Source organism: Prevotella sp. HJM029, assembly GCF_000599605.1.
Classification (GTDB): Bacteria; Bacteroidota; Bacteroidia; order Bacteroidales; family Bacteroidaceae; genus Prevotella.
Genome location: NZ_KK082679.1, coordinates 921 through 58,591 on the forward strand (window position 1 = coordinate 921; position 57,671 = coordinate 58,591).

Annotated in this window: 38 protein-coding genes and 1 pseudogene (1 of these 39 only partly in view); 20 read left to right on the plus strand and 19 right to left on the minus strand. The window is 46.2% G+C overall.

Annotation, left to right across the window (positions count from 1 at the left end; all coding sequences use genetic code 11):
- Nucleotides 1-258: 258 nt before the first annotated feature.
- The 3 genes from X919_RS16755 to X919_RS0113855 all read right to left on the minus strand — a co-directional run bounded on the left by X919_RS16755 (nucleotide 259) and on the right by X919_RS0113855 (nucleotide 6,072).
- Entirely contained in the window at nucleotides 259-444 is a 186-nt protein-coding gene (locus tag X919_RS16755) for a hypothetical protein (RefSeq protein WP_155949742.1), read from the minus strand.
- A gap of 930 nt (nucleotides 445-1,374) precedes the next feature.
- Nucleotides 1,375-2,862 carry a SusD/RagB family nutrient-binding outer membrane lipoprotein gene (locus tag X919_RS0113850; protein WP_028900624.1) on the minus strand — a complete coding sequence of 496 codons (1,488 nt, stop codon included), beginning with the start codon at nucleotides 2,860-2,862 and terminating at the stop codon, nucleotides 1,375-1,377.
- Between the two features lie 39 nt (nucleotides 2,863-2,901).
- On the minus strand, nucleotides 2,902-6,072 hold the full coding sequence (locus X919_RS0113855; RefSeq protein WP_028900625.1) for a SusC/RagA family TonB-linked outer membrane protein: 3,171 nt from the start codon (nucleotides 6,070-6,072) through the stop codon (nucleotides 2,902-2,904).
- 747 nt (nucleotides 6,073-6,819) lie between these two features.
- Between X919_RS0113855 and X919_RS17390 the strand changes: the two genes are divergently transcribed.
- The 5 genes and pseudogenes from X919_RS17390 to X919_RS16765 all read left to right on the plus strand — a co-directional run bounded on the left by X919_RS17390 (nucleotide 6,820) and on the right by X919_RS16765 (nucleotide 8,225).
- Entirely contained in the window at nucleotides 6,820-6,942 is a 123-nt protein-coding gene (locus X919_RS17390; RefSeq protein WP_256380406.1) for a hypothetical protein, read from the plus strand.
- Nucleotides 6,943-6,998: 56 nt separating this feature from the next.
- Entirely contained in the window at nucleotides 6,999-7,199 is a 201-nt protein-coding gene (locus X919_RS16305; RefSeq protein ID WP_216592164.1) for a hypothetical protein, read from the plus strand.
- 23 nt (nucleotides 7,200-7,222) lie between these two features.
- Complete coding sequence (locus X919_RS15555; protein ID WP_253270159.1) at nucleotides 7,223-7,663, plus strand: discoidin domain-containing protein; 441 nt, start codon at nucleotides 7,223-7,225, stop codon at nucleotides 7,661-7,663.
- Between the two features lie 164 nt (nucleotides 7,664-7,827).
- A pseudogene (locus X919_RS17360) lies at nucleotides 7,828-7,953 on the plus strand (transposase); the annotation flags it as partial.
- Nucleotides 7,954-8,057: 104 nt separating this feature from the next.
- Nucleotides 8,058-8,225 carry a hypothetical protein gene (locus X919_RS16765; protein ID WP_172642747.1) on the plus strand — a complete coding sequence of 56 codons (168 nt, stop codon included), beginning with the start codon at nucleotides 8,058-8,060 and terminating at the stop codon, nucleotides 8,223-8,225.
- Nucleotides 8,226-8,289: 64 nt separating this feature from the next.
- Here X919_RS16765 and X919_RS15560 read toward each other — a convergent pair whose 3' ends face one another.
- The 7 genes from X919_RS15560 to X919_RS15565 all read right to left on the minus strand — a co-directional run bounded on the left by X919_RS15560 (nucleotide 8,290) and on the right by X919_RS15565 (nucleotide 22,323).
- Nucleotides 8,290-9,600, minus strand: a complete 1,311-nt coding sequence (locus X919_RS15560) for a GDSL-type esterase/lipase family protein (RefSeq protein ID WP_172642748.1) — start codon at nucleotides 9,598-9,600, stop codon at nucleotides 8,290-8,292.
- Between the two features lie 46 nt (nucleotides 9,601-9,646).
- Nucleotides 9,647-14,305: an alpha-N-acetylglucosaminidase TIM-barrel domain-containing protein gene (locus tag X919_RS0113880; RefSeq protein WP_028900626.1), complete on the minus strand. Its 4,659-nt coding sequence runs from the start codon at nucleotides 14,303-14,305 to the stop codon at nucleotides 9,647-9,649.
- Between the two features lie 27 nt (nucleotides 14,306-14,332).
- Nucleotides 14,333-15,238: an endonuclease/exonuclease/phosphatase family protein gene (locus X919_RS0113885; protein WP_028900627.1), complete on the minus strand. Its 906-nt coding sequence runs from the start codon at nucleotides 15,236-15,238 to the stop codon at nucleotides 14,333-14,335.
- Nucleotides 15,239-15,414: 176 nt separating this feature from the next.
- Complete coding sequence (locus X919_RS0113890; protein WP_028900628.1) at nucleotides 15,415-17,193, minus strand: RagB/SusD family nutrient uptake outer membrane protein; 1,779 nt, start codon at nucleotides 17,191-17,193, stop codon at nucleotides 15,415-15,417.
- 12 nt (nucleotides 17,194-17,205) lie between these two features.
- Nucleotides 17,206-20,688, minus strand: coding sequence for a SusC/RagA family TonB-linked outer membrane protein (locus tag X919_RS0113895; RefSeq protein WP_253270155.1), 3,483 nt, complete (start codon nucleotides 20,686-20,688; stop codon nucleotides 17,206-17,208).
- A 571-nt stretch (nucleotides 20,689-21,259) separates the two neighbouring features.
- The gene (locus X919_RS0113900) at nucleotides 21,260-21,463 is read right to left on the minus strand and encodes a hypothetical protein (RefSeq protein WP_028900630.1); all 204 of its coding nucleotides are present in this window, start codon (nucleotides 21,461-21,463) and stop codon (nucleotides 21,260-21,262) included.
- Between the two features lie 299 nt (nucleotides 21,464-21,762).
- The gene (locus X919_RS15565) at nucleotides 21,763-22,323 is read right to left on the minus strand and encodes an SDH family Clp fold serine proteinase (RefSeq protein WP_216592165.1); all 561 of its coding nucleotides are present in this window, start codon (nucleotides 22,321-22,323) and stop codon (nucleotides 21,763-21,765) included.
- A gap of 615 nt (nucleotides 22,324-22,938) precedes the next feature.
- Between X919_RS15565 and X919_RS16770 the strand changes: the two genes are divergently transcribed.
- Entirely contained in the window at nucleotides 22,939-23,109 is a 171-nt protein-coding gene (locus X919_RS16770; protein WP_155949744.1) for a hypothetical protein, read from the plus strand.
- A gap of 13 nt (nucleotides 23,110-23,122) precedes the next feature.
- A complete protein-coding gene (locus X919_RS0113920; RefSeq protein ID WP_028900632.1) occupies nucleotides 23,123-24,787 on the plus strand; it encodes a hypothetical protein in 1,665 nt (554 codons plus the stop codon).
- Between the two features lie 75 nt (nucleotides 24,788-24,862).
- Here X919_RS0113920 and X919_RS15570 read toward each other — a convergent pair whose 3' ends face one another.
- On the minus strand, nucleotides 24,863-26,113 hold the full coding sequence (locus X919_RS15570; protein ID WP_253270160.1) for an ATP-binding protein: 1,251 nt from the start codon (nucleotides 26,111-26,113) through the stop codon (nucleotides 24,863-24,865).
- 804 nt (nucleotides 26,114-26,917) lie between these two features.
- On the opposite strand from X919_RS15570, the gene X919_RS0113935 reads away from it, so the two are divergent.
- The 8 genes from X919_RS0113935 (at nucleotide 26,918) to X919_RS0113975 (ending at nucleotide 39,951) form a co-directional block, all read left to right on the plus strand.
- The gene (locus X919_RS0113935) at nucleotides 26,918-27,592 is read left to right on the plus strand and encodes an RNA polymerase sigma factor (protein ID WP_371212598.1); all 675 of its coding nucleotides are present in this window, start codon (nucleotides 26,918-26,920) and stop codon (nucleotides 27,590-27,592) included.
- 41 nt (nucleotides 27,593-27,633) lie between these two features.
- Nucleotides 27,634-28,557 carry a FecR family protein gene (locus X919_RS0113940; RefSeq protein WP_028900635.1) on the plus strand — a complete coding sequence of 308 codons (924 nt, stop codon included), beginning with the start codon at nucleotides 27,634-27,636 and terminating at the stop codon, nucleotides 28,555-28,557.
- A gap of 128 nt (nucleotides 28,558-28,685) precedes the next feature.
- On the plus strand, nucleotides 28,686-31,913 hold the full coding sequence (locus X919_RS0113945; protein WP_253270156.1) for a SusC/RagA family TonB-linked outer membrane protein: 3,228 nt from the start codon (nucleotides 28,686-28,688) through the stop codon (nucleotides 31,911-31,913).
- 22 nt (nucleotides 31,914-31,935) lie between these two features.
- Nucleotides 31,936-33,507, plus strand: a complete 1,572-nt coding sequence (locus X919_RS0113950) for a RagB/SusD family nutrient uptake outer membrane protein (RefSeq protein WP_028900637.1) — start codon at nucleotides 31,936-31,938, stop codon at nucleotides 33,505-33,507.
- Between the two features lie 195 nt (nucleotides 33,508-33,702).
- Entirely contained in the window at nucleotides 33,703-35,139 is a 1,437-nt protein-coding gene (locus X919_RS0113955) for a DUF4832 domain-containing protein (RefSeq protein WP_028900638.1), read from the plus strand.
- Between the two features lie 2 nt (nucleotides 35,140-35,141).
- Entirely contained in the window at nucleotides 35,142-36,284 is a 1,143-nt protein-coding gene (locus X919_RS0113960) for an acyltransferase family protein (protein ID WP_028900639.1), read from the plus strand.
- Between the two features lie 12 nt (nucleotides 36,285-36,296).
- Nucleotides 36,297-38,051: a hypothetical protein gene (locus X919_RS0113965; protein WP_028900640.1), complete on the plus strand. Its 1,755-nt coding sequence runs from the start codon at nucleotides 36,297-36,299 to the stop codon at nucleotides 38,049-38,051.
- 319 nt (nucleotides 38,052-38,370) lie between these two features.
- Nucleotides 38,371-39,951: a glycoside hydrolase family 31 protein gene (locus X919_RS0113975; protein ID WP_028900641.1), complete on the plus strand. Its 1,581-nt coding sequence runs from the start codon at nucleotides 38,371-38,373 to the stop codon at nucleotides 39,949-39,951.
- 661 nt (nucleotides 39,952-40,612) lie between these two features.
- Here the strand turns inward: X919_RS0113975 and tatC are convergent.
- The 6 genes from tatC to X919_RS0114010 all read right to left on the minus strand — a co-directional run bounded on the left by tatC (nucleotide 40,613) and on the right by X919_RS0114010 (nucleotide 46,840).
- Nucleotides 40,613-41,386, minus strand: a complete 774-nt coding sequence (gene tatC, locus X919_RS0113985) for a twin-arginine translocase subunit TatC (RefSeq protein ID WP_028900643.1) — start codon at nucleotides 41,384-41,386, stop codon at nucleotides 40,613-40,615.
- Entirely contained in the window at nucleotides 41,370-41,573 is a 204-nt protein-coding gene (locus X919_RS0113990) for a Sec-independent protein translocase subunit TatA/TatB (RefSeq protein ID WP_028900644.1), read from the minus strand. The genes tatC and X919_RS0113990 overlap by 17 nt, the downstream gene beginning before the upstream one ends.
- A gap of 23 nt (nucleotides 41,574-41,596) precedes the next feature.
- On the minus strand, nucleotides 41,597-42,952 hold the full coding sequence (locus X919_RS0113995; protein WP_253270157.1) for an alpha amylase family protein: 1,356 nt from the start codon (nucleotides 42,950-42,952) through the stop codon (nucleotides 41,597-41,599).
- On the minus strand, nucleotides 42,949-44,346 hold the full coding sequence (locus tag X919_RS0114000; protein WP_028900646.1) for a sugar porter family MFS transporter: 1,398 nt from the start codon (nucleotides 44,344-44,346) through the stop codon (nucleotides 42,949-42,951). Before X919_RS0114000 ends, X919_RS0113995 begins: the two co-directional genes overlap by 4 nt.
- A 29-nt stretch (nucleotides 44,347-44,375) precedes the next feature.
- Entirely contained in the window at nucleotides 44,376-45,461 is a 1,086-nt protein-coding gene (locus X919_RS0114005; protein WP_028900647.1) for a DUF4434 domain-containing protein, read from the minus strand.
- 143 nt (nucleotides 45,462-45,604) lie between these two features.
- Nucleotides 45,605-46,840, minus strand: a complete 1,236-nt coding sequence (locus X919_RS0114010; protein ID WP_028900648.1) for an ROK family protein — start codon at nucleotides 46,838-46,840, stop codon at nucleotides 45,605-45,607.
- 422 nt (nucleotides 46,841-47,262) lie between these two features.
- On the opposite strand from X919_RS0114010, the gene X919_RS0114015 reads away from it, so the two are divergent.
- Genes X919_RS0114015 through X919_RS0114035 form a run of 5 tightly spaced genes read left to right on the plus strand, consistent with a single transcriptional unit; the run spans nucleotide 47,263 to nucleotide 56,348 of the window.
- On the plus strand, nucleotides 47,263-50,466 hold the full coding sequence (locus X919_RS0114015; protein ID WP_028900649.1) for a SusC/RagA family TonB-linked outer membrane protein: 3,204 nt from the start codon (nucleotides 47,263-47,265) through the stop codon (nucleotides 50,464-50,466).
- Between the two features lie 17 nt (nucleotides 50,467-50,483).
- Nucleotides 50,484-52,139, plus strand: a complete 1,656-nt coding sequence (locus tag X919_RS0114020; RefSeq protein WP_028900650.1) for a RagB/SusD family nutrient uptake outer membrane protein — start codon at nucleotides 50,484-50,486, stop codon at nucleotides 52,137-52,139.
- A gap of 16 nt (nucleotides 52,140-52,155) precedes the next feature.
- Complete coding sequence (locus tag X919_RS0114025; protein WP_028900651.1) at nucleotides 52,156-53,841, plus strand: DUF5018 domain-containing protein; 1,686 nt, start codon at nucleotides 52,156-52,158, stop codon at nucleotides 53,839-53,841.
- A 42-nt stretch (nucleotides 53,842-53,883) separates the two neighbouring features.
- Nucleotides 53,884-55,290 (plus strand): alpha amylase family protein, encoded by a 1,407-nt coding sequence (locus X919_RS0114030; protein WP_028900652.1) that lies wholly within the window; start codon nucleotides 53,884-53,886, stop codon nucleotides 55,288-55,290.
- A gap of 38 nt (nucleotides 55,291-55,328) precedes the next feature.
- The gene (locus X919_RS0114035) at nucleotides 55,329-56,348 is read left to right on the plus strand and encodes a metallophosphoesterase family protein (RefSeq protein WP_036918143.1); all 1,020 of its coding nucleotides are present in this window, start codon (nucleotides 55,329-55,331) and stop codon (nucleotides 56,346-56,348) included.
- 169 nt (nucleotides 56,349-56,517) lie between these two features.
- On the opposite strand, the gene X919_RS0114045 is transcribed toward X919_RS0114035, so the two are convergent.
- Together X919_RS0114045 and X919_RS0114050 are read right to left on the minus strand one after the other, a co-directional pair.
- Nucleotides 56,518-57,546: an endonuclease/exonuclease/phosphatase family protein gene (locus X919_RS0114045; protein WP_028900654.1), complete on the minus strand. Its 1,029-nt coding sequence runs from the start codon at nucleotides 57,544-57,546 to the stop codon at nucleotides 56,518-56,520.
- A gap of 17 nt (nucleotides 57,547-57,563) precedes the next feature.
- Nucleotides 57,564-57,671, minus strand: partial view of an FAD-dependent oxidoreductase gene (locus tag X919_RS0114050; protein WP_028900655.1) — the final stretch only. It continues 1,812 nt past the right edge of the window; 108 of the gene's 1,920 nt are visible here — the last part of the coding sequence; its start codon lies beyond the right edge, outside the window — the gene reads right to left on this strand; its stop codon occupies nucleotides 57,564-57,566.

The following is a 57,671-nucleotide window of genomic DNA, read 5'->3' on the forward strand; positions in this document are numbered from 1 at the left end:
GTTTGAAAAGAGGGGTTGCCCGCGCGTTCAATCGGATGGAATAGTTTGTTGGGTAGATTGCCAATATATCCAAACGGATGGAATGTTTGGGCGGATAGATTGCCGCATGCCATTTGTGATGTAGTAGGGGCGCCGCATATGGTTTTCCTCAACCCCATCGGGGTTGTACTTTCGATAGCGCAGGGTTGGGGAGCGCAGTGAGCCTACCCTGTGGAGAAGTGTGGTGGTAACCTATGCCATCGGCATTGTACTTTCTTTTTATCCATTGCCAGCATGCCAATCGGTGGGGGATGCTTGGGCGGAGAGGGTATCGGCATATCCAATTGGATGGGATGTTTGAAAAGAGGGGTTGCCCGCGTTTCCAATCGGATGGAATGGTCGGACGAAGTGTTTGCCAATATATCCAAACGATGGGATGGTTGAAAAGAGGGGTTGTTGGCACATTCAATCGGATGGAAAGGTTGGGCGCGGCGCTTGCCGAATGGTTCCATCCTGAAAAACAACTTGGAGTTGCCCTCGCTCGCGATAACTACCTCTCGTTATCGCGAAAAATGCCCTCGCCTGCGATAACCAACGCTCGTTATCGCGAAAATTACCCTCGCCCGCGATAACCACCTCTCGTTATCGCGAAAATTACCCTCGCTCGCGATAACCACTGCTCGTTATCGCGAAAAATGCCCTCGCTCGCGATAACTACCTCTCGTTATCGTGAAAAATGCCCTCGCCCGCGATAACCACCTCTCGTTATCGCGAAAAATGGCCTCGCCCGCGATAACCACTGCTCGTTATCGCGAAAAATGCCCTCGCTCGCGATAACTACCTCTCGTTATCGCGAAAAATGGTCTCGCCGCCGATAATATTCAAGAGGAGGATGTGGGCGTGGCCTTTTCCGATGATGTTACAAGGTGGGAGGATGGTGGCGTGGCCTTTTCTGGCAATGTTATAAGGTGAAGGATTGCAGTTGCTGCCTTTGCTGACTATGTCACAAGGAGGGGATTTGCAATTAATGCCTTTTCCGGCAATGTTATAAGGAGGAGAACTTCCGTGAGTATCTTTTCCGGCAATGTTATAAGGTGGAAGGCTGTGGTCGTGGCTTTTGTATGCGATGTGGCAAGGAGGGGGATTATTGTTGGTGGCTTTGTCAGTGATGTTATTTCAAGGCAGGTGGGTGGGCATAGCTTTTTGAGGGGATGGTTATGTGTTTTGGTGTTGGTATTTTTGGCTGATGGGGCTTCGTTTTGTGTTGCTGTTCGGATATGAAAATAGGGCTAACATGCTGTTAGCCCTATCGTGAGAGAAAGATTATAATGTGCTTATGGGTTATTCCCTTTTGGGCACATTGCTCGTGCCATCGCGGCACTATTGAGTTAGGAATTATTGGCCACCAGCCCACCAGACATTCTTGGTGAAGATATACATACCTCCTTCGTTTCCACTGCCGAAAGCGGCCGCTACGTTGGGGTTGGAGGTGACATCGCTCTCACCGTAAGGCAAACAGAGCGGCCAACGGTTGGCACCCCCCAGCGTGTTGTTGGGATTGGTCATGGCAACGGGATAGCTACCGTCAATGTAACGGCAACGGCGCATGTCGTTATAAGTCTCCAACTGTTCATCACGCGTTTGGGCAATATACTTTTGAATGAGGATTTCGTTCAGCGGATTGGCCGTGTAACGCGTGCTCAACGAGGCAATGTAGGTGGCAATCTGTGCGTCGGTCACGTTGGCTTCAATCACGCTTCCGCCAGCCGCATAGAAATCTTTTATAGACGCTTTCACGCCCGCTTCGAACGCTGTCTGTGCATTTTGTCCTAAACGTGCCTGTGCTTCGGCCTGCACAAAATAAAGCTCTGAAAGGCTCAACACATGCAAGGTTGCGGCACCGTTTTCCAAATAGGCCGGCCAGTTGACCACCTCCGTCTGCGCTGCCATGGCATCATCTCCGGGATTGGCCACAACGTCTTTGCCAAAGCTGTTGAAGTTATAGATGGGTTCGCGGGGGTCGTTGCGTGCCGTAAGCAGATTTTCAACCGTCGAAGAGCAACCTGTGTACTTGCGGCTTTGGGCATAAGCATACCACGAGTTGTCGGCCGTCTGACCGTTGAACACGGCCAATTCGCAGCCCGCGAAGCCGGCGTTGAGGGCTGCCTGTGCCTCGTCGACCACCTTTTGCAACTGGGCTGTGGTGCGGTTCACGCCATAGGTGCGCAGCAGATAGCGTGCTTTCAGCGCGTGAACCAATGCCGCCCACTTCGCCTGTTTGCCGGCATAGATGACATCGTTGGAGCTGTTGTCATCGGTTCCGCGTGCAAAATTAATCTGTGCGCTGTCAAGCAATTCAAACACACGGCTGTAGACCTCCTTTTGTTTGTCAATCTTAGGCGCCGAAGTCACGAAACATTCTTTGTAGGGAATGTCGCCATGAAGGTCGGTCAGCGTGGCCCAGTTGATGGCTTCGAGCGTTTGTGCCATGCCCAACAGGTTGTAGTTTCCGGCATTCACGCCACCGGGTTGACACTTCCCGCGCATCAGTTTCAGGTTGTTGAGGTTGAGATAGGTGTTGTTCCATTCGTTGCCAAACGTTGAACTTCCGGCCACTTCGGCAATATTACGTTTCTCAATCATGCGCATTTGGTTGTTGCCTGTGCCGAAGAGTTGTTCGGTATACGAGCTGACATACCATTCATAGGCACCGCAAAGGGTAGAGAATACCGTTGACACCTCGGTTTCGGTGAGTTGCAGTTTTGCGTTGATATTTTGGCCCGGATGTGCTTCGTCGGTGTTGATGCGATCCATCGTGTCTTCCGAACAAGCTGTGAAAAGCATTGCCGTCAGCGCAGCTCCGAATATATATTTCATTTTCATAATCAATACTTTTTTCGTTTATCAAATGTTAGTTACTCCTTAGAAGGTTACTTTCAATCCGCCACCAAAGCTTGAAGTGTTGGGCACAGAGAAGCGCTCAAAGTATCCACCCATGTTGTTGTTGCCTTGTGAACTCTCGGGGTCGAGGTTGGGCATTTTTGCCCATAGGAGGACATTGCGTGCGAATGCGTAGACAGAAAGATTAACGCCGCCCAACTTGGGTAGTTGATAGGCCAAGGTGATGTCGCGCAGTTTGAGGTAGCTGGTTTCAAAGATACCTGCTTCAGTGACGTCGTTATAGGCCTGATAATAGGCTTGCTTGCCCACCACTACCGTGTTCTTTGCCCCCGTAGCTTCGTTGATTCCTTCGGCCACCATCGTTCCTTCATGATAGGGGAGCGACTCTTTCGTGACGCCGAAAAAGTTCATCGTCAAGAGGGTTCCGTTGTACATGCAACCGCCTTTCTGCCAATCCATGGTAGCCGAGAGCGACAGGTTTTTATAGTGTGCGTGGAGGTTGAATCCCATTGTGAAGTCGGGTGCACACTCACCCAAGTTTACATTGGCTGCTGTTGACTGGGGCAATCCGTTGGCATCGAGTAGCAACTGTCCGTCAGCTGTGCGCTTAAACGCTTTACCATAGATGTTGGGATAGTTGTAACCAGCCTGTGCACGTATCTGCGGTGTAACGAAACCACCAAGCATAATGCTCTCTACGCCGGGTGCAAGTTTCTTCACTCTGTTTCTAACCTTAGTGAAATTCACCCCCAAGTCTACACCATAGTCCTGATGATGGAGCACGGTAGCATTCAGCGACAACTCGTGCGACCAGGTCACCATCTGCCCAGCATTGGTGCGAAGTGACTGATAGCCCGTCGTTCCAGCTGTGGGAACATCGAAGATTTGGTCTTTCACATCCTGATAGCTCAGCGTGTATTCCAACTTCACAAGGTTCTTAAACAAACCCAAATCCAATCCTGCTTCCCAGTTAGAAGTGTTCTGAGGCTTGAGCTTTTCATCAAACTTCACGAAGTAGGGCGCATAGCCGCGCGCACCACCGAGGGGATAACTGATGGGGGTGTAGATATACATGCCGCCACCATACACGGGCACATACATATAATTGTTGTAGAAATGCCCAGCTTGTCCCACCTGTGCGTAAGACAGACGGAGCTTTCCATAAGAGAGTGTCTTGTTTTCTTTCAATGCCGGAAGCTCGGTGAAAATCCAGCCCAATGAAACGGAAGGATAGAAGAACGAGCGGTGACCGCGGGGCATAGACGACACTTTGTCGTTACGACCCGTCACGGTTAGATAGAGCATGTCTTTCCAAGAGAGCGACAACTGACCGAAGGTTCCCACCGTGCGCTCTTGCCGATGATACTCTTTGTGCACATCCATCGACGACGTGTTGCCAATCGTAGGCTGACCGTAGAAAGCCAATCCCGAGCCGTCATAATCCCATTTGCGGCGATACTCGTGGTTGAACTCGTTACCGAGCACGAAGCCAAAGTCCCACTCTCTATCGGCACCCCACTTGGCAGTGAAGTTGGCTGTAAGCAAGTTGTTGAAGATATTCTCCTGCACACCGTAGTTCTCCACCTCACCTTTCTTGTTGTAGGCCGATCCAATCTCAGCAATGATGGCGTTGTTGGTGGTATACATATCCATGCCCACCTGCTCGCGAAAAACGAGATGATAGCGGTCTCCCCAGTTCAATTTCGGGGTGAATTCAGCATAAGCATTGCCAAACAAACGGTTGGTGTGTTGCGAATATTCATCGTTTGCAGCCCACCAATAGGGGTTGTTGAAGCTGGTCGCACGGAAAAGCACCTGCGAAGTGGGGTCGCCGGGCTTGTGATAGGGCGTGCCTTTGAGGTTATATTCCGACGGAGCCGAGTACACCACGTTCACAATACCGCTGTTGGCACCCGGTGCAGAAGTAATCTTTACTGAGCTGTAGTTAGACGAAAAGCCGGTCTTCCACTGCTCGTTCACCTTCCAGTCAACGGCACCGCGTGCTCCTGTGCGGGTCATGCCCGTTGAGGGGATGATGCCTTTCTGATAGCTATCACTGAGACTGAACGAATAGCTCACATCGTTTTTGCGTTGCGAAATGTTGAATGTGGCATTTTGCGTGAAGCCCGTTTTGAAGAAATCGCCCACGTTGTCATAGGTCTGTGGCGTAGTCCAACCGCTCAAACCTGCGGCAGCATACTTCGGGTTGTAGTACATACCCGCGTGCGAAGTGAGGTCGCCGTTGGTATAGGCGTTGTTTTTATTGCCGCCATAAGTAGCATCATTCGGCAGGTCGGCAATCTTCGGTCCCCACGTCATCGAAGCATTTGGATTATATTTTGAGAGCGTTGTGCCCTGCGCATACACATCCTGTCGTTCAAACTTGCGGCTCAAGGTCTGTGCACTCAAGTCGGTTGTAAAGGTGATAACAGGCTTGGTCGACTCTTTGCTGCCGCGCTTTGTGGTAATCAAGATGACACCGTTTGAAGCGCGAATACCATAAAGTGCCGAGGCTGCTTGCCCTTTCAGCACGTTGATCGATTCAATATCGTCGGGGTTGAGGTCAATGGTTCGGCTGGCATAGTCAGAACCTGTCACTGACTTTTCCGTGTCCCAGTCGGGTGTTGAAGCGATAGGCATGCCGTCAACCACATACAACGGCGTGTTGTTGCCATCGAAAGAGCGTGCTCCACGAATAACAATTTGTGCCGAAGCACCGGGTGCTCCCGAGGAAGTGCGAATGTCAACACCCGTGAGTTTGCCCTGCATAGCATTGGCCAACGACGAGGTTCCGGCCGTATTCAAGTCCTTTGCGTTGAGCACTTGTGAGGCATAACCGAGGGCTTTCTTCTCGCGCGTGATGCCCATTGCCGTGACAACTACTTCGTCAAGCACCTTGTTGTCGGGGTCTAACTTAATTTTCATGTCGTCTGATGTAGAGGCCGTCACGGTCTTGACGCGCATACCTAAATAGGAAACCACTAATTTTGTGCCGTTGGTTGCATTTAATGAAAACTTACCTTCGGCATCGGTAATGGTACCTGTCTTCGTACCAGAAATCATTACCGAAGCGCCAACTACGGGCTCTCCATCTTCACTTGAAACCACGGTTCCTTTCACTTGCGTTTGCGCTACGGCCATTCCTATGCTCAAGAATAAACCGACGAGAAACATCAAAAGTCTCTTTTCCATAAATTTCTCTCTTTAGATTAAAAACAAAACAATTGTGCTATACACGATTACGTTGGGTGATATAGACTTGAAAAAATTATTAATATAATTTGCTTGCAAAGTTAACAGATATATAATTTGTTTGCAAATATTTTCTTGATAATTTTTTCATTTTATAGTAAAACATGGAGTTTTTCTTTTATTTTCGTTATAAATTGCATGAATATGCGTTTGTTTTATAATATAATAACGCGTAAAACTTATATAAGCATAAAAGCGAATAGGTTCTAACTTGTAAATTATGCTTAATAAGAACTTGTTTATTTTTGTTTAAATGGCATGATAAGATTTCTAAGGTGTGTTATAAACGGAGTGCATATTTAGACTTTTTTAGTCCGTGAATCGTCCTTCACGCGTGCTTCTTATTTTTATGGTGTTGGTAAAGGCGGCTGCATGATGAGGTAATTTCAGCTGTTTTGTCCTATAATCTCGTTGAGATTGTGGCATAATCAATAGGATATAGGATGGTAATCTCTATGCTATTGTTTGGTGCTACTGGCCGCGTGCAGGAATAATGGGTAGGAGATAGAAGTTACAACTTGTTGGGTTGCATGCCTTTAATACCTCTCCCGTGCGCGAATACAAAGCCTCTATGAGAGACCCTAAAATAAATATTTTGGGTTAAAATGATTTAAAATTATTGTAATACTAAAAATATTGTATAGCTTTACAATCGTATTACTAACGCAATTATCAACCTTTATAGCAATGAAAGGAAACATCATGAAGAGGATTCTTTTGCAACGTGACCAGTTCATTTGGATGGGAACAGACAGCAGTCCTTCTAAAAAAGAGTTTAATGTAGCATGCCAATGTCTAACATTGGTTTAATCCTTTACACCCCACTTTTCAAAACAAAGAACTATTCACCTGCCTAAAATCTAACGATGCAGTCAAAATATCTCTTAAACCAAATGCTGTTCCGCTCACTCTCGGGCGCAGCTTTTTTGCTCCTATCGCCCACTTTACCCGCTAAAGTGTACGCTTTTACGCCGCGGTTGGATGCACATTCAACTATTATCCACGCCATTTCGCCTGCCGATATGGCCAGTTTATCATCAACTCCTCACAGCACGGTGCCGAAATAAGCGAAGGACCACTCTCGGCACTCATTGATGGTAACGAGAACAATTTCTTCCACATGAGCTGGACTGCGCCGAAGCCTTTCCCACATTACATCGTGTTTGACTTAGGCGCACCGCACAAAGCGTTGCAATTTCGCTACGTATGTCGCAATGGAGGTGGACGCGACAACTCTAAAGCTATTGATGTGTTGGTGAGTGATGCCTTCACCGAAAGTGCCGCAACCTACGCTAACGAGACTGGAACGCGCAAGTTGGCATCGTTCACAAATCTACCTAACACGCTGCATGCAACGTATGAAACCAACCGAACCATTAAGAGCGAAACACCATTCCGCTATGTATGGTTCAAGATTAATGGTTCTACCAGCAACCAACAGTGGGTGGCATTAGCTGAATGGCAGGTGTTCAAAGTGCGCGAAAAGGTGATTGATCCAGAACTTGACGACACTACCATCATTGAATATTAATTCTTATTCATCAACAAAAGAGCGTCGGCACTTGCAGCAAAGCAAGTTGTCGACGTTTTTCGTTTGCGCGAACCAGTGAAAGCATTCAGTACAAAGATAAAACATGTTTTTGACCATTTTATTTGTTATTTCGCGTAAAAGTTTACGCCTTTGCACACGATGGAACAACAAACCTGTTGGAAGGATTTAACTCACAACTTAAAAGAGCACTGCATAATCATAATGGATTGAATGAAGCTAATAAAAAGAAGTTTATAGATGGATTCATTAATACAAAAAAAGTAGGATAGAATAACCAGCCTACCAAATGTCCATTACTAAAACCCATGAGGTTTTCAGCCTACCAAATGTCCATTACGCCTTATTTTGTTTGTATGGGATTGCGTGGAAAAATATGGTGGAGATGGGTAGGGGCGGTGCCTATGTGCCCGCCCGTGTCGCCCTGCAGGGGCGCATTCATCGTTCATCTCCTGCGCATGATGCGTATGTTTTTGGCATGGAAACACCGCTACGCGGACGTTCGGGCGGGCACATAGGCACCGCCCCTACACATTTTGCTTGAGAGAATTGTGCATGGATGTCCGCCCCTACGGTTTCGTTTGGTGGATTGTGCGTAGGTGCCGCCCCTACATATTTCGTTTGGGCAGATTGCGTGTAGATGTAGAATGGTATTTTTGCTTGATGAATGAATAGATGGTTTCGGCGATGCGGGCGGCTCCTGTGGCTGTAGGATGGATGCCATCGGGCTGCACATCGTTGGAGGTTAGGCCTGCAAGCTGGTGCAAATCGATGAAATCGCAATGCTTTTCCCGTGCTACTTTGGCTATGATGGGCGTGATAGCATGCACGAGCACGCTGTCATTGATGTTCCATGTGGGTTTGAAGGCAGGAATAGGTGTGGCTAAGAGGATGCGGGGATGCGAGGGAAGCTGCTGCAAGGTGTCGACCATGGCTTGCAAATCGTGCTCAAAAGCAGCGCCATATCGCCAATTTTCGGGTTTACTATCGTTTGTTCCGAGCTTGATGATGACAATGTTTGGTGCGAAATCGCGTGCCATCTGCCAAGCCTGCTCGCGCATATAAGGTCGATCTCCGCTATTGAGCAGCGTGCGAGCACTCACACCAAAGTTGCGCACATAGTAGTCCTTGCCCAATAGTTGCTGCAGACGTGCGGGGTAGCTGTGCACATCGTTGAGGTCGATGCCCATGCCATCGGTGATGCTATTGCCAATGCAAGCCACACGGATGGCTCCGATTTGAGGTGCAGGAAGGGCTTTGAGCCAAGCCGAAAGGTTAGTGATGAGCTCGCTATGCAACGTGTCGGCAAACGCTTGCAGCAACGCTTTGCGCTGTCCCGGATAGATATGTAACGCACAAGGATTGCCTGCTTTTCGCATGGCTGTGTAATAAGCTACGCCATTGTTAACAGGCGAAATCTCGGCATCATCGTCGGCTACCAACACAATAGCGGGCGGCGTGAGATGGTTTTGCACTGTGAACGGCAACTTTTTCTGCGATGGTGTTGCCAACAGGGGCGACAGCATGATGGTGAAATTTGGTCGCACAGCCCACGGTGCTTCGCACGATTGGCGCGCCACAAGAGCACCCTCTGCCCCGCACCCCATCATGCCAATGTCGTCGGGATTGAGATGCCACACGCGCGAACTATCGCGTATGATTTGCATGGCATAGTCGACATCAGCCGTGCTTTGGGTGTTGTTGAGCACAAAGAAAGCGATGCCTCGTTGCGTGAAATAGACGGCCATGTGGCGTTCTTCGGGTGTAAGCACCATCGTATGGGGCGCCGTCCTGCAATAGAGTACAGCACGTCCTGAGGGATGTTGCGGCAAAAGGAACGGCATGCGAAAAGACACTCCCTGATGAGCGCTCGCAGATAGACCCACCGCACACAATAGAATGATAAAAAGATGTTTCATTTGCATGGTTCAATCCTATTCAAATGGCGTTCGAAGTTCTATACGATCAAGGCGTTTCGGCCGAAAGTTCTACGTCGAAGATGCCGCCCTTGCGAAGGATAAGCGTCTCTGTGCGATAGCCTTTCAGCGAGAAACGCAACTGCTCTCCCTCGTGGGCTGTGATGCGATAAACACCGCGTGCGTCGGTGAAGACCGTTTGTTTACCGGCCTGTACCTTGACACCTGCCATTAAGAAAGCTTGTACATTGCGCACCACGCCCTGCACACTGATGCGTTTTCCCATGGGTTGTGGGGGCGTGTCGTTCTTGTTTTCTGAAGTTTTCGGCATATTGGAATTCCCGACATGCAGCGTGTCGCGCAGCAGAATGTCGGCCGAAGAAGCCCCAATCTGCACTTCAAAATCGCCGGGTTCAACCACACGTTGCATGGCAGCATTGTGCAAATAGAGGTCGGATACGGGCAGTTGCAGCGTGATGGTTTTCGTTTCTCCCGGTTGCAACGCACACTTTTCGAAGCCAAAGAGCTGTTTGATGGGTGTGGCTACCGAACTCTTCATATCGCGTATATAAAGCTGTGCCACTTCTTTTCCAGCGCGTTTACCCGTATTTTGCACCCGGAATGTAACCGCGATGGTATCGTTCTCGTTGGTTTGTTTCTTCGAAATGGCAAGCTGACTATATTTAAATGTGGTGTAAGAAAGGCCATAGCCAAAGGGATAAGCAGGATAAGGGTCTGCAAACACATAATCGCGTCCGGGCTTGTCGGGCGTACCTTTCTTATTATAATAGCCCTTATCGGTGGGCAGATGATTATAATAAACAGGCAACTGTCCCGTAGCTTTTGGGAACGAAATAGGCAGACGTCCCGACGGATTGAGCTGTCCAAACAGAGCTTGTGCCAAGGAAAGGCCGGCTTGTTCGCCGCCATACCATTGCACAAGTAGCGCATCGGCCTTATTTTTAAATGCCTCAGTGAGCAACGGACGCCCTGTGACCATCACCACAATGAAAGGCTTCCCCGTGGCAGCAATGCGTTCAATGAGCTGTTGTTGCACGCCCGGCAATGTCAAATCGGATAAATCATAGCCCTCACCACTCGTTGAAGGTTGCGACGGACGCGCCAACAACATGCTCTGTGTGCCTACCACTACCACGGTAACATCGCTCTGCTTGGCCAACGCCACCGCCTCATCTATAGAGTCAGTGTTTTGCGAATAGTAGTCGCATCCCTTAGCATAGCGCACCGTTGTTTGTGTGCCAGCCACTTGTTGTATGCCGGCCAAGGGGGTGATGCCATGCTGATTGTCGGCCGTCCATGAATAATCTCCGAACTGCACTTGCGCAGCATTGGGACCCACCACTGCGATACTGCGTAGGCGGTTGAGGTCTAACGGCAGAAAATGGTTGCGATTTTCCAACAACACAAGGCTCTCATCGGCCAACTGTTTGGCTACAGCTACGGCCTCAGGTGTGTGGATTTGTTGCCGCCAATGCAGTGTGTCGCTTGCCAATTCATCGAAAAGTCCTGCCTCAAATTTCGTGTAGAGCACATGCGCTGCGGCACTATCAATGCGCGCTTTATCCAACAGTCCTTGTGCAATGAGCGTGGGAGCCGTGCGGTAATAATCGCTCCCTGCCTCGAGATCTACCCCCGCATTGATGGCTTGTTGTGCTGCTTCAGTCTCACTGTCGGCTGTGTGATGGAAGTAGCGTAGCATAGGAATTGAGCCCCAATCTGAATAGATGTAGCCTTTAAAATGCAAGCTATCGCGCAGCAATGTGTGCAGAAAAAAGGGCGAAGAAGTGATGGCTTCGTTGTCGTAGGCACTGTAACAGTTCATCACCGAACCGGCTTTTGTGTGGCGAATGACATACTCAAAAGGTTTGACATACACGTCGAACAGCTCGTGCTGTCCACCTTTTACGGAGGCCAAATTGAGTCCACTTTGCGGTGTTCCGTGGGCAACAAAATGCTTTAATGTGGGTATTCCACCACGGCTTTGAATACCTTTCACATAGTTATAGCCCATACGCGAAATGAGATAAGGGTCTTCACCAAATGTTTCTTCCACGCGGCCCCAGCGCTGTTCGCGTGCAATATCGAGGTCGGGTGCCAACACTTGTCGTGCACCTATCGCACGCATTTCGGTACCAATATGCTGTGCCATGCGAAAAACGAGTTGCGGATTGAACGTAGCCCCCTGTGCAATGGCTTGTGGAAAAATGGTGCAACCGTCCTGCACAATGCCGTGAATACCCTCGATAACGGGAATAACGGGAATGCCAAAGTGCGTGCTGTCGGCAGCATTTTGTTGGATGGTACTCACAGCTTGCCGATATTGTGTGGAGCTATAAGGAAAGGCTTCAAAACAACCAAAAGACATACCGTGTGTGTAGTTGTCGCGCAACTTGGCTAAATCAACGTGCCCATCAGTGTTATAATGCTTGAAATGAATGTGGCGCATTTGTGCAAGTTTCTCATCAAGCGTCATGCGTTGGAGCAAATCGTGTACGCGAATAGCAGATGGTAGCGCCGCATTTTGATAAGGAAGAAGCACAGCCTTCAGCACACTATCCACCTGTTCGAGATAGTTTCCCGTGGGTGTTGTCGCTGCTGTTTGTGGAGAATCAGCCCATTGTTTCTCCATCGCAAAGAAATCAATGTGGGGCATTTCGCCCGTGTTAACGGACTGATAGAGCGCATGGAAGAACTTTTGCCAGCGCGGTTCGTAATAGCTTTTCAGCAAACCCGCCCACTCTTTGTTGGCATAATCGTGCACACGAGTGGCCGCACTATCGGGCCCCCAATAGGTAATGAGCATCTTGGCATTGTGTAGTGCCTGCTGCTTGTCGGCGGCAGTGACACCATAATTTGCTGCCTGCGCTAACCAGTTGCCCAACAAGAAGTGTGTGTCGGTCTGTAACAAGCGGTCTTGTAATTGCAGCAAATGTATAAACTCCTCTCCTTTTTCGTGCAACAGAGCGGCATCTTTGTTGCGATAAGCCTGCATAGCCGCGGCATAAACGTCACGTGCATGATTGGCCATTACCTGCCGAGCAAGGTCGACTAAGTCGTATTGATAGGTGGCACTGCCCTTATATTGGTCGGCCACTCGACGGAAAAGTCCCAATGCTTTCTCTAAATCTTTGGGATTATATTGCATTTGTTTTGGCCCCCATGTCGACACACTGGTGACATGAAGTCCGGGTCGTGCGCAGAAAATCGACTCGAAAGTACCTTCGCCTTTGATTTTAAACTCGCCGTAAACGGAGTGCGAAAGGATGTGCCAAGCTTGAACAAGCGACTCATCAACATGCCCATAACGATAGGCAATGTAGTCGCGCAACAGATGATCTAAGTCGGGTGTAGTGGTATACCATGCTGTTTTGAGTGCCAAATCATAAACCACAGGATTGCTGTTAATGCCTTCGGGCAGAATGCCTATACCTTGCATCACGCCATCCTTTGTCTGTGAAAAAGCACGATGGGGCTCAGCAACCAACACTGGAAGTTGCCCACCCATATCGGTTTTTCCGCCGAAATGATTCACACTTCCCCACAACCAAGGCGTGCCACCAAACTCATTTGAGCTTTCCCACGAGGCAGCAATCTCACCACTAAGATTAATCAACAACACATGTTGCTTGTCTAATTTCGATAGCAACGTGGGTGAAGGGTTATTGTTCCAACCTTGCAATACCCATTTCGCTGCAGGGAAATAGTTGAGCATAGTCTGCTGAACAGCGGCGGCAGTGGCTGCCACATCCACACCCTTTGTGTTGCCACCTTCATGGAAAAGGTCGCCACCAAGGAATTTAAAATCGCGCCCATAGCAACGTATGAGGCTCTCATAATAGGCCTTTGCCACCTGCTGGAACACGTCTTTGTCTGATGGGAGCAACACAGGAGGGCGGTTAAAATGCCCCCATAGCCCCTGTGAGACAAGTTGGGCTGTGGGGAACTTCTCCTTTAAGAAAGATGGAACCAGGCCAGGGAAGCCTTGAATGACGGGTTGAATGCCCAGCGCTTGCATGCGTTGTAGCATCTTTCGTTGCAGCTGATAGCGTGCTTCTATGAGGGCTTCACTCATCGGTCCGCCCCATCCTTCGAGATTTCCCATGAGCCACCATGCCGTATAACCTGGTCCAGGAATGAAGCGTTGCGCTTCAGTTTTGCTAAATCCCAATTGTGTAAGCGTCTCCATCCACACCTTTTCCATTCCCATGGGTGCCAACATTAAGTTGATACCATTGAGTGCCATCCAGTCAAGCTCACGCTCAAAATCGCTCCAGTTGTAAAAAGAATATGTGTAATTGTAGGTGCAATAGTTGAGCGCATAACGGTATTTAAATGGCGTTTCCATGCGCACCTCGCCTTTGATGGGCACCAATTGGAGGTTAGGAGGCAGGTTGTCAGCGTTGTGTGACAAACTAACATGGCAATAGGTGTTGAGATAATGATTCAAAGCCATGGCCGCTGCCGATGTCGAATTGGCTCGAATCAGCAGTCGCCCTTTTTGCATTGTGAGCACAAAGGCCTCTTTGTCGGAATGCAGCAAAGGAGCAAAAGTTACCTTATCTGTCAGCATTGGAAAGCGACGTGCAACCAATTGGCGCACACCAGTGAAGTCAATCGCCGACATAGATAGTACAACTATCCAGCACAGCACAAATAGCGTGCAAAATCTTTTGGCTTGTTTTATCATTGTTTATAGACGCTTGGGATAAATCTTTTATTTTAATTTCACATCAACAAACACAGGATAGTGGTCTGAAACGGTCTTCGTTTCTTTCACGCTCCCATTCATATAAAGCTGTTTTACCACATGTGTTTGCTTTACTTCAACCTTGTTTTGATGCGCCTTGTCTACCAGCACATAGTCAATAGTCTCATTGGGTTCATCGGGCAAACTGCCTGTTGTCGCACTGAGAATGGTGAAGTTTTGAAGCAATTTAGGAAAGGCCGAGACTTCAGCTTTCCACATTGGACTGTCATTTAAGTCGCCAGCAAAGAACACAGGCGCATTGGGAAGAGATGGAAGTTCGTGCAGCAACAGGTCAATACTGCTCTGACGATGGCGTGTTTCCAAGTCAAAATGTGTCCCAATGAAGTTGAATTGTGGGAATGAAATAAGAATCAATTTGCGCTTTTCGTGCCCCGGGAGTGCCACTTGATGAATGGCAGTAGGCTGTAAAGTCTTCTTATACATCACGCCACATCCAATTTTCCCACCATCGAAAGGAGCCGCAGAACCGAAAACAATGTTATAATCATCTCCTGCAGCCTGCTGAATTTCTTGCAAAAGATAGCGTCTCGAACGGGCATTACATGCGCTGTCAAGCTCCTGAATGGCAATCACATCGGGATGGAGAGCCTTAATCACTTCGCCAAAATTGCGCGTATGCTCTTCTGAGAATGTTTCACTACTGGTGTGGCTTTTACAATAGAAGCTATTATAGGTCATCAGCCGAATCGTGCCTGGAGCCTTTGCATACTTATAATCTTCTGTTTGTTGTGGCTGAGGTTTGAAGTCAGGAATATAGGACTTCGAATTGTCATCTCCACCACATCCTAAAATAGGAAGTGTGCTGAAGGCAAGTGCTGTGAGCATTAAAAAATGATGAAATGAATATCGCATATTATTTTTATTATTTTGTTATCTTAATACCTTTATCAGCTACAAAGTAACTACAAATAACTGATAAACGCTCATTCTCTTTAGATAAATAGGGTTAAACAACTCGCTGACGAATTCCCTTTGAAGAGAAATGTCAGCGAGTGCCTTATCAAAATGTTGATTTAACCTTTATAATCCTACCAATTCGGATTCTGTTGTATCCTGCCACCATACAGCGTAATCTGATCTTGTGGAATTGGATAGAGATAGTCTCTGTTCTCATTCCATGAACGATTTGCTGTCGTTATATCATGTACTATGATATTTCCGCCACCAACACCATTAGCAAGTTGGAGATTAGAACCTAATTTTAAGAAGGTTGTGATGGGCAGTAGTTCTGTATAAACTGTTTTGCTTGGCATTGCACCATCGTAGATACATGCGTCTTTACTATCGATAACACCATTACCATTTAAATCACATATTACATAATGTTTCACTGGGTCAAGTGCTGGAACATACATTCCCTTAAACTGCTTTTCAAAAGCTTTACCTTCTTTCCAACGCATCAAGTCGTCATAGCGGAATCCTTCGTCAAACAACTCGATTGTACGTTCACGACGAATCTCCAAAATAATGCCTTTATTTGGTCCACTCACATTGGGATAACCAGTCTCAGCAGCTTCCAAATAAGGATCAGGATTAGCATTTGCTGCAGCAAGGTTCATATTGGGCATGCCCACGCGGTCTCTCAACTTTTTCACAGATTTATCCAAATCACCTTGTGTTAATGTGCCTAACTCGGCTTTAGCTTCTGCGAAATTGAGATAAACTTCACCTGCACGGAAAAGTATCATGTCGTTAGAAGACTTGTTATAACCATCTGAAGCTGCACTGGTAACCCACTTCGTTATTTGATAACCAGTTGTTGCTGAAGAGAAATCTGGAGAGAGAACAGTAGCTCCACCAATGCGTTTGTAACCAGGAGTCACAATAGTTTGTGAAAGACGTGGGTCACGATTCTGCATTTCATCGTAGAACTGTTTGGTTTGATAACCAGGTAAATCTGTAAACCTTGTTCCATCATTCATCAAATAGCTATCCACAATCTTCTTATTCATGCCAGGTGATGTTCCTGCAGAAAAGAAATATTGATTGGCACTATGAACAATGTTAAGTCCCAAGTTATAGTTGCGTGCTAAGATTACTTCAGAACTCTTTGCATTGTCAGCTGCAAATAAATCTCTATAAGGTTGTGTCCCTGTAGCATAAATAGTATAAGGACTATTATCTATAAAGTCTTCTGCAGCATTAGCCGATTCTGTGAGATAGATTCCAAAACCAGCGATGCCATGATACTTTCTATAAGTTCCTTCATAAAGGAATACTCTTGATTTGAGTGCTAATGCAGTCCATTTTGTCACACGATACGTGTTTTGAGCTGTTGGCAAATTATTGATAGCATAGTTCAAGTCATCAAGAATTTTTGCCATTAATTCATCGCGTGATGTACGAGGCTCATAGAGGCGATTGTCTGTAGAAGATAGGGGAGCATCAAACCATGGCACTTCACCAAAACGCTTAACTTTATCAAAATAGAAATATGCGCGGAAGAAACGTGCCAATCCTTGGTACTCTTTTCGAGCACTCTCATCTTCACATCGATTAGCATCTTGTAAAAAAGTATTGATATCTGCAAGAGCTTTCCAACTCCAACCTCCTCCTGATTCAGGTACAGTTCTCGTACCTAAAACTTCAGTAGTGAGCGTTGTTGGAATGATAATATCAGCACTTTCGCCATAGAGTGTTGCTGCTTCTGGGAAATTGCCATAAAAGCCATTCGTAAAAGCTTCTAACTCTGTTCGATTATTAAAATAATTTGAATCGGCAAGCTTATCTTGCGGTTCTAAATCCAAATTGCAGGCTGTTAGCAAGGTTGCTGCAGCTACATATTGTATAATAGATAACTTTTTCATAATAAATTCTTATTAAAAGGAAACATCAACGCCAAATGAGAAAGTTTTTGAGAAGGGGTAAACTCGTCCATTCCTATCGGTCGTCATCTGTTCAGGATCTAAATAATCACTCTTTAGCTTCGTCATTGTAAAGAGGTTTTCCCCACTAAAGTAAAAACGAACTTTATCAAGATAGATTTTCTTCGTTAATATCTTTGGAAGTGTGTAGCCTATAGTTAGGTTCTTTAAACGACAATATGCCAAATTTTGTAGGTAACGATCGTTTACTTTACTCATTGCAAACCAACGTGCCTGATCTTGTCCTGCACGGGGGAAGTAGGCGTCTCGATTGTTTTCTGACCAAACTTTTCCGGGAAGATCTGCAGGGATAAATGAACTATAAGCACGTGAGTAGGGTCCCCAGAACATCATATTGTTGTCGCCAGGATACATGTTTTGACGGCCAATTCCTTGCCAGAACATAGACATATCAAAACCATACCATGATAAATTGAGTGAAAAACCATAGTGGTATCTTGCCTGAGAGTTACCTAATTTCACTAAGTCGCCATGGTCGCTAAGTGTCCCTTTTCCATTATTAATCTTGTGATTACCATCAAGATCTTCAAAAATCAAATCACCTGCCTGGTCTGAAAATTTGCTACCTAAGAACGATTGATCAACACCACGAGCAGCTACTTCTGCATTGGTCTGATAGATTCCTTGAACCTTATAGCCCCAGATTTCACCCCATTCCATGCCTTCATAATTCTGTCCTAATATCTTAGTTTCGTTTCCTCTAAACTTTGTTAGCTTCGATTTACTATCAGCAAGTGAGGCTGTAATGCCATAATAGAAAGGCTTTCCAGCCAAAAGGAACTTGTCATTCCAGCTAAGGCTAAGTTCGAAACCTCTTGTACGTAATTCTCCATTATTCTCCAATGGTACAGCATAGCCATAAACAGCGGGTAATGTGAGTGATGTAGCCAACATGTCTTTGGTATTACGCTGGTAAACATCGAGTGTCAATGCCAACCGATTATTAAGTAATCCCACATCAAGTCCAGCGTTAGATGTTACAACCTTTTCCCATGTTAAACTGCCTGAAACAGGAGAACCAATCGTCGCATACATCGCTTGTGCATTATTGAAAATATAATTCAACTTCGTCATATTATCTAAGGTGATAAGACGAATATAGGGATAGTAAGGATTGCTATAACCATCAGTCACCTGATTTCCTAAAGAACCGATGGATGCACGAAGTTTCAAATTGCTAACAACAGGGAGTAGGTTGTGGAAGAATTTTTCTTCGCTTACTCTCCAGCCTAAAGCAACTGATGGGAAGAAGCCCCAACGATCACTACTTTTAAAACGAGAGGTTCCATCATAACGCATATTCACTTCGGCCATATATTTACCTAAATAATCATAGCTGATACGGCCAAAGTAACCTAATAAAGCGTATTCATGTTGTGCACCCTTTACACTCTTGGCGCCAACCGACAGATTTAAATCGTTAAGTGTTTCTGAAAGTAAATCCTTTCCTGAAGGTTCTACCCATTTATAAGAGCCTCTTTCGTAGTTCATACCAGCCATAATAGCAAGGTTATGAGCTTCTGCAAATGTCTTATGATAATTACCATAAAGGTCATAAACATATACATCTGTCGTTGCACGACTATCTTTTAAACGGTTACCAAAGAAGCCTGAATTGGCAGTTTTCATTTCATTAGGACGCTCTGAATATTGGAAACTTGCCATACGGAACAACTTATCCTTAATGAATGTGCGATAGGTCATCTTACCCGTAAGTTCTAATCCTTCCATTAACTTTAATACGCCACCAACAGCATAAGTATGTTCGGTCTTGTTAACGGTTGAAAATCCATTACCAGTACGCAACATAGCCGCAAAACCATCAGCGGGTCTGTCACCACTATTAGGTAGTGTATAGACATTCGTACCATCAGGATTTACGGGGACTATCCAAGGCATTGCATGGAAAGTGAGGTTACCTACGTTACCACCATCTTCAAAGTCATAACCTGGTTGTGTATATTTTGATTTGAAGAGTGATGCACTACTGAAAATACGGAACCAAGATGTTACTTCTGCATTGAACTTTGCCATCAAGTTTCTTGTGCGGTATTTATCAGTGCTAAGTGCGAAAACACCATCATGGTCATTCATGCCTCCACTCAACATGTAGTTCATCTTATTGTTGCCCCCACTAATACTCAAATTGTGATTCCATGTGGGTTGCGTGAAATCGAATAAGTAGTTATACCAATCGAAATTCCCATAATAATGATAACGGCCATCGATAGGACTAACAACAACCCAAGGGCGAGCAGGATTTTCGGTTGTATCATATTGACGAGCCTCTAATTCATTATAATCATCAGGCGTTAATTTTGAATAGCTGCCACCCGATGTTGCATTAAAGAATGTGTCAACTAATTTAGCTGTTTGGTAACCATTCGTCATAAACTTGGTCTTCGTGGTTGGCGCCGACCAACTGAATCGCCCATTATAAGTGATGTGTGCTTGGCCATCTTTATTCGATTTTGTTGTCACGATGATAACACCAAAACCAGCACGAGCACCATAGATAGCCGCTGAGGCGGCATCTTTCAATACCGAGATCGACTCGATATCGTTTGGGTTTACGCGGTCAAGGTCGCCCTCAACACCATCAATCAACACCAAAGGTGCACCACTATTTACAATTGAAGTAGCACCACGAATATTCATTTTTGTGCTTTCTCCTGGTGTTCCTGATGAGAAAGAAATATTGAGGTTAGGCACTTGTCCTTGCAACATCTGTCCTGCACTGCTCACTGGACGGTCTTTCAATTCATCGGCGGTGACTGTGCTCACTGCACCAATGAGGTTGGCTTTCTTTTTTGTACCATAACCAATCACAACCACTTCGTCTAAGCCTTTCGACTCTTCTGCTAAGGTGATGTGCATGGCGTCGCGTGCCTTCACTGTTTGAGGTGCAAAACCTACGTAAGAGATGGTCAGCATGTTTTCAGGATTAACCTCTAATGAAAACTCACCATTTACATTGGTTGTCGTTCCATTGCGGCCTCCTTTTTCTGAGATTGTAGCGCCAATAATGGGCTCACCAGTGGCATCTGTCACCTTGCCTGATATGGCTCTACGCCCTGTTTTAGCTGTTGCCGTAGATGTAGTTGTAGTTAAAGTAATTTGATTACCTGATGTATGTGAGCTCAGTCCAACGGCTTTACACAAATCGTTGAGAATGTCTGACATGGAACGATTGCCCAATGTAATCGACACCTTACGTTGTAAAAGTTTCTGAACGTCTGCATTATAGAGAAAAACATATTGGCTGTTTTTCTCAATAAAGCTCAGCACACTACCCACTGTTTGCTGTTCTGCAGCAACCGAATAATTCACATTTGTTACTCGATAGCTACCCAAAGGTGATGCAAGCATACCCAAAGGCGCCATCAGTAACAAAGCCGACAATGAACGATGCATCATGTGCACGCGTTTTGTCTTTTGTCTTGATTTCTCACGCATATACTTGAATATAGTTTAATAGACCAGTAAAAGAATACCACTTTATGCGGCATCATTACACTATTGAAGACGACGTTTTTTTGGAAATCTATAGGTTGCAATTCAATTTTTAACACTTTTCTTTCTCAGAAAGGCAAACATGCCATCACAAGAAAGTTTAAAATCATTTATAAATCCGTACAATTATTGCACTTTTACACTTAAGTTCGAAAAACTTGTTCTACTTCATTTAGCTGCGCACACTGATACAAAAGTCGCTACACCCATCTACTTTTTTAGCTTATCAGGTGTATTTTGCCCACCATTCCACAATAGTAAATATTTAAGGCCTATATATTATATAAGGTATATTAAAAATTAGAGACACATTTTTTGCCCATCTAAAATGCTGGAAAAGATTTTGCATGGGTAAAAAGTAGAGGTCATTCTACCAGTTTCATAGCCTGCCTATTCGTTTTAAAAACCAAATAATGTTACTTTGGTACACGCATCACCCACTCCCAACATCGTTTCAGACATAGGACAAATAGTCTCATTCATCCATATTCGACGAAAAGGAGAAACCTCTTTCATCAATTGCCTTGAGCGTATAGCCTCTTGGCTCCGCTAATCCTCTATCTATCAACTCCTGGAAATCCTCCATTACTTTTTTCATTTCCTCTAACCCCTTCTCAGCATGTTTTATTTCTTTATACTGTTTTCTCATGTCAAGAATTGTTTTCTCTGCATTGCTCATTGTTATATAAATTTTCTTGTATGAATAAAAAGCTTGAGTTTAAAATGCTCGGTATATTCCCTTACTTGATTATAATACTTTTTAATTAAACCTCTTTCTTCCTTTCGTTCACTATAGTCTTCTATTTTTAGTTTCAGTTCTTCTAATTCTTCAATATTAATAGGGCGTCCATGGGTTTTCCATTGATTGTTATTACCCAATGCATCGGCTATCTCTTCAGCCCGTCTTATTTTATCTTCTTCTGTAACTTTCCGTCCATCATGATGTGTATTCCAGTTCTTAAACTTATATTTAGCTAATCATCTTTTCAACAAGGTGATAGTCAATTCTTTTGCCTGTTCATAATGACGGAGCTCTGCTAAATCAAAGTCTCTCAGAATAAGGAATTCAGCATTTGTAAGCGTGTTATTTTTAGCCTTTTCTATCAGCTCATTTACTTTATCTAAATAGCCCAATGCAGGTACGAACCTCCCATCTTTATTTTGTACTTGAGGATCTATCGGTCCTAATACTGAAAAATAGTCCATCCAAATCTCATCTCCACTCATACAAAAAATTGTACCAGCGCTATAAGCATAATCAGGGACTATGAAAATAACCTTGTTGTAATGCTTTCGAATAATATTAACATACCTTTCAACAGCTGTAGCGCTTCCACCAGTAGTTGTTAATATCACAATTAAAGTAGCTTTTCTATGGCCGTTTTCCTCCAACTCTTCTATGATATCACACAAAGCATTCTCATTCCCATCTATAATCGGGCCATAATAATTGAGAACATCCCCATCAAACTTTTTCTCTATCTCGCAAAGTGTTGCATTAAGTAAGCCTTTCATTGCTTCATTGATAGAATTTTTCATATACTGTTTGTTTTATTGTTAGGGTATAAATATAGATAAAAAATTTCAATTACGTGCCTATAAAACTAAAAACAAATATAATTTCCCCAAAGCAAAAAACTTACATTCTTAGAAGTATTGAAGAGGTCTTTTCATTTAACCCAATAGAAAAAATAGAATGTGAAGGTCATTTATCGAAGAACTCAGAAGTAAATAATTATGAGAGGATGTAGGGTAAGCCCTATGACCACCGAGGGTTTAGCATTGACCTATGTCAGTATCTTATTTATGTTGTGTATGAATTAAATAGTTCAAAAGGCTTTTTCTTAAAAATTTGCGTACCTTTGCAGCCGTGATGAAACAAGGTAACACGAATCAACAGCTTGCTATGCAAAGAAATATCTTTGTGTTAGCATTCTTTTTGATTATTTATTTGGCTGTTCCAAATAAATTGTTACCCCCCCCTACACATACCTATAGCCCATCTTTCTTCAGACAGATTCGGGAACAATATTTGTGTTTCCCCTGCTCAGATAGGATTTATACCGTTAGCAATAAGTGTTTTAACTCGTTTATTGCTAACGCTCTTGTGCGTGTATTATTTCAGAAAAGAATAACCCAGAAATAGTTAAATATATGGATAAAAAGAAACGGCGTGTTTATATTACTCCCAAAAGTATTATTTTCTCCATGGACGAATTACCAATTATTTGTACCAGCGTACAACCCAATGTAAAACAACCAGGTGGTTCAACCCAACAAGATTGGGATTCAGACCAAGATGTAAATATTGATGATGAGATTTAATAGTAATAGCGACATGGATAAAATAAGATGGAAATATAGTATATTGCCGCTTATCTTAGTGAGTGGCATGTTCTTTACAGCCTGTAGCAGTCATGACGGTGTTGAGGATAGTAAAGATGACACTAAGGAGCTAAAAGGTCCGCAGTTCACCTTAACCGAAGTTCCCTATGGTGTTGATACTGAGGTGTCTACCCGTTCGACAGAAACTGTAGCCAAGACGGATACACTCAATTTTGGTAATGGTATTGAAGGTGAAGTGACTGTAATGCGTGAGCCAGAAGAAAAAACCAAGGTTGCAACACGTACTGAAATCAGTAATCAACACTACACCATTAAGGCTCTTTCTACAACAGGACAATTATTAGCTACACTAAAAGGAACTGTTGGTGGAACAGGAACTACGAAGACTTTCACGCCCGATGCGGGAACACCCCATGAGATAGAGCTTCCACCAGGAACGTATACTTTTATATGTTTCAATGATGCTTTTACCGAGAGTGGTGCTTCTATTTCGGTTAATGCGGATAAAGCAGGTGAAGCCTTATATGGCTACACTACACAAACAATTAGTGGACAGCACTATTTGGTGAACTTTGAAATGAAGCATTTAGCCGTTCGTATGCGGGTAGAGCTAACCGCTTATTGGGATATCAATGGCATTAAAGCTGTCATAGGGACACCAACAGGGCATGGACATTTAGCTTCATACAATATAACAGAGATGGTGTCCATGTGGGATAACCCTGTAGTAACATCTGATTTGACGCTCCCTACAGTAACGACAGAGGCTTCTAACTACACGTATACCTCGACTTCGGATTATCGTTATTTCTTAGCCTCACCTGATTTAAGTGGTATTCAATCAGCGGGTTATTATTGTAAATTCAAAGCAGGTGCACTCTATGGAAGGTCTGTTGTAGGAAAATCATTAGATATTGGTGCCATTTTACCTACTCGCATGCAACCTAATGAGTCGTATAAAATAAAGGTAACGCTCTATTATTCTTATCGTTATCTCTTCCACGATGGCAGTGTGGCTACCTTAGTGCAAGGTAAACGTGCAGGAAAAACGGCTGTTGCTGCCATGATTTCCAACAATAAGGCCATGGCTTTGACCGATGCAGGCTCAGCATGCCACTGGAGCAACACGCAAAACTCCGTCCAGACTACACACGCCTCAACAGAGTTTAATGCGATTTATCATGATGTGGATGGCTTCAACCACACTTGGTCTGCGTCACATTCGCGTACAGGTGCTGCTTTAGGAACCGACCCTAACTTTCCTGCTTTTTATCAAGCGGCGCACTATACACCCCTCAAGCCACTCACAGGAACGGCTGGAACTACAACGTCTTGGTATCTTCCTGCTATAGGTGAGTGGGCTTTAGCTGCGCAGGCTGAAGGGAATTATAACCCTGCATCGTTGACGAGTTGGCCTAACGAGCACACACATCAAACCTGGAATGAGCGTTTAATGAAAGTCGTTAATGTGCAAGCTGGTGGTACAACTCCTGTTTGGGGAGGTAGCTTAGGATGGTATTGGGCGAGCAATGAATATAGTGCTTCTTCAGGTTACCAAATCATTACCTATCCTAACAGCACCTATGGGTTCTACTTTGCTGCCAATCCCAAAGCCACACCTTTTATGGCTGTTCGCCCATTTATTATCAAGAATTAGCAGATAGACAATCCGTTTTTTTAGAATGCCCACGTGAAGTGGGCATTTTTTATGCTGTTATATAAGAGGGTATCTTTATAGCAAAGGAACCATATACAGTGGAATATAGACAATACCATCGGATAACATGACATCATCCGTATGGGTAACATAAGGTGTAGCGAGGTAATCGTGATACTTCTGAATACATTTTTTCAAAGAGGTGAGTGCATAACGTTTACCAGACTTCACCTCTATGGGCGAAATATTATGCCTGTTTGTGAGCTTTGACTTCGCAATCAAGAAGTCTATCTCCATACGGTTCTCCTTCTTTTCCCGATCAGGATTACTGTAAAAATATAGCCTGTGTCCCGAAGCGACAAGCATTTGTGCCACGATATTTTCAACAATCATACCCTCATTCATCTCTAATTTTCCCAATATGAGTTTCTGATAAACCTCTATAGGTATATTCCCATGCGCATCGAAAGCATGTGAAACCAGTAAGCCTGTGTCTGCCATATAGCACTTCAGTGTGGTTCGCTCGTCATTCAAGCGCAATCCAATACTAGGCTCTGTGGTATTAAAACAGCAGTTTATAATCTTAGCATCAGCCAGCCATAAAAAGGAATCTTGGTAATTACGCATTCGTGCATCACAGCCAAGTGAGGATAAACTAAACTTCTTTTCATGCTTTTGAAGTTGTCCTGGAATTTCATCAAAGATAGCTGTGACTTTCAGTTCGTCCCGATCTGCATATTTACGTATGTCGTTACGATAAAGTGTTAAGATGCGATGCTTTATGGTTTCCACCTTCAAAAAGTCTTGGGTATCCACATATTCCTGCACCGCTTGTGGCATTCCCCCTATCACCATGTAAAGGCGAAAAAGGTTCATTGGCTTACGATGCAACTGTTGTCCCATAGGCTTCTGATGCGAAAAGCAATCTTTTATATAGGTCATGAGCATGTCATTGCCCATAGCCCAAAGGAATTCTTCAAAGCCCATGGGGAACATCTCTACCACATCCTCTTCTGAAGGTATATTGATACCTTTTACTTTACTCCTAATACTGACTAATGCCCCCGTCTCTATATAGTCTAATCGACCATCAGCCACGAGAAACTTTATAGCTTCTCGCGCCTTTGGACAGTCCTGTATCTCATCAAAAACAATGAGTGATTGGCGCGGTTTCAGCTGTTTGTTATAGTAGAGTTGCAAATTCATCAGCAGACGATCTATGTCATCCATGTATTGTCCGAACCACTCTTTCACATTGTTTGGAGCAGTTGTGAAATTAATAAACAGATAAGAAGCATATTCCGCCTTGGCGAGCTCCTCTACAATAAAGCTCTTTCCAACCCTACACGCCCCTTTCTATCATCAAGGCACTTTTGCCTTGGCTCACGTTTTTCTAGTTTTTAAGCTGCTCATATACCTATCTTTTTAGCATCTCCAATTTTCCTTTTTATAAACTATTGCACGAAATCAAGCTTTCTATATTGTTAATTTTACACGAAATCAAGCTTTCTGCACCTGCAAAGATACACGAATTTAAAGAGAAAAGCAAATGAAAGTTGTTATCAATAGTCTTTTCTTTTTTCATATTATCATTTGATATGGAGCTTGCATAGCTCTTTTCTCTCCTTTTGGAGGTAGGTGTTACTCTTCCCTACATACCTTTCCTTTTCTTGCCATTTACCAATGTTTGGAAAGGATTAAATGCTGGTTGTCTATAATAATAGGTGTAAATGCTTTTTAATTGCTATGAAATAATGCCACAATCTCTATCACTTTACGCTGTAATCTCTATGCTTTTTCCTGGCAATTTCTATCATCTTGTTTGATGATGCGGGAATAGATGGATAGAAGATCGAAATGGAATGTTGCAGCAGCCTTCATCCTGTGGGGGGAGCATGCTGGGCGAATGGCACGGCAACACGGAAGGATGGGCGGCAATTCGGCCTGGGTTGTGTGTTTGATTACCTCATGTGGACGTGTGTCCTGCGGGCATTTGAGGCGGTCGTCAACGGCGAATCTTTTTAATATCTTTTCAAAAATAATTTCTTTTGATAGGATTAGACAAAAATATTTTATTATATTTGCACCGTTAACTTTAGCCATGCAGAGCAATCCGCATGTGTATTAAAAGTGAACTACCATCTACTAAAGCCTGTAATACAGCTCTCTCTTAGAGAGAAACAGATGGCACAAGGAGTGGCCTTTGGGTCAAGAACTAACAAACAATTGAGAACTATGGATGCGCCTTATCATGAACTGCTACTGGCTGCTGCTGGTAGTGAGTTGGGGTTTAACAGTTTGATGCAACGCTTCTCGAGCATGCTCTATTCTCACGCCTATGGCATTTTAGGCAATAAGGAGATGGCCGAGGAAGTAGTGAGCGATGTTTTCTTTGAAACCTGGAAGCGACGTAAGCAGCTGGTTGAATTCGATAACGTGCGCAGTTGGTTGTGTCGGGTTGTGCATCGCAAGGCCATTGACTACCTAAGGCGTGAGAAACGGTATGGGAATACGATTAGTGTGGATTATTTTGGCATGCAAGATTTCTTGTTTCCTGAGATGTGCACGCCCTGCGACACACTCATCTCGCACGAGGAGTTAACCTTATTGAATGCTGCTATTGAGCGTCTTCCGCCCAAATGCCGTTATGTGTTCTTCTTAGCTAAGGTGGGACACATGCCCTATAATGAGATAGCTGAGCTATTGGACATTACAGTGTCGACGGTGAATTATCATGTGAATTTTGCCATTAAAACGCTTCGTACGACATTGACGCGTACGCAACATTTTGCGATGGCACGATGAATGGGGTCAAGTTCTTTCTTCACAAATTCTAAACTATAGCGATGAACAAAAAGATTGACGACATCAAATTTGGAAGCACCAATGACGAAATGGTGTTAGAAGACTTTGTCTTGCGCAGCGAACCCAAAGCAATGAACGAAACAAATATTCTGCAAAGAACCTATGCTAAGATTTCGATGGAGCGTCGTCACTTGCACAAAAGGCGTCTTTTGCGTGTGGCTGCAGTGGTTGTTCCATTGTTGCTTTGTGCATTTTGGAGTGGTTTGGTGTGGATGGGACGCACTCCAAAATCCGTGCAGCAAGTGGCTATTACAGCCCCCATCATACGGCAAATTGTTGTTGGACGCAACGATACGATGCATGTAACCTTACCCGATGGTAGCCGGGTGATTGCCAATTCGCGCACTCAATTGTCTTATCCCATCGTGTTTCGTGGTCACACACGCGACGTATCGATTAAGGGTGAGGGCTATTTTGAGGTGGTGCACAATGCTCAACGCCCCTTTATTATCCACACTGACCATTTCAATGTGAAGGTGTTAGGAACCAAATTTAGTGTCGACAACTATGATAATCGCTCGGCTGGTGTGACCCTTTTAGAAGGGTTGGTTGAGGTAGAAACGCGTAACAACGACCGTGTGCGCATTCATCCCAATGAACGTTTGAATATTTCGGGTGAACAATTTGTCTCACGTGAGCAAGTTTCTCCAACCGATTATTTTGCCCATTTACAAGGCATCTTGAATTTAAATGGCAACGAATTGGGCGATGTCGCCTCGCGTTTGACAAATTATTTTGGGCAGAAAATCGTGGTTGATCGCAGTTTGCAGCACCAACGGCTCTATGGAAAGCTCATCATTCGTGACTCTATCTCGACGGTGCTGAGCAATTTAGCCACCATAGCCGATGCACGTATGCAAATTAATGACAATCAAATTCATCTGAAGCGCCGTGCGAATGGATAGCCCTCCTCACGGCCTATTGTTACTCCTGTGCCTCGAAAGGTGTGGGCAGTGATATCGCATTCATGAAACTAAACTTTATACCAAATTATATGCTTGAAACAAAGAAACCAAAGACAAGACGTGGATACATGATGGAACGTTCTTTGTCAACCTTGTTACTAATGGCACCTTTAGGCATGCTTGCATCGCCCTTGTTGCCTGATCGAGTGGCAACAGTGAGTACAATTAACGCTGTGCAACAGCAATCTTCGAAAGTAAACCAACGCACACTCACCGGAACGGTGACCGATGAACAGGGTGAACCCATTGTGGGAGCGACGGTGATAGAGCATGGTAAGAAGACGGGTACTATCACGAATGGTGATGGTGCATTCTCGCTTGCTACCACGCCAGGCACCACTCTGACGATCTCTTACGTGGGTTTCGCGCCACAAACCGTGAAAGCACGTAATGGCATGCGCGTCATTTTGAGCGAAGAAGCGAAAGGCTTAGACGAAGTCGTTGTAGTGGGTTATGGCACCATGAAGAAGCGCGACCTCACTGGAGCGGTATCCAGTGTGAAAGGAACCGACTTAGCTGTGGCGGGTGTTGCATCGGCTGCTCATATGCTTGCGGGAAAGGCTGCTGGACTTTATGTGCGTCAAAACTCGGCACAACCTGGTGGAGGACTTGATATTCTCATTCGTGGTGCCGGCTCAGTGAATGCCAGCAACGAACCACTTTATATTGTTGACGGATTCCCGATTGCGAAACTCGATCAACAAAAAGGTGAAAACGGGCGCATGGATCCAGGCACACAAGGCGTGCTCAACTTTCTCAATCCCAACGATGTGGAGAGTATTGAAGTGTTGAAAGATGCTTCGGCCACAGCCATTTATGGTGCACGTGCAGCCAATGGTGTGGTGATTGTAACCACCAAACGCGGTCGTGAGGGGAAGGCAGTGGTGAACTATTCCTACAACTATAGCTATCAACATTACAGCGATAAATATGATGTGCTCTCGCTACGCGATTGGATGATCGAGAAAAACAAGTCGAGTTGGGAGTACTGGATATGGGAGAATGAAGTGGGACCATGGGGCTCAAAGACACTCGAAGCCGCACTGGCCGCACCGAAAAGTGGACTGGCTTACACACGTCCTTATACCGATGCACAGATTGCTGCAGCAGGAGCGGGTACAGATTGGGTGGGCTTAATCACACGCAATGGTCATATTCAAGAGCACAATTTGAGTATTCAAGGCGGCTCGAAAGACACCCAATACATGATTTCGCTGAACTATTATGACAATGAAGGTATTGTGCGCAATTCAGGAATGAGCCGCTATACGGTGAAAAGTAATATCGATCAGCGCTTTCTCAATGTGTTTAAGGCAGGCGTAAACCTCACCCTTACGCGCATTGACAACAATAACACGCAATTGGGTTCTGCCCAATTCGAGAAGTCGGGTATCATTCGTTCGGCTGTACAAATGGGGCCAAACATCTTGGCTTACGACCCTGTGACGGGCACTTATCCTGTTAATCCACTCTTAGGAACACAGCCCAACCCCTACTCTTTGTTGAACAACATCGACAAAGGGCGCACCGATCGTTTCTTAGGCAATATCTATGTGGAGGCCAGACCGATTGATGGGTTGACCCTACGCGTGAATGCAGGCTTGGACAGAGCGAACATCAGCCGCAAGACTTATGAACCCAAATCCACACTTTATGGGCGCAACTTGCAGGGTAATGGCGATATCTATACCAACGATAACAACCAATATCTATTGGAAGCGACAGCTACTTATGCCAAAACGATTAAAGAACAGCACAAGGTTAATTTGCTGGCGGGTACCTCATACGAGCAATTTAATGTTGAGGGTGTGAATTCAGGCAATAACAATTTCTTGCTCGATGGTTTCCTTTATAACAATTTAAATGCAGGAACAGGTACGAAAAGAGTGGGGTCGTCCTTCTCGAAAAACAAGATGGAGTCGTATTTCTTCCGCGTGAATTATATTTTCAAAGATCGTTATTATCTCACGGGAACCTTCCGTGCAGATGGGGCTTCGGTGTTTGCTAAAAACCACAAATGGGGCTATTTCCCATCCGCAGCACTCGGATGGACGTTCTCTGAAGAACCCTTTATGAAATCTCTTTCGTCGTGGTTGACGATGGGTAAGATGCGTCTTAGCTGGGGACAGACGGGTAATTCGAATATCGGTTCAAATGCTTTTGCCAGCTATTATGCACAACCAGCCTACAACCAGGAGAATGGAACGCAACTCATTGGCGTGTTCCAAGGTAAATTAGAGAATTCTAACTTGAAGTGGGAAACAACCACTGAATGGAACTTTGGTATGGACTTTGGCTTCCTCAACAATCGTATTTTGGCCAGTGTGGAGTTCTATCATCGTGTGATTTCTGATTTGCTCAACTACAAACCGCTGAATTATTACCACGATATCTCGCAGGTGATGGCCAACATTGGAAAGACACAAAGCACAGGTCTTGAGCTAACCATTAATACGACAAACGTTCAAACACGCGATTTTAAATGGACAACTAACTTCACTTTTACAACTTATAAAGACCGTTGGAAGGAGCGTACGCCTGATTGGAAGCCTGCAGTCTATGAGAAAGTAGATGATCCTATACGTCCTATTTATTCACGTCGTGCAGACCATATCCTACAAATTGGTGAGGCTGCCCCAGCGGCGCAGCCCGATTTGCGTCCAGGTGAGTTGGTGATTAAAGACCTCAATGGCTATAAACGCGACAGCAATGGGCAACCTGAAGTGGACGCTAATGGACGTTTTATCTTAACAGGAGGCCCCGATGGTAAGATAGACGATGCCGATGTGGAACTCATTGGCTCGCAAGATCCAGGATGGATGGCAGGTATGGTGAACTCACTCACCTATAAAGACTTTGACTTTAGCTTCCAACTCAATGGCATGTTTGACCGCCGAATGGAAGATCCTACAGAGATGGCCTATGGTTTAGGCGGTGGTGATGTGGCGCGTTATGGCTACAATGCATTGAGCATCATCAAGAAACGCTGGACATGGGACAACCCATCAACCCAATATCCTTGCTCATTTAATGGTTGGGGCAACAGTTATACACACGGCGATTGGTATTATCAAAAGGCATGGTTTGTACGCCTCTCAAACATCACTTTGGGCTGGAGCATGCCCAAAGCATGGATAGCCAAGGCAAAATATATCTCACGTGTGCATCTTTCTTTGAGTGCCAGCAACCTCTTTTGCATTACACCTTATAAAGGATTGGATCCAGAAACCGACTATTATACGGCGGCCTATCCCAACGCACGCACCTATAGTCTTGGGGTGAACATCACATTTTAAACCACTTTAAAGTATTCCAAATATGAAAAAAACGAAAATAATATATGCATTGTTGTTGGCTTGTACGTCGATAACACTACCGAGTTGTACGGACTTAACACCCGTAGACTACTCGGAAATCAATCCCTCTAACTTCCCAAAGACCGAGAGCGACATCCAATCGCTGGTGCTTTCGTGCTACTATCCGTTGCGTGGCAGTTGGTGGGATGGCATTTTCTCCACCTCAGAACGTGGGATTATGTTTCTCAACGATGCCACAACGGGCATTCTAACGGGTACTTTTGGTGAACAAAAGAAATGCTCACAACTGAATTTTTTCCCCGAAACAACAGGTATTACATGGTTTTATTACACCCGGAGCAATAAATATTCAGGCGGCTACTCACAGAAAATCAGTCGTTGTACTTTAGTGCTCGACGACATTGCGAATAGTGCTTTGGACGATGCTACCAAGCAACGCTACGAAGCAGAAGTGCGTTGTGCGCGAGCATTTCTCTCGTATATGCTTTATGATATGTATGGTCCGTTGGTGGTAGCACCATTAGAAGTGCTGAAAAACCCACTGCAAGAGAAACCCCTCCCACGTCTTTCGCGTGCCGAAATGGCCAAATTCATTGAAGATGATTTGCTCTTTGCCAGCCAACATCTGCCACTTCCAGCCAATACTGAGTATGGACGATTTAGCCGTGGCTTAGCTAAGATGTTGCTCATTCGACTTTATTTGCACGAAACAGCCGATTATAACTATCCCGAAGGTTTGACACATGGCGACAAAACCAATTATGACAAGGTGGTGACGTTGGCGCGTGAGTTGAAAGATCCGCAATATGGTTACGCCTTGCAGAGTGATTATAATGGGATGTTTGCACGTGGAGGACAGGGCAAGGCCAACAAAGAGATTATCTTTGCGCTACCTTGTTCGTATGAAGGGCCATCGCAAAACCAGTGGCACATGATGGTGTTGCCCACCGATTATGCTGGTCATGGCATGGGCTCGGGCTGGGGAACAGTCACCAGTACGTGGTATTTCTACGACTCATTTGAGCCTGGCGACGTGCGCAGACAAGGTCTTCTCACTTCTTATACTACCTCTTCTGGAGCCACTATCGACCGCAACACACCGCAATCGCCATTGGCTGCAGGGCCAATTCCTTTGAAGATAGGTTATGATCCTGGAGTGAAAGGCTCTGGAGGCTACACCGATATTGACATAGTGCTCTTCCGTTATGCCGACGTTTACCTCTCTTTGGCCGAAGGACTCTGCCAGAAGCAGGGCGCAACGACTGCCGATTTGCACGAAGCTATTGACAATGTGAACGTTGTTCGCAACCGTGCTGGGCTGCCAAGTCTAAGCTATGCCAACTACACGCAGGCCGAAGACGTGCTTGATGCCATTCTTAAAGAGCGCTGGCATGAGTTCTGGTGTGAGAATGGGCAATATCGTTCGGACATGATTCGCTATCATCGTCTCGTGCCATTGGTGCGCGCCATCAACCAATCTCCCTATGCAGCCGATTACAAAGAGCTCTATCCGCTGCCCTTAGAGGTGATTACCGATGGCAAAGGACAGGTGAAACAGAATCCTGGTTACTAAGCTCTGGGCACATCTATTACATGCCGTTGCGACGGAAAGGATGCGAAAATCTTTTGAAAGGCTTGCCAAACGCTTGGCAAACATCAATAAAAGAATTTGCAACTTGCCGGCGCTTCGGCAAACGATAAAAAAAGATTTTAAGCGAAATTCGTTTGGAAAGACGGATGGAACAACATTAATTTTAAACATAACAAGATGAATAAATTGCTGAACATACCGCTCTTGCTACTCGCCCTCTCGTGGGTTTCGTGTAGCAGTAGCGGGAATGATGATCCCAATCCTACGCCCAATGGTGGCGAAGGAAACCAAAACTTGCAGACGGTGAAGTATACTTCGACGAAAGAAGATTTCTTCAATCCCGAGCGAGGCATGTATACTATGGTCGAAAGCAACCTGACAACGCCACTCTCGGCCTCGCGCCTTAACACGGCAAAAAATGCAAAAGAGTCGCTCGTGCAGATTGTTTACTACCTGAAAGACCGTCGCAATCAAGCACTTTCAGCCGCCGATTTAAACAAAATCACCACTGATTTGGCTACTGTTCGCCAAGTAGGTTTGAAGGCTATTCTGCGCTTTGCCTACACTTCGGCAGCCACAGAGCCCGATGCTCCGCTCAACATCATCGAGCAACATTTAGACAATTTGAAGCCCGTGCTCGTGCAAAACAAAGACATTATCGCCTGTGTGCAAGCTGGCTTCATTGGTGCTTGGGGTGAATGGTATTACTCTACCAACGGCTTAAACAACACCACGGCACGCAATGCCGTGCTGCAAAAATGGTTAGAAGTGTTGCCAAAGGACCGTTGTGTGCAAGTGCGTACACCAGCTTATAAGCAAACTTTCACAGGCATTGCTACGCCCCTCAATGCCACAACAGCCTATACAGGCACGCCACAAGCACGCATCGCGCAACACAACGATGCATTTATGGCCGACGAAACCAACATGGGAACCTATGTTGATGTAGCTAAAGACAAAGCGTTTGTAGCCGAGGAAGCACTCTATACGCCTTTAGGTGGTGAGACAGCACGCCCCACTTCGACCACACCTCCCAGCAGAGGTTCAGCCGCTTTGTTAGAGTTGAAGACGCTGCATTGGTCGTTCTTGCACGATGGTTATGACCGTGTGGTGCTCAAACAATGGGAACGTGACGGCGTGATGGACGAGATTCGCACCCACTTGGGCTACCGTTTGGTGCTCATGCGCGGCCAATATTCCACGCAACATGCACCGGGAAGTGAGCTTGTGGCCAAGCTTTCTATTTACAACATTGGTTTTGCTGCCATGTATAATCCCCGCAAAGTGCAGCTTATTTTGCGCTCCACTGCGGGCGATGTTTATGTGGCAACGCTGCCCGATGACCCACGCACTTGGAAGCCACGTCAGGCAACTACGCTCACCGCAAAGGTGGCTTTGCCTACCAATCTCCCAGCTGGCGAATATCAGTTGCTGCTCTTCTTGCCCGATGCTGAGCCTTCATTGGCGGCACGTGCCGACTATGCTGTGCGCTTAGCCAATAAAGATATGTGGGAAGCAACCACAGGCTACAACAATCTTGGTGTGAAGATTAAAGTTGATGCTGCAGCGCAATTGCCACAAAGCACGTCGAACATCCAATTCATCAAACAATAGTTATGGAGACAACAACCCAGTCTTCGCAACCGCAACGCTTGCTTTCGCTCGACATTTTGCGTGGTGCCGACTTGGCCATGTTGGTGCTCATTCAGCCCATTTTGCTCAAAGCGCTCGAGACAGCGCAACCAGCTGAGGGCACTATGGGGCATTTCATCATGGGGCAACTGCTTCATCTGCCGTGGGAGGGCTTCTGCTTTTGGGACATCATCATGCCCTTGTTCATGTTCATGTCGGGCATCACCATCCCCTTTGCCATGGCACGTTACAAGCGTGGAGAGCGCATTGATGGCAGCTTTTACCGCCGCATCTTGAAACGCTTTGTGGTGCTTTGGGTGTTAGGCATGGTTTGTCAAGGCAACCTTTTGGCGTTTGACTTGCAAAGACTGCACCTCTATTCTAACACCCTTCAAAGCATCGCTGTGGGCTATGTTGCCGTGGCTTTCCTCTATGTTTTCTGCTCGTTGCGCACGCAAATGGTGGCAGTGGCATTGTCGTTTGCCCTGTATATCGCAATCTTTGCTATTTGGGGAAACTTCGATTTCACCATCGACAGCAACATTTGCGAGGCCATCGACCGCGCGGTGTTGGGCCGTTTCCGCGACGGAGTGATTTGGCAGGGCAACCAATGGCATTGGGATCCTACCTATCATTATACGTGGATCATGAGTTCTCTGAACTTCATCGTGACGGTTTATCTGGGCACTTTGGCAGGCTATCTGTTGAAAAGTGAGCGCACAGCGATGCAAAAGTTCTACTGGCTCATTGCTGGTGGTGTGGCCATGATTGCCGTATCGCTTTGCATGCACCCTTGGATTCCCATCATCAAACACATCTGGTCGAGCTCCATGACACTCTTCTCAGGAGGCATTTGCTTTATCCTGATGGGCTTGTTCTATTACATCATCGACGTGAAGGGATGCAGAAAAGGCTGGATGTGGCTGCGATACTATGGCATGAACTCATTAGTTGCGTATTACATTGGCGACCACATTGACTTCAATTCTATCACCGACTCTATCTTCTTTGGCTTCCAACAATGGCTCGGCGACTATTATCGTGTGTTGCTGGTTGCCCTGCAAGGGGTGTGGGTATTGCTCATTTTGAAGCTGATGTTCAAATTAAACTATTTCATAAAAGCATAAAACCGATTGATTATGTTCAAAAAAATATCAACTATTGTGCTGGCAACAGCCCTGTTGGGGCTTGTAAGTTGCAGCAGCGACGACGACAAGTTTGTGTCTAATGACAAAACGGGTCCGAAGCCAGGTATCGACCTTATGGTCATCCCAGACAACTATAAATATGGCGATAAAGTGAGCATCACTGGTCTGCTCACCGATGATCGCAACCTTGATCACTACGAGCTTTTGTTGCTCAACAGCAAGGGTGACACCTTAGCTACAAAGTATCAGATGTTGCTTGGCCAGCAATTCAACATGGATGATTTCATTCAAATTCCGTTGCCCAAGAATGCATCGACCGATGATTTGCAAGTGGTGGTGAAGCTCGATAACACACGTAACGGCGAAGCGGTTGAGACTTTCGACTTGCCGGCCGTAGCAACTCCCTCGTTTGAGACCCTCAACTTGGTGCTCGGCAATGGCAATATCGTGGAGCTACAAAAGCAAGGTGAGGTGTTCACCATGCCCACTGAGCAGGTGTTCCCCGCCAAAGTGAAAGGCATTATCTCGACCACCACGAGCAAAAACGGCATCTACTGGGGTACGAAGAATGGCGAAATAGCCACCATGACCAACGATTCCATCACGATTGGCGGCGATGTTGAGTCATCGTTCACCATCACTTTCAATCCCAAGACCTTTGAGCTCAACTTCAGCGAGCGCCACGTTTGGAAACCCTTACCTGCTGCCGACTGCTACTATCTCTTGGGCACCATCTCGGGACACTGGCAAGATGGCGAGATTACGACCGAGAAAAACAAGATGCGCATGAAAGGCTTCGAAAGTCAAAACGATAGCTACTACACCTGGACGGCACCCGAAGGCGACGACCCCAACGTGGGGATGTGGGGACAAACGGCCGCAGGTGTGTTCCGCATGAAGCGCGGTGCACAGCAGGGTTACATCCTTTGGGACGGCCAACACATTGTGCAATCTCCCACCGATGATGCGACAAAGAGCTTCCCCCTCACAGCAGGTGGCGCCTTTACCATCAAAACTAACTTCACAGCGGGCACGTGTACGAGCGTCGAAGTGACGGGAAGTGGCAAGTCGTTGCTCTTCACCAACAACAAAGTGGTGGTCAATGGCAATGCCGTTACGCCTACTATCGGCTTCTGTGGACAGCAGTTGCATTTGAAAGCAGGTACGGCCTACATCTATGAGGGCACCATGACGCTACAAAAGGGACAGAAGATTTCGTCGGATTTCGACCTCTCTTCCTACACTTGCAACCCCGATTTGTTCACTGGAGGTGGCAACGCTACCTGGACATTGAAGGCCAACACGGGCACCTACTATGTGCGCATGGATGTCTTTAGCGGCGCATTCTATGCGTGTCCGGTTGCGGGCTATCCCAATGTGCTCTATATGGATGGTTGGAGTTGGGCACCCACTCAAAACTCAACGGCCGTGGTATGGTCCGACGATAACGTGTTGCCCGTGGTGCACACCACAGGCCATCGCTACGAAGGCACCTTCTATAACTTTGGTTGGGGTGGCGATGTGGCCTTCTATGTCGTTCATCCTTCCACGGGTCACAAATATCGTTTGCCCAATGCTTTCTTCCCAGCCAGTGTGCGTAGTGGCACCGATGGATTCCTCATTCCTTCGGGAGCGGGCTATTACAAAGTGGTCATCGATTTGAAAGATGGCATCAATGTGGCGGCCAATGGTGCGGTAACTCCTGTGGGAGATAACCATTTCACGATGGACTATGTGGCACAATAGCCCCACACGCACAGCAAACGCTCTTTCTCATGTATAAAGGTGTTCCGGCAAGGCAGAACAGCTGTTGCAGCGTTGCAATAGCTGTTCGGGCGCGCCGGAACACCTTTTTCATGGCGCAATAACGCTTCGGGCGCGCCCGAACACATTTTGCAAGGATGTAAAAAGGCTTCGGGCGCGCCCGAACATGTTTTGCATCGTGCAGCAACTCTTCGGGAACGCCCGAACACTATTTTCACTTTCGATGGCACTTTGGGGTGAGTAGCTTCCCCCACGCCACATCTGTTTCACGCCCTTCATAGGGACATTACACATTTAATTTATGCATTTACGTTCTTATCTTCTACTCCTGTTGGGGCTCTTCTGCACCGCGTTGCAGGCACAACACCATAGCGACATTCCCGTGTTAGCAGGCGAATCGTGGTGGGGTGGTGCCACTGCTTTAGGCACATCGATGCCGTTCACGTCGCTTTCGCCTTTCGATCTCTCGTGCCAAAACGACAACAACCAGGTGTCGGGCATGCTCATTTCCAATCGTGGGCGCACCATCTGGAGCGATAGCCCATTCAAATTCTCGGTCGATGGGCAGGGCATTCACATCGATTCGCGCTACGAAAAAGTGGGTGTCAAGCAGCAAGGCACGACCCTGCGCGACGCCTATCGGGCACTCATGCAACAGCATTTCCCAGCCGAAGGGACATTGCCCGACACCCTGTTTTTCTCGCATCCGCAATACAACACGTGGATAGAGCTGATGTACAACCAAAATCAACACGACATTTTGACCTATGCTCGCCATTTGCTCGACAATGGCTTGCCCCCAGGAATTTTGATGATTGATGACAATTGGCAGCGTTATTATGGCAATTTCGATTTCAAATGCGAACGCTTTCCCAACCCTCGTGCCATGGTCGATAGCCTGCATAGGCAGGGCTTCAAGGTGATGTTGTGGATCAGTCCGTTTGTCACGGCCGACAGTCCCGAATATCGTGCGCTGGCCAAACAAGGGCTGTTGCTGCGCGATGCCACAGGAAATCCGGCCATCATTCCTTGGTGGAACGGGCAAAGCGCCTGCTTCGACCTCACCAATCCGTCCGCCCTCGACTATTTGGAACACACGTTGCGCGGCATGATGCACGATTATGCCATCGACGGTTTCAAGTTTGATGGCGGCGATAATATTTACTATGACCGTGCCGACTTGCGCCCTTATCGCAAAGATGCACGCTCGGTCGATCAAACAAAAGGCTGGGCCGAATTGGGATGCCGCTTCGCTTTCAACGAATATCGCGCGTGCTGGCAGATGGGCAACCGTCCGTTGGTGCAACGATTGGGCGACAAAGACTATTTGTGGAAGGCGGTGCAGCAGCTCGTTCCCGACATGATTGCCGCAGGCTTGCTGGGCTATGGCTATGCATGTCCCGACATGATTGGCGGCGGTTCGTTTGCTTCGTTCCTCGATATTGATGCCGACAAGTTCGACCAAGCACTCATTGTGCGCTCGGCTCAGGTGCATGCACTCATGCCGATGATGCAATTCTCGGTGGCACCCTGGCGCATTCTCAGTGCCGAGAACATGAAGATTATCCGGGCCATGGCGCAACTGCACGTGCAAAAATCGCCCTACATTCTGGCCTGCGCCCGCGAAACGGCACGCACTGGCGAACCCATTGTGCGCAGTTTGGAATATGAATTTCCCCATCAGGGTTATGAAAAGGTGCACGACCAATTCATGTTGGGCAGCCGTTTGATGGTGGCTCCGATGACAACGCCGGGCACTTCGCGCACCATTGTGCTGCCTCCTGGCCGCTGGCGCGACGATCAAGGGCGCGTGTTCCGTGGGCGTCGCACCATCCAACAGCAGGTGCCGCTCTGGCGTCTACCCTATTTTGAGTGCCTCTAAATGCCGCAAAAGTTCGTTTTTGGCGGATAGCAATTCCCCGAAACATGGTTCTATGGCAGTAAAGAGAGCGGTCATCGTGACTACATTGTAAAACAAACATGTGCCGAACAGCCTTCAAAAGCCGTTCGGCATATCTTGTTTTGTGAAGTGGGCATCCTCTCTTGTCCTCCGATGGGGGTAGAGCTATCCAAACAGGTGGGCTGACAGGCTCACCAATTATCAATCATTGGCATCACAATATAGTATACATTGCGTTGTAATATGGTATAAATTACACCACAATCTCATGGTGATTATCTCGTTATTTGGTAGTAATTACCACATAAAGACAATGCTTTGATGTATTGGAGGTGATAGGGAACAGCAGAAATGAAGTAATTTTTGTCTTACGAGGTCTTTGTCGGGCATCCAAAAGGCCACACTGTAAATAGGTAGGATGATTCCATGTCAGGCTATTTCCCAACAAAAATACAGCAAAAACAAAATGTCTTCACCTTGAAAAGATAATTTTGTTTTTCATAGATTAAAAGTAAAAAGGCTTGTCGTTTTAAGCCTTTATGATCGATTTTTGCCCCATCAGGTTGCCATGTGAGCGGCACATGTGGGGCGAAAGAGCCCGTCATGCACGCGCATCTGTAGTCACTCGCCTGATTTTGCGCCGTCATTTTGGCACCAAAAGCACGCTGACTTCATATAAAAACCAAATGGGGAGGGAGACAACCATGAGGGTGAAGACGTCGGAAGTGGGGGTGATGATGGCGGCAACGACCACGATAGCCACCACCGCATGGCGGCGATAACGGCGCATAGTGGATGCTGTGAGCAGCCCACAACGCCCCATGAGCCAGCAAACTAAAGGTAACTCGAAGAGAATGCCCATCAGGAGGCTCAACACCAACAGCGTGTCTACATAGGAGTTGAGCGTGATGAGGTTCTCAACGCTGCCACTTACCTGGTAGGTTCCTAAGAAATGGAACGTTAAAGGGAAGATGACAAAATAGTTAAATGCAAGACCTATGCAGAACATCACAAAGCTACTCACCACAATAGGCACCACACGTTGTTGCGTAGCGGGCTCGAAAGCGGGTGCAATGTAGCCGAAAAGCTGATAGAACACGTAGGGAGATGCTACCATGAAGCCTACATAGGCCGACACTTTCACATGCATAGCAAACTGTCCTGTGAGCGTGGTGTTGACCAATTGAATGGCAGATGCCGTGGTGGTTATTTCGTTTTGCGACAGCAAATGGAGCTGTTCGCAGAGGCGATAAGACAGAAAATCGGGGGCATGGGGGGCTAAAATCAGGCGAAATACCTCGTCTTTCAGCAAGAAAGCCACGAGGCCACACCCAACGATGGCCACGATGATTTTGATGAAAACGCGTCGGAGCTCCTCCAAATGCTCCCAAAATGTCATCTCATCGCGTGGGCTCATCGTGCTGCGTCTCCGCTGGTTTGTCTTTTGAAGGCTGCTGCTCTTCGGGCGCATCCACGCCGTTCACGCTGTCTTTAAAATAGCGAACGCCCTTCCCTAAGCCCTTCATGAGTTCGGGAATGCGCTTGCCTCCAAACAGAATGAGAATGATAATGGCGATGATAATAATTTCTTGTGTTCCTAACATAATGTGTTGATTTTGAATGATTTTTATTGTTTCGAGGGGTGTTGCACGTGCCCTTGCAATCCTTTCTCCACCTCATTCCACCATTGTGGATGGGCAATGAGATGGCTAATGTCGAAAAGCATCACGCCATCGGATAGCGAAAGGTTCGTTTGAATGGCGCGACTGATCTTCTCAGGTTGTGGCGCTAACTGGTCGATGAGCACGCTACCATAGAACGGATGACCGCATAAAAGGCGGTGTAGTTGCCGGCATGAGCCTTCAACCGAGTACCATTGCGCGCTTTCATCGGTGGCATTCTTGGGCTGTTCTATCGTGGGATAGTAGTTACCCGCCATGTAAAAATCGATGAGTGGCATATAACCTGTCGTGTGATAGCGTGGTGTGGCCCATGCAAAGTCGCGCTCGGGGTGATAAGAAGGATGGGCAAAGTTCACGCCAACTTCATAATAAGTGGGATACCAAGCGCCGGTATAGGTGCCGAAAAGCGCCTTGGGACACACTTGTTTCACCTGCTTTCGGAGCGCACCCATCACATCATGGATGACTTTTGCGCGCCACTCTATCCACAAAGCATACCACTTTCCGGGCCGAACCACCCACTGTTGGGTATCATTTTTCACCCAAGTGAAGATGTCTTGTGGGAACTTTTCAACGCGATGGTGAATATATTTTTCGAAAGCGCGACGCGAAGTGTCTGAGAAGTCGGCCTCGATACCATCATAACGCACGCGGTCTAACACCACGCCATCTACTGTTGGGTAGGCCGAAAGCAAAGCCTTTAACAGCTTTTTCATGTAGCCGAGATAGCCTTTAGCCAAGGGATTGACCATTGCAGCATACTTCTCTTTCTGCTGTGTAATGGGCAATCGTCCGGCAGGCGTGTATTGCATGGAGGCCCATTCAGCATGTTTGGTGTAAATAGGTCCGCGATCAAAGTAGTTATGTCCTGCTGAAAAGCAGTTCATAGCAGCGTGCACCTTCATGCCAAAAGCGTGGGCAATGGTGATGAAACGCCCCAAGTAGTCGAAGTCGGGGCGTGTGAATTGTTTCCAAGTTTGCAGCTTAGGAGCCAACGATGTGTTGAACAACACCTCGCCACTCACAGGCCGAACGTCGACAACGAGGTCGGTAAAGCCCAATAGATGGAGCTTCCTGACGTAGTAATCGATGCTGTCGGGGTGGCTAAAGGTTTGGAAATTAGCCGTCGCATCCACCCACATGATGATGTGTTTGGCGGTGCTGTCGGTTGCCCTCTCTGCATTTTTTTGCGCCATAAGCCTCCCCATCGGTGCTAAAAGCAGCACCATGAGCAGCCCTTTTTGCCATAGCTTGTGCCATGAGAGTTGCCGTTGTGGAGGCCGCTGCGCAATGGGTTTCATGCGTTTTCCCTCCAATAACGCTCAATATCTTCCAATGACATGCGCGCCGTTTCGGGGATAAAGCGCCAGATAATGAACAGATAGGGCAGACACATCAGTGCAAAGAACAGGAAAGTGCCTGCGGGAGTGAAGGCCGAAAGGAACCAAGGTGTGAGCTGACCAATTAGGAATGTGCCCACCCAAAGGGCTAAACCGGCAATGCTCATGGCGATACCTCGCACGTGATTGGGGTACATTTCGGAGAGCAAAACGAACACAACGGCGCTGATACTGATGGCACAACAAAACACATAGAACAAGAAAAACACCAGCATCATGTAGGAGGAAAGCTGCCATTGGTCGTGGAATTGGAAGTAAAGGGCTATGAGGATGAGCGATAAAATCATGCCCGAAACGCCATAATAGATGAGCTTTTTGCGGCCAATGCGGTCGATAATAAACAGTGCAATGATGGTGGTTAGCATGTTAACTGCACCAACTAACACCTGACAAAGGAGCGGATCGTTCATTCCTGCATTGGTAAAGATGGACGGACCATAATACAACACGGCGTTAACACCCATGAACTGGCCCAAGATAGCAATGCAAACGCCTAAGATAATCGCTTTCAATAGGCCTGGTTGCAAGAGCGAACGCCATGATGTCTCCACGCTTTTGGCGATGGTTTCTTGCGTTTGGGCAATCTGTTTGGCAATGGCTTCACGCGCCACATAGATGCGTTGGTAGATGGTTTCGGCTTCGGTTAGTCGGCCTTTCACCACCAACCAGCGCGGACTTTCGGGCAAAGCGAGGATGATGATGAAGAAGAATAGCGCGGGAAGTGTTTCCATTCCCAACATGCCGCGCCACACTTCGTCGACAAAGATGAAGCGAAGCCAGCCCGTTTCTATCGCACCTTGCTGCGAAATGAGCAGCAAACCATAGTTCATGGCATAGGCAACTAAGAAGCCAATCGTGATGGCTAACTGATATAACGACACCATAAGACCCCGGTATTGCGCAATAGCAATCTCCGATATATAAATAGGTGCGACGATAGAGATGATGCCTATGCCTGCACCACCAATGATTCTAAAGACCACTAACATGGAGAAATTGGTGGCAACGGCGCAACCTAAGGCCGAAGTGGTGAAGAGAAAGGCCGATAAAAACATGATGGGTTTGCGGCCAAAGCGGTCACTTAGCCAGCCAGCAACGGCCACTCCGGCAATCGATCCCACAAGAGCGCTGCTCACATACCAGCCTTGTTGCACTACGTTTAAGTGAAATTGTGTGTTCACTTGGTCGATAGTGCCCGAGATAACGGCCGTGTCGTAGCCAAAAAGCAGTCCACCTAAGGCGGCGATGAGGGCTAAAAAGAAAAGGTAGCCCATGTGTACGGTTCTTGAATTCATAGTGTAATGCGATAGAATAAGGTGGGGAATTAAAGATTAAAATATTCTTTATAGCGGTCATAAAGGTGCCCGGCTTGCAGATAAGCCGACTGAGGACTCATGAAATGTGAGAACTCAAAGGTGATGGCTTTATCGTAATGGCACCGTTTAGCAGCTTCTAATTTCAGACGGAGTTTGTCGAATTTAATCGGAAGGAAGCGTATAGGCATGTCACGATCGAATGTTTCTGCGTTTGTCCAGCACTGCATTCCATAGCGATCGGCCAATTTTTTGTTGACCGAAAAGAACATGTCTAACTCATCATAATCAATATGTCCGTCTTGAAAAGCGCAGGCATCGACCACATCATGAATGCCATCGAAGATCTCATTCCATTCTCTTTCGTGCTCTTCTACGCTCACAGCCTGCTCCTTAGTGAGCCCTTCGGTGGGCATAACGGCCTTCTTTCCGTCAATCCATGGGGAGATAAACACCGGCAAATTGTTGGAGATATCTTTACATTGTTTGCCAATCGTGTGGAACGTTTCAATGGCTCCTTTGGTCTTTCGGCTAATTTCTGTGCTGATATACCAACCTTTAAAACTCTTGTGGTGACCGTAACTCTTCCACACTTCATCGATAACGTAGCGGTTATCGCGTATTTCATGCGACATATCTCCTGTGTCCCAATAGTGTCCCGAGTCGTAAAGTCCGAAATAAAACTTCATGTTATATTTGTCGGCCAAGCGCAAAAAGAGGTCAATTAAATCGACGGATGGCTTGTAACATCCCTTTTTTAGCAGATAAGCTGAGGGGTAAGTGATGAACTTTCTGTAGCCCGAACGTATCACGATAACGGTGTCGATACCGATGGCTTTCATATATTTAAAATCGGCATCCCACTCGCGTTCGCCCCAGTTTTGGTGGGGAATGTCGTGCGAAATCTCGTCTAAGAAAGTGCCCGTGATGGGCAATCCGTTGGCTTTGGGCACAAGATAATGACTATTGTCGGTAGCCAATGCGCCGACAGATGGTGATGATGGGCGCTTGTTTTTAGCCCATAACAAAGAGGGGGCGAGCAATGATGCGGCGCACCCTAAGCCTAATTGCTTTAAAAAATCTCTACGGTTAACCATGGGTTACTTGTTGTTGATTTATGGTTTCCCACGACTTTTGCTTTTGAAGCGGCCGTCATGTTGACCTGTTTTGATAGAAACGATATGTTAATGATTGAAATATTGTATGTTTGCGAGTGGGAAGTTCCTCCACATTCCTTATTTTATGTCTTGTGGGTGAAACGCTGTGTGTGGGGCGACTCATAGTCATCAATGTGCAAATAATGACTTCTTGCCGTGAGACAAGCACCCACTAACCCCGCCTGATTGCTTAAGGTGGAGAGGGCGATGATGGAATCTTCGCTGACTTTATTGAGCGAATATTTCTTGATACCCATCTGAATGGGGCGCAAAAGATAGTCGCCCGTCGTCGAGAGTTCGCCGCCAATGACGAGCATTTCGGGGTTGAAGATATTGATGATGCCTGCTAAGTTTCGCCCCAACTCGGTAGCAACCTCTTGCAAAGCATCAATACAGAGAATATCTTCGCGCTGGATAGCGTCTAAGATGGCTTGCAACGAGAGCTCGTTTTCGGGTGTGTTGGAGAGGATAGATACTTGTCCATTGCGCAGTCTTTGCATCACTTTGCGCAGCAAGGCAGCTCCCGAAGTCTCGGTTTCCATGCAGCCTGTTTTGCCACAATGACAAATAATGTCGTTGTCGTAGCAGTGCACATGTCCCATTTCTCCAGCATATCCAGAGCGACCCGCATAGCGCTTGCCATCAATAATGATGCCCATGCCGATGCCCCAGCTCACATTAATGAACACCACATGTTGCAAACCTCGGCAACAACCCTGCAACCATTCACCATAAGTCATGCAACGTGTGTCGTTGTCGATGGTGGTTGGGATAGTCAATCCCTGTGTTAACGCATCGGCTAATGGCTCGTCTAAGGTGGTGAAGATGTTGTAGGCGGTGCCCGCTTGCGGTGTAACACGTCCACCAACAGTCATGCAAGCGCAACTTATTTGCTGGGGAGAGCAGTTGGCTTCTCGCAAGAAATTCTGGATAATCTTCAAGAGATTGTCGAAGCAAGCCCGACTATCTTCATAGTAAAATGGCATGCGTGAGTGTTCATAGATGATGGTTCCGCAGAGGTCACAGATGCAAAGACTCATCCAAAGGTGTCCCATGTCGATGCCTAAGAAATAGGCTCTTTTGGCATTTAAGAAGTAAAGACGCGGCGCACGGCGTGCATAGTTTTCCTTTCGTCCCACTTCACAAACCCATCCAGAGGCGATGAGTTCGTTTAGCGCCTTTGTCATAAAAGGAACACTAACAGCCTGGTCTCGCGCCAACTCTGCAATGGTTTGCTGACCACGCAATATCAATTGGCGAAGCAATGCGCGTTGTGCTTCAGTCCAGGTTTCTATAGAAGGAATGCCAACTTCTTCCACAAGGATAATAATAAATAATTTATTTTACTTTGCAAAAGTATATAAATAAATAAGTTTTCCAATCTATTGGCTTGTTAATTATTTAAAAAGCATGGCCTTTTCTATGCGTGACATTCGCGCAGGGGAAAATGGTTAGTTCTTAATATAAATAGGTTTACGCGCGTAATAGCATATATATTGTGTGCAAAAAGCATAGCGATTACCCAGCAATATGAATGAGATTAGGACGTAATTTGATAGCTTTTATAATGTAAATAATTTCAGTAATAAACCAACTTAAATAATTAAAATAATTTATTTAATGTGATTTGTGAAAATAAATAGTTTTAAATTTGGAACATATTTAATATTGTTTTATATTTGCAGCGTCATGAAGTAAGAACTATTTCTACTACTTTGTGCAATCTAAACAAAATATGGTCATGAAAGAAAAAGTGAAAAATGAGTATCGTTTAGCCGTGAGCCGTTTGGTTTGGCTGATGGTATTGATGTTGGCTATCCCTGCTTTGCGTGGGCAAGCTCAAACGACAGTGAAAGGATTTGTGCATGATGTGGCGGGAGAGCCTTTAGCCGGTGTGACGGTAGTCATGAATAATAATCCGAAACATGCTACAGTGACAAACCTTGAAGGCTATTATGTGCTGAATGGAGGTGCGCAAAAAGCTTCTACACTCACCTTTACTTATGTGGGGATGAAGCCCTTACAAGTGAAATGTAATGGGAAGACTTCTATTGATGTTACGTTGCAAGATGACAACACCGACTTGGCAGATGTGGTTGTGATTGGCTATGGAACAGCTCGCAAACAGTCGCTCACGGGTGCTGTGACAGCCATGAAAGGTGACGAGTTGTTGAAGGGGCCATCGACCAATGTGTCGAGCCTGTTGGGTGGAAAGATGCCTGGTGTGACCTCGGTTCAGACTTCGGGTGAGCCAGGAAACGACCAAGCAGCCCTCAGAATACGTGGCTCTCACATGGAAGCTTTATATATTGTGGATGGTATTCCACGCAGCATTGATGATATTGACCCTAACGATATTGAAAGTATTTCGGTGCTCAAAGATGGTGCTGCTGCGGCTGTTTATGGCCTGAATGCAGCTGGAGGTGTGATTATAGTGACGACAAGAAAGGGCACAGAGGGGAAGCCTCGTGTGGCTTATGATGGTCAGTTTGGTGTGTCGCTGAATGCGAATTTCCCCGAATTTATGAATGGACCAGAATATGCTTACTATTATAACATGGCACAGATGATGGACCAATTGGCTAACGGAACCATTCAACGTCGTGAAGATTATGTGCCTGCTTTTAAGCAAAGTGACATTGAGAAAATGCTCAATGGCGACCCCACAGATGGATGGGACAACGTGAATTATATTGATAAGGTGTTTGGAACAGGACAGCTTTTTAAACATAATGTGTCGGTTTCGGGGGGTAATCCCAATGTGAACTATTATGTTGGTGGCGGTTTTATGAACCAGAAAGGTAACATCGATAACTATGATTATCGCCGTTATAACCTGCGTACGAATCTGAATTTCAAGCCCAGTAAGGATTGGAATATTGCTGTTGGAACCGTAGCAACCATCACACGCAAGGCACAACCACGCTATAATTCGGGCGGATCGGATGCGTTGGGCATGCCAGGTGAGACGGGTTGGCTCTCTATTGGACACCAAGCAATCATGATGAGGCCTTATTTACCTGAGCAATGGAATGGGCTTTACACCGGTTCTATCCCCAATAATGCTTCGGTGGTGTATAGTCCTTTGGCTGCAATTCAACAGTCGGGTTATCAGAGAACGCGTGGTATGAATCTCAATACCAACGTCTCTTTCAGTTATGATGCGCCTTGGTTGCCAGGCTTAACCTTGAAGGCTACGGGGTCGTATGATTATCTTTCTTCGCGTAACAAGCAGCTGAGCACACCCTATCAGACCTACACGCGCGATTTAACCACGGCAACCTTCGTGTTGAATCAAGACCCTGAGAGCATTAATAAAAATAAGGTGGGCGAAGGATCTTATACCACTGAGCAGATGATAGGTCAGCTTAGTGCGGGCTATGTACACCAATTCGACCGCCATCATGTCGATGCTTTGTTCTTGGTTGAAGGCCGAGATTTCAAATCATCTAACTTTGCTGCCTACGCCGATAATGTTCCTTTTGCAGGTCTTCCAGAACTATCTTATGGCATTCCGCTCACGAGTAACTCGCAATCGGGGTTGAGTGGGCACACCCGAACGGCTGGTTATGTGTTCCGTTTGAAATATGATTATAACAATATTTATTTGGCAGAGTTTAGCGGTCGCTATGATGGTAGTTACAACTTCAGTGGTAATAAGTCGAATAAGCGGTGGGGATTCTTCCCTTCTTTCTCTGCAGCATGGCGCCTTTCGGGTGAATCTTTCATGCAAAAAACACAGTCATGGTTGAGCGATTTGAAGCTGCGTGCATCAATAGGTTTGTTGGGTAATGATGCTGTTTCACCTTATTCTTTCCTTAGCACCTATTCTTTTGGTGGTAATTGCATCTTTAACGGCAACGTATATAGTTCACTTTACACTTCAAATGTAGCTAATCCAGAGCTCACTTGGTCGAAAACACGCACTTCGAACATTGGTTTTGATGCAACATTGTGGGATGGAAAGCTCTCACTTGAGGCCGATTGGTTCTATAATCTCAACTATGATATCTTGGCAAATATGAGTGGTGATAAGGCACCTTCTATGGGAGGCTATTATTATACCATTGCAAATCATAACCGATATGCCAACTATGGTGTGGAATGGACGTTGTCTCATCAAAACACCTTCGCTCTGTTGGGTAAGCCTTTCCGTTATAATGCAAGCCTAAACATGACGTATGCGAAGAGCAAATGGCTGCGCTATCTTGATGAACCCAATGCACAAGAGTGGCGTAAGTATGTAGGAACAAGTGTTGATGCAGCATATGTTTGGATTGCAGAAGGCCTCTTCCGTTCAGAAGAAGAGATTGATCATGCGGCTTGGTACGGCAGTAGACCCAACTTAGGTGATATTAAATACAAAGATATGAATGGCGATGGCAAGATTGATGAGCAAGATCGTTCGCGCATAGGGCGTAGCAATCGTCCAGAGATCATGATGGGTCTTAATCTCGGTGCATCGTGGAATGGATTCGATTTTAGCGCGCAATTTACGGGTGGTTTCAAGTTTGATGTGTCGATGTTGGGTACTTATTATAATGGTTATGATGACAATACCATCTGGAGTCAGACCTTTAAAGAGGGCGCGAACTCACCATTATGGTTGGTGAAAGAAGCTTATAGCATTGACAATCCCAATGGCACTTACCCTCGTATTACGCTCTCTACCGTCTCACATGGTGGCGATAATGGTGCTGCTTCCACCTTTTGGATGCGCAAAGGTAACTATGTTCGTTTGAAAACAGCGCAGATAGGCTATTCGTTACCGAAAGCAATGATGCATAAAATCGGTATAGAGAACATCCGTATTTATGTGGAAGGGTCAAACCTTTTCACACTTGATAGCCTGCCAAAGGGAATCGATCCTGAGTCGCCCGCAGTGAACAATGGCTACTATCCGCAACAAAGAACTTTCTTAGGAGGCATTAACATCACATTCTAACCTTAACGTTCACGAAAATGAAAAAGAGATATTTAACGATAGCATCAATTGCAATGGGTCTTGCAGTTACATCATGCAATGACTTTCTCAATATTAGTCCTACAGACAAAGTAACCGAAAAATTAGTTTGGAGCGATGTCGCTACAGGTGAATTAGCTGTAAACTATTTCTATGGAGATATTCCAAATCTTGGTAGTTTTAGCAATTATCAAAGCAGTATTGGCCTTACTGAAGGCTTGACCGACGAGTTTAAATACGGCAATATGAACTATAATGCCTTCTGTTTCATTCCTAATGAGGTTTCTTATGGTGGCACAGTGCTCACTGCTCCCTATGTAGATAGCTACTTAGGTGTGTGGGGAACCACCTACGAACAGATACGTCGTGTGAACGAAACCTTAGGGAAACTCCATGCAAGTAGTTTTGATGAGCATGAAAAGCAGCGCTTAGAAGGCGAACTTCGCTTCTTTAGAGCCATGTATTATTTTGAACTTTTGAAGCGTTATCATCAGGCAATCATCTATGATGAAGACTTAACTAAGATCTCAACCAACAAGGCTTTAGATACAGAAGCTGCTGGATGGGACTACGTTTTGGCTGATTTAACCTTTGCAGCACAGCATCTTCCAGTGCAGAAAGCAGCAATGGGACGCCTCACAAGTGGTGCTGCTTATGCCCTCATCACACGTGCTATGCTTTATTGTAATAATTGGGATGCGGTGAAAGAGGCTGCGAAGAAGGTCTTCGACATGGGGTATACGCTCACCAATCAGTATGCCGATGCCTTTAAAGGTGAAGGAAATACCGAGGCCATCTATACTTATGTTTATGGCAATGTGGCTAACACTGGACACCAGTTCGATAGCTATTATGCGCCAGGAGGGGACCATTCTTTGGGCATGCCTACCTATGGTGCGTTTGGAACACCTACACAAGACTTAGTTGAAGAGTATGAATTGAAGACTGGAGGGAAAGCAGATTGGACCGCATGGCATGCACAAGGAGGCACCACTCAAGCGCCACCTTATGACCAATTAGAGCCACGTTTTGCGGCAACCATACTCTATAATGGAGCTAAATGGCGTGATAGAGCCATCGAACCCTTTGTTGGTGGCAAAGATGGATGGGCTGAATGGATGAAAGATGCAGTGAATGAAGGGCGCACAACCACGGGCTATTATCTGAAAAAGTTCTTGGATGAGTCGCGCGATTACAAAGCCAATAGTCAGAGTACACAGCCTTGGGTAGCCTTCCGATTAGCTGAAGTCTATCTCAATTATGCTGAGGCTTGCTTGCGAACCAATGATCTTGCCGAGACTGTCATCTATATTAATAAGGTGAGACAGCGTCCAGGTGTCGGACTTCCAGCCCTACAAAATCTTACAACCGCTGAGCAAGTGTTTGATGCTTTGCGCCATGAACGCAAGATAGAGCTGGCCTTCGAAGGACTTTATTACTGGGATATGCGTCGCTGGGGATTGGCTACTACACAGCTAACAGGTATTCGTCGTCATGGATTTAAGATTGAAAAGAGTGGCAGCAACTATCGTTATCAATATGTAACCGTTGACAATGTTAATCTCAACTACCCACAGAAAATGAATCGTTTCCCCATTCCTGTGGCAGAACTGAATACAAATAAGGAGATGAAACAATTCTCAGAATGGCAATAATTTAAAGAACATCATTATGAAAACAAAGATAAATTTCGTGTGCTACTGCGTGGCATTGGCCTCACTTTCGCTCTTCACCAATTGTGCAGAAGAGGAACATGTAGCACCAACGGCTAATCGTTCGGGCATCACGAGCCTAACAGCTTATTTCACTTCGGGTGAATATAAAGACAAGGTTGCCAAGGAATGGATCATTAATAGCAATGAAGACAAAACAGACTATGTTATCCCTATTCCTTTTTATTACCCAGAGGAAAGCGATAATTCGACAGCCGATGCGCTAAAAGCGATGAAGGTAACTGCCGTGTTGGAGAATAATTGCATGCTCAATCCAGGCTTAACCATGCTCGACTTAACCCAGAAGAATGCCTTTACCTATACCGACCCCTATGGCAATGAGCGCCATATCACCATCTCGGGGCAGCAAGTGCGTTCCAATAAGTGTGCCGTTAAGAGTTTCATGGTCAATGGTTCCATTCCCGCAGTGGTTGATGAAACGAATAAAAGCATATCGATAGTCACTCTTGATGACCTCTCAAATGCAACAGCAGAAGCAGTGCTTGATGCCCATGCAACGATAGTTCCCGACCCTCATGGCACCTATAATTTCAATCAACCCATGTCCTTTACGGTGACTGCTGATAACGGAGTGGATAAGACTGTCTACCAAGTGGTGAAGCGTATTCCATCAAAACTCGACATGGGTTATGCCGTAGGGAGCGAGAAAGAACTATTCTCTCATGACCTAAGACTATTAGGTATCACGCAAACACAAGAGGGCATGCACCCCACTTTAGCCGCTATTGGCAAATATGTTGTCCTCAATGTGGGTGATGGTAGCGCACCACTCTATTTCTTGAGGGCTACAGGAAGTAAGGTCGGAACAATTAATTTGGGAAGTGCAAATGCTACGGGTGCCATCACCAGTGACCAGGCAGACCACATGCTTATCTGCAATCTTGCAGACAATGGACAGACATTAAAGATTTATAAAACGAATAGTGTGACCGGCGCTCCCACACCCTTTATCACCTATCATAACAGCTTAGGGGTTACTCTTGGCGCCCGTTTAAGTGTGCAAGGCGACCTCGATCACGATGCGGTGATCGTGGCAACACCGCTCAATACCAAGAAAGTGGTGCGCTGGAAAGTTACCAATGGCACCGTGGGTGCACCCGAAGTGATAGAGCTTGGCATCAATCCTTGGGGTGGAATGGGCGGAAATGCCAAGGTTGTAGCGGCCAATGCGCAAGGCAATGCAGGTTGTGTGGCCGACTATTATGCTGGAGGTGCCAATCAAATGTATTACTTATCCGACTGGCAGACACCCACCAATTTGGTCAAAGGAGAGTCGTGGGGACAAACAAGTGCGGCCCTCGATATGTGCACCTTTAACCATAATCGCTATTTAGTAAACTTCAAAATAGGCTATTGGCCCACATGGGGATTTCCAGGAACCGTCTATCTTTTCGATGCAGCCAATCTCAATAGTGTCACGGGAGCAGATGAGACTTCTTCGGCATTGAAGTATGCTTTTAAAGTAAAAGATTATTGTGCGGGCAACATGGCAGAACCAGGTGAATACGGATTTAGTGATGTTCTCATCGCTCCTACAGCTGATGGCTACTTTGCTCACATCTTCTACGTGTCGAATACGCACCTCTCGTTTGGTGGTATCCAGATTGATTGTATTAAAAAATGATGCATTTTATAGCGCAATATCACGCATTTTAGGTCATAAACAATGCGACATTACACAACAATACATAGTGTTTTATGTTTCATGTTGGTACTCATGGCTTACACTTCCTGTAAGCCTGAGTCCCATGAAGATATTCAAAACAAATGGGATTGGGAGAAGAAAAAAGACCCAACACCAAGTCCTGACAGCGAAAAGTCACGCTTCATCTGGATTGATGCAGCAGCCAACTTCCCCCGTTATGCCAACAGCAAAGAGAACATCCAGACTGATTTGGAAAAGGTTAAGGCAGCTGGATTTACCGATATCGTGGTGGATGTGCGCCCTTCGATGGGCGATGTGCTCTACAAAACCGATGCTGTGAGTCAGGTGAAGAAGCTCGATACCTGGGAAGGCAGCACCTATACGTTTTACGAACGCACGGTCACTTGGGACTATCTGCAGGCCTTTATCGATGCAGGTCATCAGTTAGGGCTGAAGGTTAACGCAGCCATCAATACCTTTGTGGGCGGCAATCTCTATCCTTATGGGCTTGGAGAACAGGGACTTGTGTTCCGCGATGCCACGAAACGTGCGTGGGTAACGACACTAAGTCTTGAGCAAGGGTTGGTCAACGAGATGGATCTCACAAGTACCAATCCCGCCGATGCCGACTTCTATGGCACGAAATTCCTCAATCCTTCCAACCCCGATGTGCAGGAGTTTCTGCTCCATTTGCTGCGCGATTTAAGTCAATACAAGGTCGATGGCATCTTCTTGGACCGTTGCCGATACGACGATTTGCGGGCAGACTTTTCGGAAGAGAGTCAAAAGCAATTCAAAACGTTTGTTGGAGATGAGCAAGTTCGGTTCCCTGAAGATGTAGGAACAGTGGGTATGCCTGATAACAAGGCCACGCGAAAGGCAAAATATTTCAAGCAATGGCTGGCCTTTCGCGCCAAAACCATCCACGACTTTGTGCAGCGAGCCGTAGCGACCATTCATAGCGTTAATCCCAAAATCAAGGTCGGAACCTACGTGGGTGCGTGGTATTCCACCTATTATCAGATGGGAGTTAACTGGGCAAGCACGAGCTATGACCCCGCCATTGACTATCCTTCTTGGGCTAATAGCGACTACCATCAGTATGGTTATGCCGACTTGCTCGACCAAATGCTCTTGGGATGTTATGCAGCTGCCAATAAAGTTTATGGCACAGGCGAATGGACAATGCAGGGCTTTGCCCAACAAGCACGTAGGCTATTGGGCAAAAACGTGAAGTTCGCGGGCGGCCCCGATGTAGGAAATCCCACGGGATTTGAACAGGGCAATCAGCACGAAGCAGTGAAAAACAGTGTCGATGCCTGCGCTAATGCTGCCGATGGTTATTTTGTTTTCGACATCTATCATGTCAGAACGTATAATTATTGGGACGACTTGAAACAAGGATTTGAACAATTAAAGAAGAAATAAGATTTCCGAAAACAACTTAAAACACGAAAAAACAAATGATGAAAAAAATGATGGTTGCACTGCTTCTCGTAGGCAGTGCAACCTTAACCATGGCACAAACGCTGAAATTTAACAGCGAAGGACGTTTTAAAATCATGCAAATCACCGACGTACACTATAATGGTAGTGAGGCTTCGGTGGCTGCTTTGCCGGTGATTGACCGCCTCTTAACGGCCGAAAAGCCCGATTTAATCGTGCTTACGGGCGACATTATCTGGGGACCTCCGGCTAAAGAAAATCTCCTATCGGTGCTCAATCGCATCGCCAAGCATCACATTCCGTTTGTCTATGAATTTGGGAATCATGACTTTGAGCAAGGACTTTCCAATCAAAAACTCTACGAACTTGCACGCCAAGTGGACTATAATATCTGCCCAGAAATCAAAGATGGACAAGCATTAGATTATGTTTTAACCATCCAATCGTCGCATGATCAGCAGCCCGCAGCCCGTCTTTATTGCTTCGATTCGCACGCCTATCCCAAGGGTTTCCCGCAAGATAAGAGCAAAGGTATCTATGCTTGGCTCACCTTTGAACAGGTGGATTGGTATCGAAAACAGGCGCAAATGGCAAAGCAAACGTACCACAATAAGGTGCTTCTTGCGCTGGCTTTCTTCCATATTCCGTTGCCCGAATACAAGCAAGCAGCCACAACTGAAACGGCAACGCTCATTGGTACGCGCCGAGAAGCGGTGTGTTCGCCCGATTTTAACTCAGGCATGTTCACCGCAATGGCTGAAGAAGGCGACGTGATGGCTATCTTTGCGGGGCACGATCACGACAATGATTATGCCGTGATGTGGAAGGATTTGCTCTTAGCCTATGGGCGATATACGGGCGGAAACACCGTGTATAATCACTTAAAGCCCGGTGCTCGTGTCATTATCTTAGAGGAAGGGAAGCGTCGTTTCACTACTTATATCCGTGAATGGGATGGCAATCGCTGCGACTTCTCCACCTATCCCGACAGTTATGTCATGGATGATTGGACGAAACGTGCCCCCGTTCGCTATGAATAGGCGGTGGGAAGACGACAAAAAGCAGATGAAAAAGCCTCGTATCCCTCTCAACTTGCCACCTTTTTTGCAGGAAGTTGAGAGAGATACAAGGGTAAAAAGAATTTTAAAAGGGGCTATAAAACCTGCTCTTTAGCCATATATCAGGCCTTGGCTAATATCATTTCAACACTCATTTTCCCACTTCAAACGCCACCAACAGGCCGCGATGGTCGGTAGGCCAAATGCCTTTTGGTGGGAGATAGGGGTCGTTCCAGGTGTCTTTTTGGGGCTTACAACGTGCCACACACGTATCAGGTCCGAAGATTTTAGCGTCTGTTGCGCGCATATTCCGACCTTGATAGTAGATTAAATCGATGCGTTCGCGCTCGTCAGATAGCGGTGCCCACGTGAGTTTATGAATGTCGGCGAGGGGATTATAGCATGGATAAGTGAAGCCGGGATGCGTGAGTGGGTTGGGAAACAGCACGCGATAGGCATCCCGATAGCCCGCTTTAGCGAGCATGGTTGACACGGTCCAGGGCACAATCATGCCGTGATGGTCGAAAAGTTGCGCGGTGGCGGCCGTCCAATCTAAATGTGATGGCTCGTTGAAATCGCCGCCAAAGATGACACATCGCCCTGCTTTTAGGTCGTGTTTTGCTTCATTAATGAAGATTTGCGCTGCGTTATCGCGCCATGAAAGGTCGTTTTTCTGCAGCAATTCATCAACGCTGGCAGGACGATTGCAGGGCTTAAACGTGTTGCCATCATAGCCTCTTACCTCATAATAGCTGCAATCTAAATAGTCAAGGTGGCCGGTATAGACGGCAAACTCGCGCCCTTTCACCTTCGTTACCAGCTTATAAATGCTGCCATGGTCGCGATTTTCGGGGAAAACATACACTGAATCGCTGATGGGATGGGCGCTCAATAGCCCCGAGTCCTTCGATTTAAACGTGTAATAAGTAAGACCTCGTTGGTGTAACGCCGACACAAGACGCAGCAAAAAGTTGGTGTTGTGGTAGTTTCTCACCTCACTAAACGTCACAAAGTCGGGGTGAAGGCGAGCCAATTCGTCGGCGATGGCCTCGAAACCACCCGGAATAAGTGTGCCTTCTTGCCAGATATTCCATTGCAAAACGGTGATTTTCTGTGGCGATTGTGCCATTGTTCCCAAGGCAAAGCAATGGAGCAGCAGGGCTAAAATGATTTTCTTCATCTGTAAAAAAGTTTATGTTATTGATGTTGTTTTTGATCAATGGGGCGACTGTTGAGCGCAGGTGGCTCGGACAACACCCATCCTTCGTTGTAATGTTGATTGTTGGGAAGCGCCGAATGACCTAC

Excerpts from the sequence above, each read along its gene's own strand:
- X919_RS16755 (WP_155949742.1), bottom strand. The coding sequence starts at position 444 with ATGTGCCAACAACCCCTCTTTTCAACCATCCCATCGTTTGGATATATT.
- X919_RS0113850 (WP_028900624.1), bottom strand. The coding sequence starts at position 2,862 with ATGAAAATGAAATATATATTCGGAGCTGCGCTGACGGCAATGCTTTTC.
- X919_RS0113855 (WP_028900625.1), bottom strand. The coding sequence starts at position 6,072 with ATGGAAAAGAGACTTTTGATGTTTCTCGTCGGTTTATTCTTGAGCATA.
- X919_RS17390 (WP_256380406.1), top strand. The coding sequence starts at position 6,820 with ATGAAAGGAAACATCATGAAGAGGATTCTTTTGCAACGTGACCAGTTC.
- X919_RS16305 (WP_216592164.1), top strand. The coding sequence starts at position 6,999 with ATGCAGTCAAAATATCTCTTAAACCAAATGCTGTTCCGCTCACTCTCG.
- X919_RS16765 (WP_172642747.1), top strand. The coding sequence starts at position 8,058 with ATGGTGGAGATGGGTAGGGGCGGTGCCTATGTGCCCGCCCGTGTCGCC.
- X919_RS15560 (WP_172642748.1), bottom strand. The coding sequence starts at position 9,600 with ATGAAACATCTTTTTATCATTCTATTGTGTGCGGTGGGTCTATCTGCG.
- X919_RS0113880 (WP_028900626.1), bottom strand. The coding sequence starts at position 14,305 with ATGATAAAACAAGCCAAAAGATTTTGCACGCTATTTGTGCTGTGCTGG.
- X919_RS0113885 (WP_028900627.1), bottom strand. The coding sequence starts at position 15,238 with ATGCGATATTCATTTCATCATTTTTTAATGCTCACAGCACTTGCCTTC.
- X919_RS0113890 (WP_028900628.1), bottom strand. The coding sequence starts at position 17,193 with ATGAAAAAGTTATCTATTATACAATATGTAGCTGCAGCAACCTTGCTA.
- X919_RS0113895 (WP_253270155.1), bottom strand. The coding sequence starts at position 20,688 with ATGATGCATCGTTCATTGTCGGCTTTGTTACTGATGGCGCCTTTGGGT.
- X919_RS0113900 (WP_028900630.1), bottom strand. The coding sequence starts at position 21,463 with ATGAGCAATGCAGAGAAAACAATTCTTGACATGAGAAAACAGTATAAA.
- X919_RS15565 (WP_216592165.1), bottom strand. The coding sequence starts at position 22,323 with ATGAAAAATTCTATCAATGAAGCAATGAAAGGCTTACTTAATGCAACA.
- X919_RS16770 (WP_155949744.1), top strand. The coding sequence starts at position 22,939 with ATGGATAAAAAGAAACGGCGTGTTTATATTACTCCCAAAAGTATTATT.
- X919_RS0113920 (WP_028900632.1), top strand. The coding sequence starts at position 23,123 with ATGGATAAAATAAGATGGAAATATAGTATATTGCCGCTTATCTTAGTG.
- X919_RS0113940 (WP_028900635.1), top strand. The coding sequence starts at position 27,634 with ATGAACAAAAAGATTGACGACATCAAATTTGGAAGCACCAATGACGAA.
- X919_RS0113945 (WP_253270156.1), top strand. The coding sequence starts at position 28,686 with ATGATGGAACGTTCTTTGTCAACCTTGTTACTAATGGCACCTTTAGGC.
- X919_RS0113950 (WP_028900637.1), top strand. The coding sequence starts at position 31,936 with ATGAAAAAAACGAAAATAATATATGCATTGTTGTTGGCTTGTACGTCG.
- X919_RS0113955 (WP_028900638.1), top strand. The coding sequence starts at position 33,703 with ATGAATAAATTGCTGAACATACCGCTCTTGCTACTCGCCCTCTCGTGG.
- X919_RS0113960 (WP_028900639.1), top strand. The coding sequence starts at position 35,142 with ATGGAGACAACAACCCAGTCTTCGCAACCGCAACGCTTGCTTTCGCTC.
- X919_RS0113965 (WP_028900640.1), top strand. The coding sequence starts at position 36,297 with ATGTTCAAAAAAATATCAACTATTGTGCTGGCAACAGCCCTGTTGGGG.
- X919_RS0113975 (WP_028900641.1), top strand. The coding sequence starts at position 38,371 with ATGCATTTACGTTCTTATCTTCTACTCCTGTTGGGGCTCTTCTGCACC.
- tatC (WP_028900643.1), bottom strand. The coding sequence starts at position 41,386 with ATGAGCCCACGCGATGAGATGACATTTTGGGAGCATTTGGAGGAGCTC.
- X919_RS0113990 (WP_028900644.1), bottom strand. The coding sequence starts at position 41,573 with ATGTTAGGAACACAAGAAATTATTATCATCGCCATTATCATTCTCATT.
- X919_RS0113995 (WP_253270157.1), bottom strand. The coding sequence starts at position 42,952 with ATGAAACCCATTGCGCAGCGGCCTCCACAACGGCAACTCTCATGGCAC.
- X919_RS0114000 (WP_028900646.1), bottom strand. The coding sequence starts at position 44,346 with ATGAATTCAAGAACCGTACACATGGGCTACCTTTTCTTTTTAGCCCTC.
- X919_RS0114005 (WP_028900647.1), bottom strand. The coding sequence starts at position 45,461 with ATGGTTAACCGTAGAGATTTTTTAAAGCAATTAGGCTTAGGGTGCGCC.
- X919_RS0114015 (WP_028900649.1), top strand. The coding sequence starts at position 47,263 with ATGAAAGAAAAAGTGAAAAATGAGTATCGTTTAGCCGTGAGCCGTTTG.
- X919_RS0114020 (WP_028900650.1), top strand. The coding sequence starts at position 50,484 with ATGAAAAAGAGATATTTAACGATAGCATCAATTGCAATGGGTCTTGCA.
- X919_RS0114025 (WP_028900651.1), top strand. The coding sequence starts at position 52,156 with ATGAAAACAAAGATAAATTTCGTGTGCTACTGCGTGGCATTGGCCTCA.
- X919_RS0114030 (WP_028900652.1), top strand. The coding sequence starts at position 53,884 with ATGCGACATTACACAACAATACATAGTGTTTTATGTTTCATGTTGGTA.
- X919_RS0114035 (WP_036918143.1), top strand. The coding sequence starts at position 55,329 with ATGAAAAAAATGATGGTTGCACTGCTTCTCGTAGGCAGTGCAACCTTA.
- X919_RS0114045 (WP_028900654.1), bottom strand. The coding sequence starts at position 57,546 with ATGAAGAAAATCATTTTAGCCCTGCTGCTCCATTGCTTTGCCTTGGGA.